The 57377-nt window shown below is 72.3% G+C and carries 54 protein-coding genes and 2 tRNA genes (2 of these 56 cut by a window edge); 19 read left to right on the top strand and 37 right to left on the bottom strand.

Annotation, left to right across the window (positions count from 1 at the left end; genetic code table 11):
- From D7147_RS33230 to D7147_RS33435, 10 genes are all read right to left on the bottom strand, one after another.
- Positions 1–504, bottom strand: partial view of an SUMF1/EgtB/PvdO family nonheme iron enzyme gene (locus tag D7147_RS33230; protein ID WP_120681887.1) — the beginning only. Its footprint begins 1464 nt before the window's first position; the window shows 504 of its 1968 coding nt (coding positions 1–504); it begins with the start codon at positions 502–504; the stop codon falls past the left edge of the window.
- Positions 501–1439: a ribokinase gene (locus D7147_RS25170; RefSeq protein ID WP_120681885.1), complete on the bottom strand. Its 939-nt coding sequence runs from the start codon at positions 1437–1439 to the stop codon at positions 501–503. The genes D7147_RS33230 and D7147_RS25170 overlap by 4 nt, the downstream gene beginning before the upstream one ends.
- 52 nt (positions 1440–1491) lie before the next feature.
- Positions 1492–2838, bottom strand: coding sequence for an ADP-ribosylglycohydrolase family protein (locus D7147_RS25165; RefSeq protein WP_120681883.1), 1347 nt, complete (start codon positions 2836–2838; stop codon positions 1492–1494).
- Positions 2835–4004 (bottom strand): ADP-ribosylglycohydrolase family protein, encoded by a 1170-nt coding sequence (locus D7147_RS25160; RefSeq protein ID WP_120681881.1) that lies wholly within the window; start codon positions 4002–4004, stop codon positions 2835–2837. The genes D7147_RS25165 and D7147_RS25160 overlap by 4 nt, the downstream gene beginning before the upstream one ends.
- Before the next feature lie 5 nt (positions 4005–4009).
- Positions 4010–5302 carry an ABC transporter substrate-binding protein gene (locus tag D7147_RS25155; protein WP_120681879.1) on the bottom strand — a complete coding sequence of 431 codons (1293 nt, stop codon included), beginning with the start codon at positions 5300–5302 and terminating at the stop codon, positions 4010–4012.
- Between the two features lie 38 nt (positions 5303–5340).
- Complete coding sequence (locus D7147_RS25150) at positions 5341–6180, bottom strand: carbohydrate ABC transporter permease (RefSeq protein WP_120681877.1); 840 nt, start codon at positions 6178–6180, stop codon at positions 5341–5343.
- Positions 6181–6182: 2 nt separating this feature from the next.
- Complete coding sequence (locus D7147_RS25145; RefSeq protein ID WP_120681875.1) at positions 6183–7118, bottom strand: carbohydrate ABC transporter permease; 936 nt, start codon at positions 7116–7118, stop codon at positions 6183–6185.
- On the bottom strand, positions 7115–8164 hold the full coding sequence (locus D7147_RS25140; protein WP_233563411.1) for a LacI family DNA-binding transcriptional regulator: 1050 nt from the start codon (positions 8162–8164) through the stop codon (positions 7115–7117). Before D7147_RS25140 ends, D7147_RS25145 begins: the two co-directional genes overlap by 4 nt.
- Before the next feature lie 389 nt (positions 8165–8553).
- On the bottom strand, positions 8554–9249 hold the full coding sequence (locus tag D7147_RS25135; RefSeq protein ID WP_120681871.1) for a hypothetical protein: 696 nt from the start codon (positions 9247–9249) through the stop codon (positions 8554–8556).
- Positions 9250–9405: 156 nt separating this feature from the next.
- On the bottom strand, positions 9406–10587 hold the full coding sequence (locus tag D7147_RS33435) for a snapalysin family zinc-dependent metalloprotease (RefSeq protein WP_120681869.1): 1182 nt from the start codon (positions 10585–10587) through the stop codon (positions 9406–9408).
- A 261-nt stretch (positions 10588–10848) separates the two neighbouring features.
- Between D7147_RS33435 and D7147_RS25125 the strand changes: the two genes are divergently transcribed.
- The 12 genes from D7147_RS25125 (at position 10849) to D7147_RS25070 (ending at position 21570) form a co-directional block, all read left to right on the top strand.
- On the top strand, positions 10849–11433 hold the full coding sequence (locus D7147_RS25125) for an AMIN-like domain-containing (lipo)protein (protein ID WP_120681867.1): 585 nt from the start codon (positions 10849–10851) through the stop codon (positions 11431–11433).
- Between the two features lie 96 nt (positions 11434–11529).
- Positions 11530–12210, top strand: a complete 681-nt coding sequence (locus D7147_RS25120; protein ID WP_120682016.1) for a response regulator transcription factor — start codon at positions 11530–11532, stop codon at positions 12208–12210.
- Between the two features lie 7 nt (positions 12211–12217).
- Complete coding sequence (locus D7147_RS25115) at positions 12218–13648, top strand: sensor histidine kinase (RefSeq protein ID WP_120681865.1); 1431 nt, start codon at positions 12218–12220, stop codon at positions 13646–13648.
- The gene (locus D7147_RS25110) at positions 13645–14574 is read left to right on the top strand and encodes a Gmad2 immunoglobulin-like domain-containing protein (RefSeq protein ID WP_120681863.1); all 930 of its coding nucleotides are present in this window, start codon (positions 13645–13647) and stop codon (positions 14572–14574) included. Before D7147_RS25115 ends, D7147_RS25110 begins: the two co-directional genes overlap by 4 nt.
- Before the next feature lie 223 nt (positions 14575–14797).
- A complete protein-coding gene (locus D7147_RS25105) occupies positions 14798–16288 on the top strand; it encodes a DHA2 family efflux MFS transporter permease subunit (RefSeq protein WP_120682014.1) in 1491 nt (496 codons plus the stop codon).
- A gap of 195 nt (positions 16289–16483) precedes the next feature.
- Positions 16484–16765 carry an FmdB family zinc ribbon protein gene (locus tag D7147_RS25100; protein ID WP_120681862.1) on the top strand — a complete coding sequence of 94 codons (282 nt, stop codon included), beginning with the start codon at positions 16484–16486 and terminating at the stop codon, positions 16763–16765.
- A 90-nt stretch (positions 16766–16855) separates the two neighbouring features.
- Positions 16856–18109, top strand: coding sequence for a formamidase (fmdA, locus tag D7147_RS25095; RefSeq protein ID WP_120681860.1), 1254 nt, complete (start codon positions 16856–16858; stop codon positions 18107–18109).
- Positions 18110–18334: 225 nt separating this feature from the next.
- Positions 18335–18718: a UBP-type zinc finger domain-containing protein gene (locus tag D7147_RS33590; protein WP_120681858.1), complete on the top strand. Its 384-nt coding sequence runs from the start codon at positions 18335–18337 to the stop codon at positions 18716–18718.
- 221 nt (positions 18719–18939) lie between these two features.
- Entirely contained in the window at positions 18940–19323 is a 384-nt protein-coding gene (locus tag D7147_RS25085; protein ID WP_199734261.1) for a nuclear transport factor 2 family protein, read from the top strand.
- 16 nt (positions 19324–19339) lie between these two features.
- On the top strand, positions 19340–19894 hold the full coding sequence (locus tag D7147_RS25080; RefSeq protein ID WP_120681856.1) for a carboxymuconolactone decarboxylase family protein: 555 nt from the start codon (positions 19340–19342) through the stop codon (positions 19892–19894).
- Positions 19895–19938: 44 nt separating this feature from the next.
- On the top strand, positions 19939–20517 hold the full coding sequence (locus tag D7147_RS25075) for a TetR/AcrR family transcriptional regulator (protein WP_120681854.1): 579 nt from the start codon (positions 19939–19941) through the stop codon (positions 20515–20517).
- 87 nt (positions 20518–20604) lie between these two features.
- A complete protein-coding gene (locus D7147_RS25070) occupies positions 20605–21570 on the top strand; it encodes a GNAT family N-acetyltransferase (protein WP_147437444.1) in 966 nt (321 codons plus the stop codon).
- 38 nt (positions 21571–21608) lie between these two features.
- On the opposite strand, the gene D7147_RS25065 is transcribed toward D7147_RS25070, so the two are convergent.
- From D7147_RS25065 to D7147_RS25020, 10 genes are all read right to left on the bottom strand, one after another.
- On the bottom strand, positions 21609–22808 hold the full coding sequence (locus D7147_RS25065; protein ID WP_120681850.1) for an RtcB family protein: 1200 nt from the start codon (positions 22806–22808) through the stop codon (positions 21609–21611).
- Positions 22809–22842: 34 nt separating this feature from the next.
- Positions 22843–22916: transfer RNA gene (locus D7147_RS25060), tRNA-Gly, on the bottom strand.
- Positions 22917–22945: 29 nt separating this feature from the next.
- Positions 22946–23017: transfer RNA gene (locus D7147_RS25055), tRNA-Glu, on the bottom strand.
- A 358-nt stretch (positions 23018–23375) separates the two neighbouring features.
- Positions 23376–23882: a DinB family protein gene (locus D7147_RS25050; protein WP_120681848.1), complete on the bottom strand. Its 507-nt coding sequence runs from the start codon at positions 23880–23882 to the stop codon at positions 23376–23378.
- Positions 23883–23976: 94 nt separating this feature from the next.
- On the bottom strand, positions 23977–24852 hold the full coding sequence (locus D7147_RS25045; RefSeq protein WP_120681846.1) for a M15 family metallopeptidase: 876 nt from the start codon (positions 24850–24852) through the stop codon (positions 23977–23979).
- A gap of 12 nt (positions 24853–24864) precedes the next feature.
- Positions 24865–25863 carry an acetylxylan esterase gene (locus D7147_RS25040; protein WP_120681844.1) on the bottom strand — a complete coding sequence of 333 codons (999 nt, stop codon included), beginning with the start codon at positions 25861–25863 and terminating at the stop codon, positions 24865–24867.
- Positions 25864–25869: 6 nt separating this feature from the next.
- Complete coding sequence (locus D7147_RS25035) at positions 25870–28248, bottom strand: beta-xylosidase/alpha-l-arabinosidase (protein WP_233563410.1); 2379 nt, start codon at positions 28246–28248, stop codon at positions 25870–25872.
- 95 nt (positions 28249–28343) lie between these two features.
- The gene (locus D7147_RS25030; RefSeq protein WP_199734260.1) at positions 28344–29204 is read right to left on the bottom strand and encodes a carbohydrate ABC transporter permease; all 861 of its coding nucleotides are present in this window, start codon (positions 29202–29204) and stop codon (positions 28344–28346) included.
- Between the two features lie 2 nt (positions 29205–29206).
- On the bottom strand, positions 29207–30205 hold the full coding sequence (locus tag D7147_RS25025) for a carbohydrate ABC transporter permease (protein ID WP_120681840.1): 999 nt from the start codon (positions 30203–30205) through the stop codon (positions 29207–29209).
- Positions 30202–31509 (bottom strand): extracellular solute-binding protein, encoded by a 1308-nt coding sequence (locus D7147_RS25020; RefSeq protein WP_120682008.1) that lies wholly within the window; start codon positions 31507–31509, stop codon positions 30202–30204. The genes D7147_RS25025 and D7147_RS25020 overlap by 4 nt, the downstream gene beginning before the upstream one ends.
- Before the next feature lie 138 nt (positions 31510–31647).
- Between D7147_RS25020 and D7147_RS25015 the strand changes: the two genes are divergently transcribed.
- Positions 31648–32676, top strand: a complete 1029-nt coding sequence (locus D7147_RS25015; protein WP_120681838.1) for a LacI family DNA-binding transcriptional regulator — start codon at positions 31648–31650, stop codon at positions 32674–32676.
- Between the two features lie 163 nt (positions 32677–32839).
- Here D7147_RS25015 and D7147_RS25010 read toward each other — a convergent pair whose 3' ends face one another.
- The 3 genes from D7147_RS25010 to D7147_RS25000 form a co-directional block, all read right to left on the bottom strand.
- A complete protein-coding gene (locus D7147_RS25010) occupies positions 32840–33661 on the bottom strand; it encodes a peptidylprolyl isomerase (RefSeq protein ID WP_407663387.1) in 822 nt (273 codons plus the stop codon).
- Positions 33662–33810: 149 nt separating this feature from the next.
- Positions 33811–35064 carry a D-alanyl-D-alanine carboxypeptidase family protein gene (locus D7147_RS25005; protein ID WP_120681834.1) on the bottom strand — a complete coding sequence of 418 codons (1254 nt, stop codon included), beginning with the start codon at positions 35062–35064 and terminating at the stop codon, positions 33811–33813.
- A 113-nt stretch (positions 35065–35177) separates the two neighbouring features.
- Entirely contained in the window at positions 35178–35906 is a 729-nt protein-coding gene (locus D7147_RS25000; RefSeq protein WP_120682006.1) for a MerR family transcriptional regulator, read from the bottom strand.
- Between the two features lie 179 nt (positions 35907–36085).
- Here D7147_RS25000 and D7147_RS24995 point away from each other — a divergent pair, with 179 nt between their 5' ends.
- The gene (locus D7147_RS24995) at positions 36086–38359 is read left to right on the top strand and encodes an ATP-binding cassette domain-containing protein (protein ID WP_120681832.1); all 2274 of its coding nucleotides are present in this window, start codon (positions 36086–36088) and stop codon (positions 38357–38359) included.
- A 91-nt stretch (positions 38360–38450) separates the two neighbouring features.
- Here D7147_RS24995 and D7147_RS24990 read toward each other — a convergent pair whose 3' ends face one another.
- The 5 genes from D7147_RS24990 to D7147_RS24970 form a co-directional block, all read right to left on the bottom strand.
- Positions 38451–38870, bottom strand: coding sequence for a protein-tyrosine phosphatase family protein (locus tag D7147_RS24990; protein WP_120681830.1), 420 nt, complete (start codon positions 38868–38870; stop codon positions 38451–38453).
- A gap of 466 nt (positions 38871–39336) precedes the next feature.
- Positions 39337–39930, bottom strand: a complete 594-nt coding sequence (locus tag D7147_RS24985) for a hypothetical protein (protein WP_120681828.1) — start codon at positions 39928–39930, stop codon at positions 39337–39339.
- A 1167-nt stretch (positions 39931–41097) separates the two neighbouring features.
- Complete coding sequence (locus D7147_RS24980) at positions 41098–41742, bottom strand: response regulator (RefSeq protein ID WP_120681826.1); 645 nt, start codon at positions 41740–41742, stop codon at positions 41098–41100.
- Entirely contained in the window at positions 41733–42863 is a 1131-nt protein-coding gene (locus tag D7147_RS24975; RefSeq protein WP_120681824.1) for a sensor histidine kinase, read from the bottom strand. Before D7147_RS24975 ends, D7147_RS24980 begins: the two co-directional genes overlap by 10 nt.
- On the bottom strand, positions 42860–43651 hold the full coding sequence (locus D7147_RS24970; protein WP_120681822.1) for a DedA family protein: 792 nt from the start codon (positions 43649–43651) through the stop codon (positions 42860–42862). Before D7147_RS24970 ends, D7147_RS24975 begins: the two co-directional genes overlap by 4 nt.
- A 148-nt stretch (positions 43652–43799) precedes the next feature.
- Here D7147_RS24970 and D7147_RS24965 point away from each other — a divergent pair, with 148 nt between their 5' ends.
- Positions 43800–44642 (top strand): MOSC domain-containing protein, encoded by an 843-nt coding sequence (locus tag D7147_RS24965; protein ID WP_233563409.1) that lies wholly within the window; start codon positions 43800–43802, stop codon positions 44640–44642.
- Positions 44643–44702: 60 nt separating this feature from the next.
- Here D7147_RS24965 and D7147_RS24960 read toward each other — a convergent pair whose 3' ends face one another.
- The 5 genes from D7147_RS24960 to D7147_RS24940 form a co-directional block, all read right to left on the bottom strand.
- Positions 44703–46184: a serine/threonine-protein kinase gene (locus D7147_RS24960; protein ID WP_120681820.1), complete on the bottom strand. Its 1482-nt coding sequence runs from the start codon at positions 46182–46184 to the stop codon at positions 44703–44705.
- Positions 46185–46352: 168 nt separating this feature from the next.
- A complete protein-coding gene (locus tag D7147_RS24955; RefSeq protein WP_120681818.1) occupies positions 46353–46553 on the bottom strand; it encodes a hypothetical protein in 201 nt (66 codons plus the stop codon).
- A gap of 2 nt (positions 46554–46555) precedes the next feature.
- Entirely contained in the window at positions 46556–47614 is a 1059-nt protein-coding gene (locus tag D7147_RS24950) for a LacI family DNA-binding transcriptional regulator (protein ID WP_120681816.1), read from the bottom strand.
- A gap of 212 nt (positions 47615–47826) precedes the next feature.
- Positions 47827–48660 carry a helix-turn-helix domain-containing protein gene (locus D7147_RS24945; RefSeq protein WP_407663389.1) on the bottom strand — a complete coding sequence of 278 codons (834 nt, stop codon included), beginning with the start codon at positions 48658–48660 and terminating at the stop codon, positions 47827–47829.
- A 165-nt stretch (positions 48661–48825) separates the two neighbouring features.
- Positions 48826–49065: a DUF397 domain-containing protein gene (locus D7147_RS24940; RefSeq protein WP_120681812.1), complete on the bottom strand. Its 240-nt coding sequence runs from the start codon at positions 49063–49065 to the stop codon at positions 48826–48828.
- A gap of 255 nt (positions 49066–49320) precedes the next feature.
- Between D7147_RS24940 and D7147_RS24935 the strand changes: the two genes are divergently transcribed.
- Together D7147_RS24935 and D7147_RS33585 are read left to right on the top strand one after the other, a co-directional pair.
- A complete protein-coding gene (locus D7147_RS24935) occupies positions 49321–49968 on the top strand; it encodes a GGDEF domain-containing protein (RefSeq protein ID WP_120681810.1) in 648 nt (215 codons plus the stop codon).
- 863 nt (positions 49969–50831) lie between these two features.
- A complete protein-coding gene (locus tag D7147_RS33585) occupies positions 50832–54185 on the top strand; it encodes a glycosyltransferase (RefSeq protein WP_120681808.1) in 3354 nt (1117 codons plus the stop codon).
- Between the two features lie 71 nt (positions 54186–54256).
- Here the strand turns inward: D7147_RS33585 and D7147_RS24925 are convergent, their stop codons facing one another.
- The 3 genes from D7147_RS24925 to D7147_RS24915 all read right to left on the bottom strand — a co-directional run bounded on the left by D7147_RS24925 (position 54257) and on the right by D7147_RS24915 (position 55502).
- On the bottom strand, positions 54257–54526 hold the full coding sequence (locus D7147_RS24925) for a hypothetical protein (protein ID WP_120681806.1): 270 nt from the start codon (positions 54524–54526) through the stop codon (positions 54257–54259).
- 174 nt (positions 54527–54700) lie between these two features.
- Positions 54701–55174, bottom strand: coding sequence for an SRPBCC family protein (locus tag D7147_RS24920; protein ID WP_120681804.1), 474 nt, complete (start codon positions 55172–55174; stop codon positions 54701–54703).
- On the bottom strand, positions 55158–55502 hold the full coding sequence (locus D7147_RS24915) for an ArsR/SmtB family transcription factor (RefSeq protein WP_120681802.1): 345 nt from the start codon (positions 55500–55502) through the stop codon (positions 55158–55160). The genes D7147_RS24920 and D7147_RS24915 overlap by 17 nt, the downstream gene beginning before the upstream one ends.
- Positions 55503–55656: 154 nt before the next feature.
- Between D7147_RS24915 and D7147_RS24910 the strand changes: the two genes are divergently transcribed.
- Positions 55657–56307: a flavodoxin family protein gene (locus D7147_RS24910; RefSeq protein ID WP_120681800.1), complete on the top strand. Its 651-nt coding sequence runs from the start codon at positions 55657–55659 to the stop codon at positions 56305–56307.
- A 263-nt stretch (positions 56308–56570) separates the two neighbouring features.
- Here the strand turns inward: D7147_RS24910 and D7147_RS24905 are convergent, their stop codons facing one another.
- The gene (locus D7147_RS24905; protein ID WP_120682002.1) at positions 56571–57065 is read right to left on the bottom strand and encodes a type II toxin-antitoxin system PemK/MazF family toxin; all 495 of its coding nucleotides are present in this window, start codon (positions 57063–57065) and stop codon (positions 56571–56573) included.
- 271 nt (positions 57066–57336) lie between these two features.
- Here D7147_RS24905 and D7147_RS24900 point away from each other — a divergent pair, with 271 nt between their 5' ends.
- Positions 57337–57377: the 5' portion of a serpin family protein gene (locus D7147_RS24900; protein ID WP_233563407.1), read on the top strand. Its footprint extends 1156 nt past the window's final position; 41 of the gene's 1197 nt are visible here — the first part of the coding sequence; its start codon is at positions 57337–57339; its stop codon lies beyond the right edge, outside the window.

Here is a 57377-nt window from a genome sequence, read left to right as displayed (position 1 = left end):
ACGCCGCGTGCCGGTGTCCCACGGGTTGTAGTCGACGAAGACCCGCACCCCGCGCTCCTGGAACGCCCGCACCACCTCCGGCAGCTCCGGCACGTCCCGGTACCAGTCGAACTGGTTGCGGTCGTCCAGGCCGATCACCGGGTACGCGTGCCAGAGCACCACCCCGTCGAAGCCGCCGAAGTCCCGCTGAGCGGTGTCGAGGAACTCCTCGACGGTGAAGACGCCCCGCTCGTGGTCGTAGAGCGTCTCGTCCCAGAGCCAGGCGAGGCAGATCGAGAAGCAGTCGCCGCTGATCTCGTCGTAGTGGGTGCCGGTGTAGCCGAGCCGCTGCCGGGCGTCGGCCCGCCACCGGGTCAGCTGCGCACGCCAGGCGGGCCACTGCGCCGGGTCGTCCGGGGCGGCGAAGATCTTCGCCTCGTCCAGCGTGGTCAGGTCGGTGTCGTCGGCGAGCGGTACCGGGGTGGGCCGGTCGATCGGACGCGGAACGTACGGGTTGAAACTCACGATGCACCTCGGTAGGTCGCGTCGTACAAGGCGTCGATGGCAGTGCGTTCCGGCAGTGCGGTGGACGCGCCAGGGCGCCGGGCGCAGGCCGCACCGGCGGCGCACGCCCAGCGCAGGCTCGCCGCGACGCTCTCCTCGCTGACGGCGCCGCCCCGCTCGGCCCAGGAGACGGCGAGCGCGCCGGTGAACGCGTCACCCGCGGCGGTGGTGTCCACCGCGTCGATGAGCGGCGCGGGGACATCGAGGCGCAGGCCACGCCGGTCGGCGTAGGCCGCGCCGCGCGCGCCGAGGGTCAGCACCACCCGGGGCACCCGCTCCAGCAGGGCGTCGAGCAGCGCGGCCGGCTCGTCGGAGACCAGCCCGGCCACGGTGGCGGCCTCGTGCTCGTTGACGACCAGGACGTCGACGAGGTCGAGCAGTTCGGCCGGGAGTTCGGCGGCCGGGGCGGCGTTGAGCACCACGGTGGTGCCGGCGGCCCGGGCCCAGTCGGCGGCGCGGACCACGGTGGGCATCGGCACCTCCAACTGGAGCAGGAGCACGTCGGCCGCGGCGATGGTGGCCCGGTCCTCCGCACTCAGGTCGGTGAGCGCGCCGTTGGCGCCGGGGGCGACCACGATGAAGTTCTCCGCCGAGCGGTCCACCCCGATCAGCGCGACACCGGAGGCGCCGGGGACGGTACGCAGCCGCCCCACGTCCACCCCGGAGCCGACGAGACTCGCGCGCAGCTGCACGCCGAACTCGTCGTCGCCGACCGCGCCCACGAAGTCGCAGGCCGCGCCGGCCCGGGCCGCGGCGACCGCCTGGTTGGCGCCCTTGCCGCCGGGGACGGTGCGGAAGTCCTCGCCGAGCACCGTCTCGCCGGGGCGGGGCAGCTGCGGGGCCGTCACCACCAGGTCCAGGTTGGTGCTGCCCACCACCACCACGCGTGCGCTCATGCCGTCCTCCCTGCCATCCTCGTTCCCGCACCGACCGGAGCGCCGCAACGGTTCACGATCCGGCCCCGGCCAGCGCCCGGGTGCGCTCGGCCAGCTCGTCGAAGCCGATCCCGTCGAAGCCGGCGATGCTGCTCGCCAGCCGGTTGCGCAGCGGAGCGACCCAGCGGGCCGGCAGCTCCGACGCGCCGGTGAGCGCGCCGGTGACCGCGCCGACGGTGGCGCCGTTCGAGTCGGTGTCCCAGCCCCCGCTGACCACCGCGCAGATCGACGTCTCCAGATCGCCCCGCCCGTACGCGAGGGCGGCGGCCACCAGCGCGGCGTTGTTGCGTACGTGCACCCAGTGCAGGTGGCCGTGCCGGGCGTAGAGCTCGTCGACGACCTTCTCCCAGTCGTCGGCGTCCGCGCCGAGGGCCCGGGCCTCACGAACGGCGGCCGCGAAGCGGCTGCGCGGCGGCAGGACCGCCTCGGCCGCGTCGAGCACCTGCTCCACGTCCGTGGCGACCGGCGCGGCGGCGGCGAGCGCGGCGGCCCAGATCGCCCCGTGCACCCCGCCCCGGACATGACTGACCTCGGCGTCGCGGACGGCCAGCTCGGCGGCCCGGTCCGGCCGGCCGGGGTTGACCCAGCCGTACACGTCGGTGCGGATCTGGGCGCCGATCCACTCGCGGAACGGGTTGTGCCGCCGGGCGCTCTCCGGCGGGGCCAGGCCGAGCAGCAGGTTGCGGTAGGCGACCCGTTCGGCGGTGAAGACCCGCCCGCCGGGCAGCCAGTCCAGCCAGGCCTGCGCCACGTCGGCGCTGGTGAAGTCCCGCCCGTGGGTCTCCAGCACCCGCAACGCGAGCAGCGGGTAGTTCAGGTCGTCGTCCTCGGGCATCCCGTCGATGTTCTCGGCGAGGCTGGTCGGGGCGCTGCGCCGGTTCCACGGCCAGCGGGCGGCGACCTCGGCGGGAAGTCCCTGCGCGGTGAACCAGTCGCGCAGCGGCCAGCGGCCGGTCGCGACGAGGATCTCCCGGATGCCCTGCCGGGGAATCTTCTCCACCGGCTTGCCGAGCAGGCAACCGGCCGCCCGGCCGAGCCACCCGCCGTGCAGCCGGTCGTACGACGCCCCGGTGGGCAGGGACCACTCCGCCGGCCAGCCGGACCGCAGCCCGGCCAGGTCGTCCGGCTCGTCGCCGCCGCCGACCGCCGGTAGCGCGTCGGCGGCGTCGAGCAACTCCACAGCGAGGGCCCGCAGCTGCGGTGCGGCCGGGGTCGGCGAGGCGCCGGTGACCGGCGGGGTGAGGTCCCCGCCGGCCGCGCTCCACCGCCGCGCGAGGGCCGTGACGTCACGTCCCTCGTCGCGACTCGCCGCCAGCTCGTGCGGCAGCAGGTCCTCCGGCTGTACCCAGGTGATCCTCATCGGGCCGGCGCTCCGTCGACGGCGGGCGTGCCGCTCGTCAGTCCGGCGAAGCGCTGCACCCGCCGGGCGAACCGGCTCTGGTCCCGCTCGAAGACCTCACCGGCCACGGCCGCGAGCACCCGCGCCGGCTCGACGAGATCGGTACGGGAGGCGGTGGCGACCGTCTCGGCCCAGTCGGCGGGGACGGCGGCGAGGCCGCCGAGCGCCCCGGCGATCGCGCCGGCCATGGTGGCGGTCGAGTCGGCGTCCCGGCCGTAGTTCACCGCGCCGAGCACCGCGGCGCGGTACTCCCCGCCGGCCACGACCAGCATGCCGAGCGCCACCGGCAGCTCCTCGATGGTGTGCAGGCGGCTCGGGCGACGCGCGCCCAGACCGGGGCTGCGGTACTCCTCCCCCACCGTGTCGTACGGGGCCACGGCGGCCCGCAGCGCGGGGATCGCCGCCTTCCAGTCCTGGTGGGCCCGGGCCTCCTTGACCACCGCGTCGATGGCCGCCCGGGTCCCGTCGCGGGCCAGGTCGAGCGCCGCGGCGATCACGTCCTCGACGGTCGCGCCGGCGGTGGCGGCCGCGGCGACGGCGGCGGCGAAGACCGCTGCCGCCTCGCGCCCGTAGCTGTGCTGGTGCGCCCCGGCGATCTCCACCGCCTCGGCGTACGCGCCGGCCGGATCGCCCGCGTTGACGATGCCGACCGGGGCCATGTACATGGCCGCACCGCAGTTGACGATGTTGCCGACCCCGGCCTCGCGCGGATCCACGTGCGCGTGGTGCAGGCGGGTGACCAGCCACCGCTCGGCGGCCGCGAGGCGGTGGAAGGTCACCCCGTCCCGCTCCAGGTCGGGGATGTAGACCACCCGCTCGATCAGGTCCGGCACCAGCAGGTCCACCACGTCGTACGCGTCGAGGTGGTCGCGCTTCGCCGCGTAGGCGCGGACCAGGGCGTGGGTCATCAACGTGTCGTCGGTGATGTGCCCGTCGCCCTTGTGGTACGGCGCGAGTGGCCGTGCGGTGGCCCAGTCGGCGTGGTACGGGGGCACGATGCCCTCGACCCAGCCGCCGAAGCGGGCACGGATCTGTTCCGGCAGGGCGGTTTCGGTGGCGCCGCCGAGGGCGTCGCCGACCGCCGCGCCGACCAGAGTTCCGACCGATGTGTCGAGCAAGAGTGACATGTGCTTTACCTCAGAACCTGCTTGCCACCGTCGACCAGCTGCGTGGCGAGCTGGTCCAGGGTGATCTTGTTGGCGAAGTACTGCTGGAGGGCCGGGGTGGCGTACTTGGTCTTCCACTCCGGGTAGCCGTCGGCCATCTGGAACGGGGCCACGGTCAGGTCGGCGGCGCTCTTCGCGGCGACGTCCCAACCCTGCTTGCCGCCGGTGAGCTTGATGAGCTCCTGGTTGGCCTGCTTACCGGTCGGCACCAGCCAGTCCCCCTTGGCCAGGGCGGCCATGTTGGTGGGGTTCAGGAAGTACTCGAGGAACTGGGCGGCCTGCTTCTTGTGCTTGGAGTCCTCGGAGACCGACAGCGTCTGCGGGTTGGCCGCCTGCATGGCGGAGAGGCCCTTGATCGGCGGGAGGGTGACCCACTCGAAGCCGGCGGGCGCCTGCTCGACCATCTGCTGGCGCAGCGAGACCGAGCCGGGCAGCATCGCGTACTTGCCGCCGAAGAAGCCGGGCAGCGTGTCCGCGCCGCTCATGCCGAGCGCCTCCGGGGAGGCCGACTTCGCCGTGTAGAGCATGTCGTGGATGCGCTTCGGCACCTCCTTCTCCGGGTCACCGACCTTGACCTCGGTACGCCCGCCGTCGGTGTAGAAGAACTTGCCGTCGAAGTTCAAGGCGAGGTTCAGCACCCGGTTGGTCGGCGACTTGAGCGCCCAGGCGGCACCGAACTGGCCGGGCTTGGTGAGCTTCTGGGCGTTGGCCTGGAACTCGTCCCAGGTCCAGCCGCCGTCGGCCGGGGGTACCGCCACGCCGGCGGCGTCGAGCAGCTTCTTGTTGGCGACCACGACCTGCGACTCCAGCAGGAACGGCACGCCGGTGACCTTGTCGTCGAAGGTCGCGGTGTCCCAGATGCCCTTGTCGATCTGGCCCTTGAAGTCGTCGGAGAGCAGGTCGGAGAGGTCTGCCAGGTAGCCCTGCTTGCTGAACTCGCCGATCGACGCCGCCTCGTAGTGCACGATGTCCGGTGCGTCGCCGCCCTCGAACGAGGTCAGCAGCTGGTCGTGCACCGAGTTCCAGTCACCCTGGACGTACTCGACCTGGATGTCCGGGTGTTCGGCGTTCCACTTGGCGACCAGGTCCTTGTTGGCCTTCAGCGACTCCTTCTGCCAGGCGAGGCTGAGGAAGCGCAGCTTGACCGGACCGGATGTGGCCTCGTCGTCGCCGCCGTTCCCGCAGGCGGCGATCATGCCGAGGCCGACGACCGCGACCGCGGTGGCCGCGGCGAGTCGGCGGAATCTCGTGCGAAGCATGGGGGGTGTACCTCCTTGGGTGGTGGTGGGGGACGGGATCAGCCCTTGACCGCTCCGGCGAGCGAGCCGGACGAGAGCCGGCGTTGCATGAACGCGAAAAAGATCAGGCTGGGCAGCGTCGCCAGCAGTGAACCGGCGGCGAGCGGGCCGAGGCGTGCGGTGCCCTCGATGCCGACGAACCGGGCCAGTGCGACCGGCAGGGTCGCCAGCTCGGGCGTCTTGATCAGCACGAGGGCGAAGAAGAACTCGTTCCAGGCGGAGATGAAGGAGAAGAGCGCCGTCGCCACCAGACCGGGGGCGAGCAGCGGGAAGACCACGCGGCGCAGGACCTGCGTCCGGGTCGCGCCGTCCACGGACGCGGCCTCCTCCAGCTCGCGTGGGATGTTGCGGACGAAGCCCTGCAGCATCCAGAGCGCGAACGGCAGCGCCCAGACCACATAGATCAGCACCAGCCCGGCGTGCGTGTTGGCCAGTCCGACCTGCCGCAGCACGAGGAAGATCGGGATGATCAGCAGCACGAACGGGAAGAGCTGGGAGAGCAGCACCCAACCCAGCGCCACGGTGCCGAGCTTCGAGCGGAACCGGGCGAGGGCGTACGACGCCGGCATGGCGACGAGCACGGTCAGCACCGCCGAGGCGAGCGAGACCTGGAGGCTGTTGAGGGCCGCCCGGCCCAGCTCCTGCTCGGTGAAGGCCTGCACGAAGTTCTGCAGGGTCGGGTTGCTGGGGATCAGCGTGGGGTGCAGCTGCACCAGCTCCCGCGGCGGCTTGAACGCCGTCGAGAGGAGCCAGACGAGCGGGAACCCGAGGAAGATCAGGTAGCCGGCGAGGGCGAGGTACTGGAAGGCCCGACCGGTGCGGCTGGGTTTACCGAACATGACTAGTTCGCCTCCCTCATGCGACGGCGGAGATAGATGGCGAGCAGCGCCACGATGATCACGACCATGGCGTTGCCGAGCGCGGCCGCGTAGCCGTAGTTGCCGTAGCGGAACGCCTCCTCGTAGGCGAAGAGCATCGGCAGCATCGTCTTGCCACCTGGGCCGCCCGCCGTCAGCACGTAGACCAGGCCGAACGAGTTGAAGTTCCAGATGAAGTCCAGCGAGGTGATCGCGACGATGACCGGGGCCAGGGCGGGCAGGGTGACGTGCCGGAACCGGTGCCAGGCGCTGGCGCCGTCGACCGCCGCGGCTTCGTGCAGCTCGCGGCCGACACCCTGCAACCCGGCGAGCAGCACGACGGTGGTCTGCGGCATACCGGCCCAGACCCCGACGATGATCACCGCGGGCAGTGCCGTGCTGAAGTCGCCGAGCCAGTTGGCCCGCAGCCCGTCGGCGCCGATGCGGTAGAGGAACTCGTTCAGCAGACCGGCGTCCGGGTGGTAGACGAGCTTCCAGAGGATGCCGACCACGACCGGGGGCATCGCCCACGGCACCACGGAGAGCACCCGCGCCACTCCCCGGAACCGCAGCTGCTGGTTGAGCAGCAGGGCCAGCCCGAGGGCGAGCACGAACTGGAGCGCGGTCACCCCGAAGGCCCAGAGCAGACCGATCTTGAACGAGTTCCAGAACAGCTCGTCGCCGAGCAGCTGCCGGTAGTTCTCCAGGCCGGTGAAGTTGACCTCGACGTTGCGTCCGGCCCGGGCGTCGGTGAAACCGAGGTAGATGCCGCGCAGCAGCGGGAAGACCGACAGCACCAGGATCGGCAGCAGCGACGGCAGCAGCAGCAGGTAGACGGCGGTCCGGTCGGAGCGGGCGCGACCCGACCGACGGGATCGCCCGCTGCGTTCGACGTCGGAGCGTTCGGCCAGCGTGGTCATGAGGTCACCCCTTCGCGGTACGGGTGGGCGGGCGTGGGCTCGAACGGGTCGGCGCTCGGCCGGGGGGACGGTGGCGTCGCGGCGCTGGAGGCGCGGACGGCGAGGCTGGGCTGCACCTGCTCGCGCCGGGGCGGCAGGGCCGGGTCGGCGATGCGCTGCAGCAGCAGTTCGGCGGCGCGACGACCGCGCTCGGCCGAACCGAGGGAGACGCTGGAGAGCTGGGGGAACATCATCTGGGCGAGTTCGGTGTCGTCCATACCGATCAGCGCGACGTCCTGGGGCACCCGCCGGCCGGCGGCGAGCAACGCGTGCAGGGCGCCGACCGCGATGAGGTCGTTGGCGCAGACCAGCGCGTCCGGCGCGGCCCGGGCGAGCAGTCGTACGGCGGCGGCGCGGCCGGCGGCGTACTGGAAGTCGCCGACCTCGACGAGGTCCTCGTCGAGTTCGATGCCGTGTCGGGCCAGCGCGGCGCGGAAGCCGGCGTCCCGGGCGGCACCCGGGACGGTGTCGAGCGGCCCGTTCACGAAGCCGATCCGGCGTCGGCCGATGGCGAGCAGGTGGTCGACGGCGAGCGCGACGCCGTGCCGGGAGTCGGTGCGTACGTTGTCGACCGGGGCGTCGGCACCGAGTTGGCCGACGACCACCACCGGCACCGGGCTGCCGACCAGTGCGCCGAGGTGGTCGTCGGTCACCCGGATCGGCGAGATGATCATCCCGTCGACGTAGCGGTTGGCGAGCCGGCGCAGCAGGGTCATCTCGTTGTCGATCCGCCCGCCGGTGGCGTGCACCACGAGTTGCCGGCCGGACGAGGCGACCACGGCCTCGATGGCCCGCATCATCTCCACGTAGACCGGGTTGCCGATGTCCTCGACGGCGAGCGCCACCAGGCCGGTGCGCTGGGACTGCAGCGAGCGGGCGATCGCGTTCGGGACGTACCCCACCTCAGCGGCCGCGGCGCGCACCTTGCGGATGGTCTCCGGGCTGCCGCCGACGCCGTTGAGGACGCGGGAGGCGGACGCGATGGAGACGCCGGCGCGGGCGGCCACGGTGTGGACCGTTGGTCGGCCGTCCGCCGGCTCTTGTAAACGTTTACGACCCACGTACCGTACCTCCGCCCGATCGCTGTAAACGTTTCCGGGGAGTCTGCCCCCGGCTTTGCCGAGAGGTCAAGGGCTCGTTACGAAAACGTTTCCAACCGCCGTGACCAGCGCCGACGTCGATCCGACCGGGAAGCGCCAAAGGACCAGGGGACCGACATTTCGCCGCAATTACGGATGAGCTGGACGATCGAGCGACGGGAGACCACGCGGCTCGCCCCGGCGCACGCGACCGCGCCGCAGGTGGCTCATCGTTCCGGGCACGCCGAGGTCGAGCCGGACCGTTCAGTCCGGAGCGCTCCCGCGGGAACCGCCTCGATCAGCCCCGGACGCGCGGCTCAGGAGCGGCGCTCGCGCTCCTGGGCGAGCCGCTCGTCGAGGCGGCCCAGCTCGTAGATCGCATTCAGGTTCGTGGGAAGCCTGGTCACGTTCTCGGTGCCCTCGTCCGGCCCGGGCGGCACGGGGCCGCCGCGGGCCGGCACCGGGGCCGGTGCCACGTCGGCAGGCGCCGGGCGCCGCCGCACGAGCAGGACCACCGGCAGCGCCAGGACACCGATGGAGAAGAGCAGCGCGGCCCAGCGCAGCACCGGGTCGGTCCGGACGACGGTCGGCACCGCGAGACTCTCCGAGGTGGACGGTGCCACCTCGGGCGCACCCGCGGGCTGCGGCACGACGGTCACCACGACGTCGGGCCCACCGTCGCCACCGGGGCGCACCACGCGGCCCGGCAGGCCGTTCGGACGGGCGTCACTCGGCACCGCCACCGAGGGGACGATCGGACCGGGCACGGGAACCGACGTGACGGACGGGCCCGGCGTCGTCGGGGCCACCGACGGCGGATCGGAGGGCGGGGTGGTCGGCGAGGTGGTCGGCGGGGCGGTCGGGTCGTCGCCCGCGCCCAGCAGGCCGTCCACCAGGTCTCCCAGCCCAGCCACCAGACCGCCCAGCAGGCCGCTGGGCACCGATGGGGACGTCGACGGCTGCGGCGCGGGCGCCATCGCGAGAGTCAGGGCGAGCGCGGCCACCACACGCATGGGTTCACCTCGGGAGGGTTCGATATGGGAGGCACGCTACCGCACACTGCGGACGCCCGGGATTCCCCCGTACGGCGACCCTCCGTCGACCACTCTCCGCGCGGATGCGGGGGACGTCGTGGCGACGCCCCCCATCATCCGGTTTGTACTGTCCGGTCAGGACGGCAGGCCACCGACCTGGGTGTTGATCCAGCTCCGGATCGCCGTCAGGTCGCCGTAGACGGACGGACCCGTGGCGCAGGTCGGATTGTTGTTACCGGCCCGACTGGTGGCGCCGATCAGGCTCCACACTCCGTTGACCCGGCGCACCTGCGGGCCGCCCGAGTCGCCGTAGCACGCGCCGGAGTTGCCGTTGGTGTTGTTGGTGCAGATCTCGTACGGCCCGTTGATGCCGAGGCAGCGACTGTCGGACACGATCGAGGTGTCCAGCTCGTACGCGATGCTCGGCGCGGAACCGCAGCCCCGGGTCGGGCAGGTCTGACCCCAGCCGATGATCCGGGTGGCCGTACCGACCGCGCCGGAGCTGGTGGGGATCGGGGCGGGAGCGTGACCCACCGAGCCGGACAGCTGCAGCAGCTTGACGTCGATGCTCGGGTGGTTGACCGCTCTGCTCACGCCGACGACCGTGCCGCCACTGGTGCGGTTGGTGCTGCCCACCCGTACGGAGGACGGGGTCGGGCAGTGCTTCGCGGTGACCGCCCAGTCGGCCTTGATCAGTGAGCCGGTGCAGCCGGAGAGGTGGACCAGGAAGGAGTAGTTCTCGCTGGCCGGCCGCCCGCCGACCACCAGCGGCGCGACGTCGCCCGCCCCGTCCCAGGTGTACGTCGTCCCGGCCGGCGCGGACCGGCCGCCGGCGAAGAGCTGGTTGACCCGGCTCGACTCGGCCGAGTTGGGGACGGCGTTGGTGCACGACACGGGGGCGCTGCTGCCCGACATCAGGTCCGAGCAGAGCCCGGTGCGGCGGTCGGGCAGGCCGAGGATGTGCCCGAACTCGTGGGTGGCGATGCGGGTGCGGTGGTAACCCTGGTTGACGGCGGTGCGGCCCATCCAGATCCGGCCCGAGCCGAGACCGGTCACCTGGGCCCGGGGCCAGCCGTCGTCGACGTAGACGGTGATGGTGGCCGGGGTCCCCGGCAGCAGCCGGACGGTGCTGACCCGGCTGTTCCAGATCTGCGCGGCCTGGTCGAAGTTGGTCCGAAACTCACCGGTCCGGCTGGCGTCGTAGTAGACGGTGCGTACGGCGGAGGCCCCCGCACCGGTGGCGAGCTGCACCCCGGCCACCGCGAGGACGCCCACCAGCGCGGACACCGCCGCGCGTAGCAGCTGTCGTCGGAACATCACGCACTCCCCTGGTTCCCGGCGGCAGCGCCGCCATCCATCGATGTACGTAAATGTTAGATCGACGTACGGCGATGCCCGTCATAACGGATCCGTCATAACGGGCGCGGCCTGCGGGCTCACCTCCGGCGCGCTGTAACTCGGCTGTTACCACGCGGCGAAGCTGCCGTGGCATCGCCGGCCGACCGTCGACGTCGAGGCGGGAACACCGGCGACGGAGCCGGTGACCGCCGGCCGAGGAGGCAGTGAGGGGAGACGACGATGAGGATCAGGAACACACTGGTGGTACTGGCCGTCCTGACCGCCGCGCTGATGGCGGGCGGGAGCACCGGCACCGCCGCCACGACGACGAGCCGAGCGGCGAAGACCACCGCACCGTACTGCGGGATCACCTGGGGCAGCGGCCCGAAGGCGGCCGGCACGCTCAGCACGGACCCACTGATCGAGGTACGCACCGGCCGCCACGACTGCTTCGACCGGGTGGTGTTCGAGTTCGCCGGCCCGGTGACCGGCTACACGGTCGGCTACGGCGAGACGTGGACCGAGGGTGAAGGGCTCGCCCTGTCGCCGTACACCGCCGGCGACGCGCTGCTGCGGGTCTCCCTCCAGGCGCCCGCGTACGACGACGAGCACCTCGCCACCGTCCCGTACCGGGTCGGCGAGCACGCGGCGATCGTGCTGCGCCACCGGACGCTGCGCGACGTGGTCTTCGGGGGCAGCTTCGAGGGCTACACCACGTTCGCGGTCGGGGTGCGGGCCCGGCTGCCGTTCCGGGTCTTCGTCCTGGACGGCCCCGGCACGCACAGCCGGATCGTGCTCGACGTCGCCCACCAGTGGCAGTCGTGAACCGTCCGCACGGTGGAGGGCCCGAGCCCGGCCGGGCCCTCCACATCGTCCGTCGGGGCAGGTCGACGAGGCGAGCGGCGGCGCTAGGCTCGGATGATGGAGGGCCGCCTGCTGGTGGTCGAGGACGATGCCTCCATCCGGGAGGTCACCGCCCTCGGACTCCGCCGGGCCGGATTCCGGGTCACCACCGCCGTCGACGGCCGCGAAGCGCTCACCGCCTGGCGGGCGCAGCCCGTCGACCTGATCGTGCTCGACGTCATGCTCCCCGGCCTCGACGGACTCGAGGTCTGCCGGGAGGTCCGCCGCACCAGCGCCGTGCCGATCCTCATGCTCACCGCGCGCACCGACACCATCGACGTGGTCGTCGGCCTGGAGTGCGGCGCCGACGACTACCTCCGCAAACCGTTCGACCTGCCCGAGCTGGTGGCGCGCGTCCGGTCGGTGCTCCGCCGGGCCACCTCCCCGGCCGAGCGGACCGTCCTCACCATCGGCGGGCTGGAGATCGACCCGGCCGGCTTCGTCGTCCGCAAGGCCGGACGGGAACTGCCGCTGACCGCGACGGAGTTCCGTCTCCTGCTGGAGCTGGCCCGCCGCCCCGGTCAGGTCTTCACCCGCGAGCTGCTGCTCGACCGGGTGTGGAACCACAGCTACCTCGGTGACTCCCGCCTCGTCGACGTGGCCGTTCAGCGGCTGCGCGCGAAGATCGAGGACGACCCCGCCCACCCCCGGCTGGTCCGCACCGTACGCGGCGCCGGCTACAAGATGTCGACGGGGTGACCGCGCGATGGCAGCGGATCACGTACGCCCGGGCCGGCTCAGACGCCGGCTGACCGTCGCGTTCGTCGTCGTGGCCGGAGTCTCCGCCGGATCCCTCGCCGGCGGCTCCTACCTGCTGCTGCGCCAGTCCCGGCTGGACGCGTCCGTGCAGCAGGCCGCGGCCGACGTCCGCTACCAACTCGTCCTCGCCGGGCAGTTCCAGCCGTTGACCGAGCAGCGCCGGGCCGAGCTGCTGCGCAGCTTCGAGGGGAGCGGCCGGCACGTGCTGCTGACCGGCGGCACGGACGTCCAGGCCTCCAACCCGGCGTACGCACCGGTGCTCGGACCGACGCTGCGGACCACCGTCGCCGCCGGAGAGCTGGGGTACGAGCGCTCGACCCCACCCGTCCGGCCGCGGCTGCTCGTGGTCGGCGGCCGGATCCCCGGCTCCACCGACGAGCTGTACGTGGTCACCACCGAGGAGGGCCTGCACCGCGACCTCGACCAGCTCCGCAACGCGCTACTGGTCGGCTGGGCGCTGGTCGTGCTCACCGCCGCCGGGATCGGGCACACGCTGGCCCGGCGCACCCTGGAACCGGTCGGCCGAGCGAGCCGGGCCGCGCGCGCCGTCGCCGAGGGCCTGCTCGCCACCCGTCTGCCCGTGCACGGACGCGACGAGTTCAGCGCCTGGGCGACGTCCTTCAACAGCATGGCCGAGGCGCTCGAGGCGAAGATCGAGGCGCTCTCCCGGGCGCAGGCCCGGGAGCGGCGATTCACCGCCGACGTCGCGCACGAGCTGCGTACCCCGGTGACCGCCCTGGTCGCCGCGGCCTCGCTGCTGCGCGAGCACACCGACCAGCTCACCGGCGGCGCGCGCCGCCCCGCCGAGCTGCTGGTGGCCGACGTGATCCGGCTGCGCCGCCTGGTCGAGGAGCTGATGGAGATCTCCCGGCTGGACGCCGGCCAGGAACCGCTGGCGATGGGCACCGTCGATCCGCTCGCCCTGCTGCACGCCCTCGTCGCGGCGCGGGGCTGGCCCGACCGGGTGACGGTCGCCGGCAGCGCCGTCGCACTCCGCACCGACCCGCGCCGGCTCGAGCGGATCCTCGCCAACCTGGTGGGCAACGCGGTCGAGCACGGCGGCGGCGAGATCCGGGCCACCGTCGAGCGGGACGGGGCGGAGGTGCTCTTCGACGTCACGGACCGGGGACCGGGCATCCCCGCGGCACATCTGTCACGCCTCTTCGACCGCTTCTACAAGGTCGACCCGGCCCGCGCGGGTGCCGGCAGCGGCCTCGGGCTGGCGATCGCGCTGGAGAACGCCCGGCTGCTCGGCGGGCGCCTGACCGTCCGCAGCGAGCCGGGCCTCGGCACCCGCTTCCGGCTCGCCCTGCCCGCGGCCGGCCCCGTTGCCGAGCCGGAGCAGGCCGGCACGAGGGTTCGCGAGGACGCGCCATGAGGGCCGGCCGCCTCCGCTCGCCCGGCCGCCGCACGCTGGCCGGTCTGCTCCTGGCCGGCCTGCTGCTGCCTGCCTGCGCACCGCCGCGCTCCGGCTCGCTCGGCCCGGCCCCGACCGCCGTACCGCCGCCGGCCGCCACACCCACCCCCACCGGCCCCGCCGTCGCGACGCCCCGTCCCACCCCGGCGCCGACCACGGCCGGACCGACACGACCGGGTACGCCACCGGCCGCCGCCCCGACCTCGGCCGCCACGATCACCCTCGAGCTCTGGTTCGTACGGGACGGGCGGCTGGCCCCGACCCGGCGCACCCGTCCCGGCACCCCGGCGACCTCCCGGCTGGCGCTCACCGAACTGGCGGTCGGGCCGACCCGCGCCGAGGTGGCCACCGGGATGACCACGCTCCTGGGCGGCGGCGCCGAGCCGCTCGGGATCGCCGACGGCGTCGCGACCGTCCGCCTCGCCACGGCGGGCGGCGACCCGACGACCGAGCGGCTACGCCGGGCCCAGGTGGTCTGGACCCTCACCCAGTTCCCCACGGTGCGGCGGGTGCGCTTCGACCCGGCGAGCGCCGACTCGGACGGTCCGGTCGGCCGGGCCGACTACGCCGACCTGCTCCCGCCCATCGTGGTGACCGGGCCGGCCGTGGGTCAACGGGTCACCAGCCCGTTGACCGTCGCCGGGAGCGCCGACGTGTACGAGGCGACCGTGAGCCTGCGCGTCCTCGACGCGGGCGGCCGGGAGATCGCCACCACCTTCACCACGGCCAGCTGCGGCACCGGCTGCCGTGGCGACTACCGGGCGGTGGTGGCCTGGCGGGTTCCCCGGGAGCAGAGCGGCACGGTCGAGGTGTACGAGATCTCCGCCGACGACGGCAGCCGGGTGAACGTCGTCCGCGTACCAGTGACGCTCGTACCCGGACGCTGACCCCGGCACGACCCGACCGGGGACGGATCTCCCAAGCCGCTGCGCGGCCCGGATTCCGCCGACTAGCGTCGGACGCGAACGTGTTTCGCGGAGGGTGGGGAAGGCGGAGCCGGCAGCCGGACGCCAGCCCGTCGAGGACCTGATGTCGACCGCCGCCGGTCGCCCGAAGCACGACCATCCCGACGCGCAGAGCCGGTACCGAGTCCGCACGGAAGGCTTCGCCATGCCCGGAACGACCTCGATGAGCCCTGGCGCGTCCGGCGCCGGGGCGGAGACCGGCGGGCACCCGCAGCGCTGGGCCGCGCTGGCGGTCATCGCCATCGCCCAGTTGATGGTGGTGCTGGACGCCACCATCGTGAACATCGCGCTCCCCCACGCCCAGGCCGATCTGGGCATCACCGACGCCAACCGGCAGTGGGTGGTGACCGCGTACACGCTGGCCTTCGGTGGCCTGCTGCTGCTCGGCGGCCGGATCGCCGACTACTGGGGCCGCAAGCGCGCCTTCATCGTCGGCACGGTGGGGTTCGCGCTCGCCTCTGCCGTCGGCGGCCTCGCCGGTGACGGGGCGATGCTCTTCGGCGCCCGCGCCCTGCAGGGCGCCTTCGGCGCGCTGCTCGCACCGGCCTCGCTGGCGCTGCTCACCGTTCTGTTCACCGAGACCCGGGAACGCGCCAAGGCGTTCGCCGTCTACGGCGCGATCGCCGGTGGCGGCTCGGCCGTCGGCCTCCTGCTCGGCGGCGTGCTCACCGAGTACGCCAGCTGGCGCTGGTGCCTGCTGGTCAACATCCCGGTCGCCGCCGTGGCGCTGATCGCCGCGCTACCGCTGGTGCCGGAGAGCCGGGCACACGGCGACACCCGCTACGACGTACCGGGCGCGCTGGTCGTCACCGCCGGTCTGGTGAGCCTGGTGTACGGCTTCACCCGCGCCGCCGAGGACGGCTGGACCGCCGCCGCCACGCTCACCTTCATCCTGGTCGGCGTGGCGTTGCTCGCCGCGTTCGTGCTGATCGAGCTGCGTACCAGGAATCCGCTGCTGCCGATGCGGATCCTGCTGGACCGCAACCGCGGCGGGGCGTACCTGGCCTCCGCGCTGATCGGCGCCGGCCTCTTCGGAGCGTTCCTGTTCCTGACCATCTACCTGCAGACGGTGCTCCGTTACACGCCGCTGGAGGCCGGCCTCGCCTCGCTTCCGGTCACCGCCGGCGTGCTGATCGCCGCGGGCAGCGCCAGCCAGCTGCTGCCGCGCATCGGGGCCAAGCCACTCATGCTCGGCGGCGCGGTCCTCGCGGCGGCGGGCATGGTGGCGCTCACCCAGGTCGACGTCGACACCTCCTTCGTCGCCCTCCTCCTGCCCGCCCAGATCGTCCTCGGCCTCGGGCTCGGCTTCACATTCGTGCCCCTGTCCAGCCTCGCCCTGTACGGGGTGCCCGAGCACGACGCGGGCGCGGCCAGCGCCACGCTCAACGCCACCCAGCAGATCGGCGGGTCGCTCGGCACCGCCCTGCTCAACACGCTGTACACCAGCGCCGTCACCGGCTACCTGGCCACCCGTACGCCCGACCCGATCACCCAGGTCCGGGCGCTGCTGCACGGCTACTCGGTGGCGTTCGCCTGGGCCACCGGGCTGATCCTGCTCGCCGGCCTCACCACCCTGTTCCTGATCCGGGTACGCCGGCAGGACGTCCCCACCGGCGGCCCGGCCCACCTGGGTTGACCCGCTTCGCGCGTCCTCCCCTCGGCAGCGAGCGGTGATCGACCCGGAAACTACGGGGCCGCCGTCACCCAATCGCGTCCGACCTCGCAGGTTGGCCTGCGGCATGGTCGGATGCGTCCGATTCTTGACCTGGCCGGCGCGGTGCCCAGGTTCCGCGCCGGAGGTACGAACGGCGGTGGCGGGCGAGGAGATCACGTGGCGACCTACGAGTACCGGTGTCCGCGTGACGGTGACTTCGAGGTGCGCCTCCCCCTCGGCGAAGCCGGAGCAGCGGTCGACTGCCCCGGCTGCCACGCGCGGGCCACCCGGGTCTGGTCCGCCCCGCGGCTGGCCCGAACGCCCCGTGCGCTCGGCGCGGCCCTCGACGGGGCGGCGCGGAGCGCGGAGACGCCCGAGGTCGTGTCGCGAATCCCGGCGAGGCGGCCCGCGGCGGCCATGCCGGCCCACCCGGCTCACGCTCGGTTGCCCCGGTTGTGACAGAGCCGGCGGCCCCGTAGCCACGGGAGCCCGCCGATCCAGACCGAAGATCACCACCGCGGCGGACGGTGTGACGAAGGGAAGCGGCAGATGCCCGAGGTCATCTTTTCCTTGGACTCGACGAAGAGGTTCACGGAGCAGGAGAAGATCGGACACAACAGGTGGCACCCCGACATCCCGCCCGTGGCCACCGTCAAGCCGGGCTCGACGTTCCGGGTGCACTGCCGGGAGTGGTTCGACGGAGAGATCCACAACGACGACTCCGCGGACGACGTCCGTGATGCGCCGCTCTCCATCGTGCACGCCCTCAGCGGCCCGTTCGCCGTGCAGGGCGCCAAGCCCGGCGACCTGCTGATGGTCGACATCCTCGACGTCGGGCCCATCCCGCAGGAGGACTCCGGCCCGCTCGCCGGGCAGGGCTGGGGGTACACGGGCATCTTCGCCAAGCAGAACGGCGGCGGGTTCCTCACCGACCAGTTCCCCGACGCGTACAAAGCGATCTGGGACTTCAGCGGGCAGCGGGCCACCTCGCGGCACATCCCGGGGGTCTCCTTCACCGGCATGGTCCACCCGGGTCTGATGGGCACGGCGCCCTCCGCCGACCTCCTGGGCAGGTGGAACCGGCGTGAGCAGGCGCTGGCCGAGACCGACCCGGACCGGGTGCCGCCGCTGGCGCTGCCACCGTTGCCGCAGGACGCGGTCCTCGGTTCGCTGACCGGCAACGACTACGAACGGGCGGCCGCGGTGGCGGCGCGGACCGCGCCGCCGCGGGAGAACGGCGGGAACCAGGACATCAAGAACCTCACCAAGGGGTCCCGGATCTTCTATCCGGTCTACGTGCCCGGCGCCAACCTCTCCGTGGGGGACCTGCACTTCTCCCAGGGAGACGGGGAGATCACGTTCTGCGGCGCGATCGAGATGGGCGGCTTCGTCGACCTGCACGTCGACCTGATCAAGGACGGGATGAAGACGTACGGGGTGTCGGAGAACGCGATCTTCCTGCCCGGCAACAACAACCCGCAGTACAGCCAGTGGCTCGCCTTCTCCGGGATCTCGGTGACCCTCGACGGTGAACAGCGTTACCTCGACTCACAGCTGGCGTTCCAGCGCGCCTGCCTGCATGCGATCGACTACCTCACGAAGTTCGGCTACAGCCCGGAGCAGGCGTACCTGATCCTGGGGGCGGCACCCATCGAGGGCCGCTTCTCCGGGGTGGTGGACATCCCGAACTCCTGCGCGACGGTCTACCTCCCCACGGAGATCTTCGACGTCGACGTCCGGCCCTCGGCGGCCGGCCCGACCCGCGTCAAGCAGGGCGCCAAGGCGCCGAAGTCGAGCTTCTGAGCGCGGCGACCCGACCCGGAAGGGTCCGACCGCCCGGATCACTCCACCCTCCCGGCCGAGTCGATCAGGGCCGGCTCGGACCCCCGTCGACCAGGACACACCGCGAGGGGGCGGGCTGGAGGCCGACGTCCCCGAGTGCCAGACTTCGAGGCCGGGCGGTCCGGTGAAGACGTGCGGTTCAGCAGCGACCGACGACCGGAGCCGTGGACGGGGAGGGAAGTCGCTGTGAGTGACCAGTTCGAGCCGGGTGCCGAGTCGGCGGACGCGACCGCGCCGGTCGACCCTGCCGTACCGCCGAGCGGCACCGGCTGCCTGGAGTGCGACTCCTCCGGGGGATGGTGGTTCCACCTGCGTCGCTGCGCGGCCTGCGGTCACATCGGCTGCTGCGACTCGTCGCCGAGCCAGCACGCGACCGCGCACGCCGCCGCGACCGGCCACCCGGTCATCCGGAGCTTCGAGCCCGGTGAGTCGTGGTTCTGGGACTACTCCGAGAATCAGTTCCTCACCGACGGGCCGGAGCTGGCCGAGCCGCAGTCGCACCCGCTCGACCAGCCGGCGCCCGGTCCGCGTGGCCGGGTACCGGAGGACTGGAAGACCCGGCTGCACTGAGTCCCACGTCGCCCGAAGCATCGACTACCGGCGCCGGGAGCGGGAACGCCGAGCGAGCGCCTGACCCAAGTGGCTCCACGTCTCTCGGCGTGGAGCCATTTGCATGACGGCGATCACCCGGTACGCGGTGGTAAGCGGACCCGGGAGTCCGGTACCGTCGGGGACCAGCAACCGGACCCCCTGGTCCGGTACGTCGAGTCGCCCGACGGAAGGAGCTTCGAGTGCCCACCCAGGTGCACCTCAGTGACGCCCTCAACGAGCTCGCCCTGGCGCCGACGCGCGCACTGGACGAAGCCCTGGATGCGTACTACGCGCCCGACTACACCCACCGCAGCGACGGCAGGACGCTCGATCGCGCCGGGTTCGCCCAGATGGTCGCCGGGATGCGCGAGCGGGTCGTCAGCGGCACGGTGACCGTGCTCGACGAGTTCCGGGACGGCTCCGCCTACGCCGAGCGGCACGTCTACGAGATCACGATGGCGGACGGCTCCACCATCCGGCGGGAGATCTCCGTCTTCGGCTCCTACGCCGAGGACGGCCGGTTCCGACACCTCAGCGAGACGGGATTCGACCTCGCGCCGGACGAGACCACCCCGACCGCCTGACCAGATCGGAGACGACATGCCCCGCCTCAGCGATCCCGACCCGAAGAACATCCCCGACGAGGTGCGCGAATTCCTCTCCGCCCTCCCCCCGGACCCGCTGGTCAAGATGCTGAGCCACTCGACCGGCACGGTGAAGCCGTTCATCCAGTTCGCGCGGACGCTCTTCAGCCAGCTGGAACTCTCGGACCGCTCGCGCGAGCTGGTGATCCTGACCGTGGCCGAGCAGACCGACTGCGAGTTCGAGGCGGCCCAGCATCAGCCGATGGCGGCGGCAGCCGGGGTGCCGGAGCGGGTACGGGAGATCATCGCCGCCCGGGAGGTCGAGAGCGCCGAACTCTCGCCGTACGACCGGGCGCTGATCCGGTTCACGGCCGAGGTGGTGCGGCACCCACGCATACCCGACGACCTCTTCGACGAGGTACGACAGTTCCTCAACGAACGCGAGATCGTCGAGGTGCTCCAGGTGATCGGCTACTACTGGGCCTTCGGCCGGGTCTGCACCGTGCTCGACGTCGAGCTCACCAAGGTGTACTCCGACGACACGGTGCTGGCCGACGACTCGGACAGCTGAGTTCGCCCACGGCCGTGCACCACCGCTGAGGCACACTGAGCCTCATGACCTCGCCCGGCAGCAGCCCGAGCCCGACCGGGGCGGAGCCCTCCCATCGGCGCCTCGACGCGCGCCGCAACCACGAGAAGATCATCGCGGCTGCCCGGGAACTCTTCGGCGAACACGGGCTACAGGTCACGGTGCCGCAGGTCGCGGAGCGGGCCGGAGTCGGCCGGGCCACCGTGTACCGCAGCTACCCGAGCAAGGACGATCTGATCCTCGCGCTCGCCCGGGAGCAGCTCCAAGCTCTGGAGCGACTCACGCTCACCGCTCTGGACAGCACCGACGCCTACCAGGGGCTGCGCGACTACGTACCCGAGCTCTTCGAGCGCCTCGCCCACGATCGGGTGCTCGCCACCGTCTTCTTCGAGGCGCGGCTCTCCCCGGCGAGCCACCTGCTGGACCTGGTCGGCCGGCTCGTCGAGGCGGCCATCCCGTCGGGGCGCATCCGCGCGGACGCCGACCAACTCGACGTACGGGTCGTCCTCTGCGGAACGGTCCGGCAACTCATCGCGCTCGACCAGTGGGATCCCGCGCTGTGGCGTCGCTACGGCGAGATGGTGCTCAACGCGTTCCACCCCTGAACATCCCGGTCCGCGGCACCGGCGGCCCCGGCACCGTGGCAAAGATCATTGCTCGGCCGGCGGGAAGGTCGGGTAGCTTCCGACCACGTGACAGCACCGAACGCGCAGGTGGCGGCCACGATCCGCGTGATGCGCCAGGACGATCTCACCGCCGCCGCCGACCTGCTGGTCCTCAGTGCGGGCGACGACAAGCGGCACCGGCTGCTGGAGCGGCTGGCCAGCACGGAGCCCGACGAGATCCACCACGCCCTCGTCGCCGAGCGCTCCGGCGTGATCGTCGGCGCCGGAAAGATCATCGCCGAGCCGGCCTGGCCGGGCACCGTGGCCGCGCTGGTGGCCGTCGCCCCGCACGAGCGCGGACGCGGGATCGGCACCGCGCTCGCGGACGAGCTGGCCGCCTGGGCGCGGGGCAACCTGGGGCCGCGGCACCTGGTGACCAGCACGCTCCGGGACGACCTGGAGCGCGGCCGGGAATTCGCCGCACGGTACGGCCTGACCGTCACCCACCACAGCGTCGGCTGGCGGTTCGACCTGGCCGGGCGCGCCGACGAGCTGGCGGAGCGCGCCGCGCGCAGCGCGGAGACCGCGGGAGTACGCGTCCGCGTCGCCGACTTCCGGGCCGAGGAGGCGGTGGTCCTCGACTGCATCACCCGCAGCCTGCCCGGCCTGCCGGTACCCGGCGCCGAGGATCAGGACGTCGACGTCTCGCAGGCCCACCGGCTCTTCACCGACGACGCGGTCGTGCTGCTGGCCGAACCCCGTGACGAACCCGGTGGCCCGCCGTGCGGGCTGACCATCGTCACACCCCAGTCCGACGGCGGCGACTGGTACACGGTCTACACCGGCGTGGTGGTCGATCACCGCGGCCGGGGAGTGGCGATCGCCCTGAAGGCCGCCGCCCTCCTGGAGACCCACCGGCGGGGCGCGACCGCGGTGAGCACGCACAACGACGACGGCAACGAGGCGATCCTGCGCGCGAACCGGGCGTTCGGGATGCAGCCGAGCGTCGGCTACTGGAGCCTCGCCCGCCGGGACGACCCCAGCCACGACTGACGCCGGAGCGGGTGGCGGCCCAACGGCCGCCACCCGCCTCAACCCTTCACGCAGACCACCTGCTTGAGGTGCGCGACCACCTCGACCAGGTCCTCCTGCCGGGCCATCACCTCGGTGATGTCCTTGTACGCGCCGGGGATCTCGTCCACCACCCCGGCGTCCTTGCGGCACTCCACGCCCGCCGTCTGCGCCGCGAGGTCGTCGGTGCCGAAGGTGCGCTTCGCCTGCGCCCGCGACATCCGCCGCCCCGCCCCGTGCGACGCCGAGCAGTACGCGTCCGGGTTGCCCTTGCCCCGCACGATGTACGACCCGGTGCCCATCGAGCCCGGAATGATGCCCAGGTCTCCCTGGCCGGCCCGGATCGCGCCCTTGCGGGTCACCAGCACGTCCACCCCGCCGTAGCTCTCCTCCGCCACGTAGTTGTGGTGGCAGGAGATCGGCTCGTCGTAGCGCACCTGCGGGAACCGGTCCCGCACCACGTTGCAGAAGACCGCCAGCATCACGGCCCGGTTGCGCCGCGCGTACTCCTGCGCCCACCACAGGTCCCGGCGGTAAGCCTGCATCTCCGGCGTGCCGGCGAGGAAGACCGCGAGGTCCCGGTCGGGCAGGTCGGCGTTGTGCGGCAGCCCGCGCGCGACCCCGATGTGCCGCTCCGCCAGCTCCTTGCCGATGTTGCGGGACCCGGAGTGCAGCATCAGCCACACCCGCCCCTCGTCGGCACCGCCCTGCTCGAGGCAGACCTCGATGAAGTGGTTACCGCCGCCGAGCGTGCCGAGCTGCCGCTGCGCGCGTACCTCCAGCTGCGCCACCCGGCGGTCGAGGTCCGCGAAGCGCCGCCAGAACTCGTCCCAGCCGTGCTGCTCCAGGCCGCGTACCCGGCGCGGATCGACGGCCTTCTCCCGCTGCGCGAAGCCGACCGGAATCGCCGCCTCGATCGCCGAACGCAGACCCGCGAGGTCGTCCGGCAGGTCGTCCGCGGTGAGCGAGGTACGCACGGCCGACATCCCGCAGCCGATGTCCACACCGACCGCCGCCGGCGAGACGGCCTGCCGCATCGCGATCACCGAACCGATCGTGGCGCCCTTGCCGAAGTGGACGTCCGGCATCACCGCGACGCCCTCCACCCAGGGCAGCGCCCCGATGTTGCGCAGCTGCTTCGCCGCCTGCGGCTCGATGCCGTACGGGTCGGTCCAGACCCGTACCGGGGCTCGGGTGCCGGCCAGCGTGTGGAAACCCATCGTCGTCTCCTCGTCTCGTTCTCGATCGTCTCGGAGCGGCTGGCCGGATTCGAACCGGCGACCTTCACCATGGCGAGGTGACGCGCTGCCAGGCTGCGCTACAACCGCGTTACCGTCCGGCGCCGCGCGCCGGAACGTAGGCCGTACGGGATTCGAACCCGTGACCTCCCGGGTGAGAACCGGGTGAGCTTCCGCTGCTCCAACGGCCCGTGCCGGACGGGTGACCCCCCGACCCGCCCGGTGCCGGGGCCACGGACGAAAAAACCGCCCGGACCCCGGCGGGGTGGGCGGCTGCGTGTGTGCGCGGGCGCGTCAGTCGCGCCGCCGCCTACCCCGATACCGGCCCCCCACGAACCGGCCCCGACCCAGGGATTCCTCGCCTGTGGTCAGCCACGCACCGCCCTGCGGCACGGGCCGCACGGCTCGGGTGTTGGTGCGTTGCGACACGGCGTACTCCCTGGTGAATCGCTCGGTTGACCTTGCGGGAACGACGGTATGCGGACCGTGCGCGGGCCGCAATCGGTATTACCGACCACCGTCGCGGCGTGGTCCTGATCCGCGTCGACGTCAGGCGCCGACGGTGCCGTCGACCGCCTCACGCAGCAGGTCGGCGTGCCCGTTGTGGCGCGCGTACTCGTGGATGAGGTGCAGCATCACCAGCCGCAGCGACACGTCCTCACCCCAGCGGACGTTGTGGGCGGTGACGTCCAGCGACTCCGCGGCCCGCTCGATCCGCCGGGAGTGCTCGACCTCCCGCTGCCAGGCGCCGAACGCCTCCGCCCGGCTCGACGAACTGGCGTCGTACGCGACCTGGTAGTCGCCGCTCTCCGACCAGACCAGCGGGATCTCCTCGGCGTTGATCACCTTCCGGAACCAGGTCCGCTCGACCTCGGCCATGTGCCGGACCAGCCCGAGCAGGGAGAGCGTCGACGGTGGCGACGACTGCCGGCGCAGCTCCTCGTCGCTGAGCCCGTCGCACTTCATGGCCAGCGTCGCCCGGTGGTAGTCGAGGTACGCCCGCAGCGTCTCCCGCTCCCCGCCGGTCAACGGCGGCCCGATCCGCTCCGTGGTCACTGTCGTCCCCTCTCCCGGCCGGCGACGGCGAGGCGTGGGCGCCGCCGGCGCCGCGCGCCAGGAAGGGATCATGCCGGATCCGCAGACGGGCCGGTCACCCGACCGACGAGCGGGCCACCGGGGCGTCGAAGAAGGTGTCCGGGTAGGGCTCGTCCTCGTACCGGTAGTGCCACCACTCGCCGGGGTAGTTGACGAACCCGGCGTCGGTCATCAACCGTTCGAGCAGCCTGCGGTTCTCCCGGGCCGGGCCGCTGACACCCGGGGCGGCCGTGTGCGCCGACGGGTCGAAGCAGTCGAAGCCGGTGCCCATGTCGATGCTGGCGTCCGGGAAACGCTGGGCGCGCGGCGCGGTGCAGGAGACCAACGGCCGGCCGGGCGCGAACGGCGGCTCGCTGGCGGCCGTCGCGGGGACCAGAGTCAGGTCCATCGTGCTGCCCCGGCTGTGTGCGGTCGGCGCGCCGATGTATCCCTGCGCGAAGAGCTTCGACTTCTCGACGTGCGGGTAGAACTCGGCCTTCGTCTGCTGCTCGCCGGGCCGCTTGGACCACGCCACGAAGTCGTCCACGGCCGGCACCGGCCGGTAGCAGTCGTACACCTTGAGGCTGTGCCCACCGGTCAGGGCGGCGTCCTGCACCCGGCGCAGGGCCTCCGCCGCCTGCCGGGTGAGCAGGCACAGCGGCTCCTGGTAGCCGGTGATCGGCCGTCCGACGAAGTTGTGCGCGGTGGCGTACCGGATGTCGGTGCGGATGCGTGGATCGACGTCGCCGAGCACCACGAAACCGGGCAGCCGCGGCCGGCCGGTGCTGGACGGGGAGGGCGGGCCGCTCGGCGACGGCTGCGGAACCGGGGGTGTCGGCGCGGGCCGCGGCTCCGGCCGCGAGCAGCCGGCGGGCAGCATCCCGACCAGGAGCAGCGCGGCGGTGAGCCGAGCCGTCGCCGCCCCGACCCGCCCCGCAGCCGACCTGCCCATCCGTCCTGTCTATCAGTCGCCGCCGGCCTCCGGTGCCGGGTCGGCGTCAGCCGCCAGGTGCGTGCCGAGGAACCGCAGCGCCGCCGCGTCGTCCTCGATCCCGCCCGCCTCGTGACCGTTGTAGCGCCACAGTGACAGCTCGGTCGGCCCGGCGTGCGCGTTGACGGCGGCGAAGACCGTCGACGGCGGCACGATCTCGTCCATCAGCGCCACCGAGTACCGCGCCGGGAGGCGGCAGCGGCGGGCGAAGTTCACCCCGTCGACGTACGCCAGGGTCGTCAGCACCCGCTCCTCGGCGTCGCGGTGGACGGCCAGGTAGTCGCGCACCTCCCGGTACGGTCGGGCGTCGGTGACCACGATGGCGCGGGGGATGTCGCAGAGGAACGGCACCCCGGCGACGACCGCCCGCAGGTCGGGCACGAGCGCGCCGGCCGCGAGCGCCAGCGCACCGCCCTGGCTGTGCCCGAGCACCGCGATCCGCTCCGGGTCGACCGCCGGCAGGGTCCGGGCCGCGTCCACCGCCCGGACCGCGTCGGTGATCAGACGCCGGTAGTAGTACGTGCCCGGCTCGGCGATGCCCCGGGTCATCACCCCGGGGGCCTCCGGTCCCGCCTCGGCGGGGTCGGGGGTCGCGCCCCGGCTCCACCCGGCGCCCTGCCCTCGGGTGTCCATCTGCAGGTGCGCGTACCCGGCCGCCGCCCAGAGCAGGTTCTCCAGCGGGTGGCCCCGCCCGCCGCCGTAGCCGGCGTACTGCACGACGGTCGGCAGGGGCGTCCCGGCGTCGCCGGGCACCCGCAACCAGGCGCGGACGGGCTGGCCGGCGAAGCCGGGAAAGGTCACGTCGTACACGTCGATGCCGGCCAGCCCGGTCGGCACCGGCTCGACCCGCAGGGCGAGGTCGGCCGACCGGGCCTCGGCGAGGGTGGCGGCCCAGAACCCGTCGAAGTCCTCCGGGTCCCGTACGCCGCTGCGGTAGCCGCGCAGCTGCTCCTCGGGCAGGTCGGTGTACACGCCAGGTCAGCCCTCGACCGGGGTGGCCGTGAACTCGGGGTGCAGCCGCCGGGTGTGGTCGACGTACCGGACCGGGCCGCGCAGCTCGACCGGGGCGACCAGGCGCGCGTCGGTGCTCGACGCGGCCAGCCGCAGCTCCAGCTCGCCCGGCTCGACGATCCGCCGCCCGTCCTTCCCGGTGAAGGAGAAGAGGTCGGCCGGCACGGTCAGCTCGATGCGGCAGGCCGCGCCGGGGTCGAGCCGCACCCGTTGGTAGCCGATCAGCCGCTGCACCGGCTGCACCACCGAGGCGACCGGGTCGTGCGCGTACAACTGGACGACCTCGCTGCCCCACCGCTCGCCGGTGTTGCGCAGCGTGAAGCTCAGCCGCAGCTCGCCGTCGGTCTGCGCCACCCGCTGCTCGACGGTCAGCGCGGACCAGTCGAACCGGGTGTAGCTGAGCCCGTGGCCGAATCCGTACGCCGGGGTCGGGTCGACGTTGGAGACGTCGCTGAGCTGGCCGAGTCGAGCGGTCAGGTACGTCCCGGGCTGCCCACCCGGCCGGCGCGGCACCCCGATCGGCAGCCGCCCCTGCGGTTCGACCCGGCCGCTGAGCACCCCGGCGATCGCCGCCGGACCCTCCTCGCCGGGGAAGAAGGACTGCACGATGGCGGCGGCCTCGTCGATCGCGCGACCCAGCGCGTACGGGCGACCGGCGATCATGGTGACGATCACGGGTGTCCCGGTGTCGAGCAGAGCGTCGAGCAGCTGCTGCTGCACACCGGGCAGGGCCAGCGACTCGGCGTCGCAGCCCTCGCCGCTGGTGCCCCGGCCGAAGAGTCCGGCCCGGTCGCCGAGCGCGGCGATCACGACGTCCGCGCCCCGGGCCACCTCGGCGGCCGCCGCGAAGCCGTCGGTCTCCGGGCCGTCGACGCCGGCGCCGGCGGCCACCACCACCTCGCTTGCCGGGAACTCGGCGCGCAGCGCCGCGACCAGCGTGGGCAGTTCGATCCCGAGCGGCACCTCCGGGTGCTTGGCGCCGACGTGCACGGGGAACGAGTAGCAGCCGAGCACCGAGAGGGCGTTCTCCGCCTGCGGGCCGACGACCGCGATCCGGGCCGGCGCGGCCAGCGGCAGGACGTCCGCGTTGCGCAGCAGGACGACCGCCTCCTCGGCCACCTGCCGGGCCAGCGCCCGGTTGGCCGGCGGGTCCAGGTCTACGCTGCCGCGCACCGCCGCCGGGTCGTCGAGCTCGACGCCGTCCAGGGCGGGCGGCACCGGGCTCCAGCCGGCGTCCAGCAGTCCGAGCTGGGCCTTCTGCAACAGCACCCGGCGCAGCGCCCGGTCGATCAGCGTTTCGGGCACCGTGCCGGCGGCGAGCGCCGCGCGCAGCGGCTCGCCGAACGTCTTGACGGTGGGCAGCTCGACGTCCACCCCGGCGGCGAGGGCGACGCCGGCGGCCTCACCCCAGCTGCCGGCCACCCCGTGCAGGGTGTGCAGGAACGCGATCCCGAAGTAGTCGGCGACGACCGTGCCGGTGAAGCCCCAGGTTTCCCGGAGCAGACCGGTGAGCAGCTGCTCGTCGGCGGCCGACGGCATCCCGTCGGTGTCGGTGTAGGCGTGCATCACCGAACGGACGCCGCTCTCGCGTACCGCCATCTCGAACGGCGGCAGCATGACGTCGGCGCGCTCGCGCGGGCCCATGCCGACCGGGGCGTGGTTGCGACCGGCCCGGGAGGCGGAGTAGCCGACGAAGTGCTTCAGGGTGGCGACCACGCCCGCCGACTCCAGTCCCTGGATGTACGCGGTGGCGACCGTCCCCACCAGGTACGGGTCCTCACCGACGGTCTCCTCGACCCGACCCCAGCGGGCGTCGCGGACCACGTCGAGCACCGGCGCGAGCCCCTGGTGCACGCCGAGCCGGTGCAGGTCGACGCCGATGGCCGTGGCCATCCGCCGGATCAGCGCCGGATCGAAGGTCGCTCCCCAGGAGAGCGGCACCGGGTACGCGGTGGCGCCCCAGGTGGCGAAGCCGGCGAGGCACTCCTCGTGCGCGAGAGCCGGAATGCCGAACCGGTTCGTCCCGGCGATCCGCTGCTGGGTACGCAGCAGCGAGAGCGCGCCGAGCGCCGGGTCCACCGGGGCCGTGCCGAACGGCCGGGTGAGCTGCCCGAGGCCGGTCGGCAGCAGCGCGTCGAGGTCGACCGGCTCCTCCATCTCGTGCTGGTACGGAGCGACCTCACCGCCGTCGGCGGAGGCGCCCACCCAGACGCCGTAGAGCTGGGCCACCTTCTCCGGCAGGGTCATCTCGGCGATCAGGGCGTCGACGCGGGTGGGCAGGTCGTAGGAGGGGTCGTTCCAGATGGCGGTGCTCGGTTCGATGTCCACGGTCACGTTGTCGGTCACTTTCCTCCGACGCCCATCGGCCCGGGCAGCGCCCGGTGGGCATACAGGTAAACGGTCATCTGTGTCTCGTCTTCCGCGGCTCGCGGGGCTGCTGTTCAGCCCTTGACCGCGCCTTGCAGACCGCCGACGATCTGCTTCTCGGCGAAGGTGAAGAAGAGGAGTGCCGGCAGCATCGCCAGCGAGGTGAAGGCGAGGATTCCGGCCGTGTCGGAGGTGTACTGGCTCGAGAAGTTCTGCACGCCCAGCGGCAGGGTGTGCAGGTCGGCGTCGGCGAGGACGAGCAGCGGCAGCAGGAACGCGTTCCAGCTGGCCACGAATGCGAGGACCCCGACGGTGACGAGCGCGGGACGCGACAGCGGCAGCAGGATGCGCCAGAGGAAGCCCAGCCGGCCGGCACCGTCGATGGCGGCGGCGTCTTCCAGTTCGCGGGGGACGGCGGCGAGGAAGGGGCGCAGGATGACGATGGTGAGGGGCAGTGCGAAGGCGATCTGCGGGAGGATCACCGCGTAGTAGGAGTTGATGAGGGTCAGGTCGCGCAGCATCAGGTACAGCGGCAGGATCGCTGCGCCGGAGGGAAAGAGCAGGCCGAGGGTGAAGAAGGTGTAGAGGCCCTCGCGGCCGCGGAAGGTGTATCGGGCGAGCACGAACGCCGCGCAGACGCCGAGCACCACGACACCGATGGTGGTGCCCAGCGCGATCACCGCGCTGTTGAGCGCCTGCTTCCAGAAGTCGCTCTGCGTCAGCACTCTGGCGTAGTTGTCCCAGACCCACGGGTCGGGCAAACCCGCCGGGTCCGCGACGATCTGCGGGGTGGTGCGGAAGCCGCCGATGATCACGTAGACCACCGGGGCGATCGACACGGCCGCGACCGCGAGTGCCAGCGCGTAGGTGAGGGGGGTGCTCCACGCCACCGGGCGTCGGGTCACCGACGGGGACGGGACTGGGCCAGCGGTCACTGTCAGTTCACCCTTCCGGTGACGGCGCCCTCGATGTCACGGCGGAGCAGGAAACGCTGGAACAGCAGCGCCGCGACGAACGAGATGACGAAGAGGATCACGGCAACCGCGTTGCCGTAGCCCCAGAGCCGGGCGAAGAAGCCGTTGTCCACCATGTACGTGGCCATGGTGGCCGAGGCGCCGAGCGACCGTACCGCCGGCACCGAGGTCACCCAGATGACCTCGAAGGCCTGCAGCGATCCGATCATCGAGAGGAACATCCAGATCCGGATCGTCGGCCCCAGCAGCGGGACCATGACGTGCCGCTGGGTCTGCCACCAGCTCGCACCGTCGATCGCGGCGGCCTCGGTCAGCTCCTGCGGAACGTTCGACAGGCCGGCGAGCAGCAGGATGATGGCGAAGCCGACGTACTTCCAGGTGAGGACGAAGAGCATCGTCCAGATGACGACGTCGAGGTCGGCGAGCCACGCCTGCACCAGGCTGCCCAGCCCCAGCGACCGCAGCAGCGCGTCGACCGTCCCGTTGTCGGTCAGCAGCAGCTTCCACATGATGCCGGCGGTGACTTCGGCGAGCACGTAGGGCACGAAGACGAGCAGGCGGAACACGGCGCGTCCACGGAACCGCCGGTTGAGCAGCAGGGCCACGGCCAGCGCGATGGGACCTTGGACGAGCAGCGATCCGACCACGATGATGGCGTTGTTGCGCAGCGCGTCGAGGAAGATCGGGTCCTGGAAGGCGAGCACGTAGTTGTCGAATCCGACGAAGTCGGTCGGCGGTCCGATGCCCCGCCAGCGGAAGAGGCTGTAGTAGACCGCGAACCCCATCGGGACCAGCACGAACATCACGTAGACGATGACCGCGGGCAGGGTGAGCCCGACGATCTCGTACCACTTGCGCCGGGTCTGCACGGCGCGGATGGACGCGCGCCGGGAGGGCCGGAGGCCCGCCGGCGGCGCGGACGCGTCGCCGGCGGGGCTCAGGGTCGGGTTGGTGGCGGTCACTTCTTCGCGGCCGCCTTCATCGCGGTGACGACCTGCTCGGCGGTGCCGTTGCTGGCGAACATCGCGACGACGGCGTCGTTCATCGCGTTGCCGACGGTGCTGCCGAAGGCCGTGTCCAGCCAGAGCTGCACGTAGGTCGCGTTGGCGGTGGCGTCCAGGATGGCCTTCAGGGAGGGGTCGGTGACGCCGGCGCCGGCGGCCTTGCTGACGGGGAGACCGGTGCCGGTCTCGGCGTATCCCTTCTGCACCTCGGGGCTCACCAGGTACTTGATGAACTCGACGCACTCGGCCGGGGCCTGCTTGGCGCAGGCGAATCCGTCCCCGCCACCGAGGGCCGCCTTCGGGTCGCCGGCGGAACCGGAGATCGCCGGTACGGGGAACCAGCCGAGGAACTTTCCGAGCGCCGCCCGGTCCTCGGCGACGGTGTCCAGGGTGCCCCGGTTCCAGTCGCCCATGAGTTCCATCGCGGCCTTGCCGTTGGCCAGCAGACCGTTGGCGCTGGTCGCATCGTTCTGGCCGGGGGTGGCGATGTAGTTCGGCTGGAACGGGTTGGTGCCGATGAAGGTCTTCAGGTCCTGGCCGGCCTTGACGAAGCAGGGGTCGTCGAAGACGAGTTCGGTGGAGGCCTTCTTGAGGGTGTCGACCGAGCAGGCGCGCAGCGCGAAGTTGTACCACCAGTGCGCGGCGGGCCACTTGTCACCGGCGCCCAGGGCGATCGGGATGACGTTGATGGCCTTGAGCTTGGTGACCGCGTCGTTGAGCTCGTCGAAGGTGGTCGGAGGCGCGGCGATGCCCGCCCTCGCGAACATCTCCTTGTTGTACCAGACACCTTCGATGCCCATCCGGTACGGCAGCCCGTACTGCTCACCGTTGACCTGCCAGATCTCGGCGGCGCTGCCGATGTCGGCGATCTCCGTCTTGGCCTGCTCGGTGAGGTTCTTCAGGTAGTCGGCCTCCACCTGCTCGCGCATCTCACCGCCGCCCCACGCCTGGAAGACGTCCGGCGGGTCGTTGCTGAGCAGCGCGGCGGGCAGCCGGGTGCGCTGGAGCTGGTTGGTCTCGATCGCCTCGATCTGGACCTTGACGGTCGGGTGGAGCGCGGTGAAGTCCTTGGCGACCTTCTCCCAGTAGGTCTTCAGCGGCCCTTCCTGGGAGGCGTTGTGCCACCAGGTCAGGGTCACCGGGTTCTTGTAGAGCTCGCTCTCGGCGGGGGCTTCGCTGTCGCCGCCGTTACACCCGGCGACGAGCAGTGCGGTGGTAAGGAACAGCGCCAGGCCGGCGCCCGCGCGGTGCTTCATCGCCATCGACACGTCTCCTCGACTAGCAGTGGCGGGGATTCAGGTGCGGCGAGTTTTACAGCCCCGTAACCACGTGTCAACCGTTGTCGATAACGTTTTCGAACCCTGCCGAAGAGTCCCGGCCGGCCCTCTATCATCGTCGGCGTGACCTTCCCGGAGCGTGTAAAAATGGCGGACGTGGCCCGTACGGCCGGCGTCTCGGTGGCTACCGTGTCGAAGGTCGTCAACAATCGGTACGGCGTGGCGCAGGCGACCGTGGAACGCGTACGGCAGGTCATCCACCAGCTCGGATACGAGGCCAGCCTGGGCGCGCAGAGCCTGCGCAGCCACCGCACGAACGTCCTGGGCATCCTGGTCGCCGAGTTCGAGCCGTTCTCGACCGAACTGCTCAAGGGGGCCTCCAAGGAGGTCGCCGGCACCGGTTACCAGCTGCTGGCCTACTCCGGCGGCGACGGCGACGGCACGGCCGTCGGCTGGGAGCGGCGCTCGCTGGCCCGCCTCTCCGGCACCCTCATCGACGGGGCCGTGATCGTCACGCCGACCGTGGTCGAGACCAAGCAGGGCTTCCACGTGGTGGCCGTCGACCCGCACACCGGCCCCTCCGGCCTGCCCACCGTCGACTCGGACAACTTCGCCGGTGCCGTGATCGCGACCAACTACCTGCTGTCGCTCGGTCACCGCCGCATCGGACACATCAGTGGACGCCCGGACCTGGAGTCGGCCCGCCTGCGCGAAGCGGGCTTCCGTAGGGCCATGGCCGACGCCGGCGTGCCGGTGGACGAGAGACTCGTGCGCGTCGGGGGATTCCGGATCGAGAGCGCAGCCACCACGGCTGCCGAACTGCTCGCGCTCCCGGACCGGCCGACCGCCGTCTTCGCCGGAAACGACCTCTCCGCGATCTCCACAGTGGATGTGGCGCGGAACGTCGGCCTCACCGTGCCCGAGGACCTGTCCGTCATCGGTTTCGACAACATCCCGGAATCGGCGCTGGTCAACCCGCCGCTGACGACGATCGCGCAGCCCCTGCAGCGGATGGGCGCCGAGGCACTGCGGCTGCTCATCGACCTGATCGGTGGCGTCGAACGCGACCCGCACGTCCGGCTGCCCACCGAGCTGGTCGTCCGCGCGTCCTGCGCTCCGGCGCCGAGGCTCCCCCGACCGGGCCGGCCCTAGCCGCCACACGGCTGGGCGCGGACCGGCGACGCCGCCCGCTCGACCCCCGGGACCAACCCCGGCGGTGACGGCGGGCTCCCCGCTCAGGCGCTGGTCATACCGGGCCGCGCACCGGTGGGGTACCTCGACCCTCTCGTGCCGAGGTTCCCCACCGGTGCGGGCGTCAGCGGTGGTGCCGGACGGCCTTGCAGATCTCCACCGGCAGGGCCGGCGCGCCGTCGACCGGAGCCGGGTCCTCCTCGGTCGGGGCCACTCCCCCGGCCGCGATCCGGTCGAGCGTGGCGAGCCCGGCCGCGTCCACCGAGCCGAAGACCGTGTAGTTGGGCCGCAGCGCCGAATCCGCGTACACCAGGAAGAACTGGCTGCCGTTGGTGTCCGGGCCGGCGTTGGCCATGGCGAGCGTGCCACGGGCGTAGAGCCGCCGCTCGCCCGTCGGGTCGGTCGGCGCCGGGGGCAGATCGGTCGGCAGCTCGTCCCGGTAGCGGTAGCCCGGCCCACCCGAGCCGGTGCCGGACGGATCCCCGCACTGCAGGACGCTCAGCGTCGGGTACGCGGTCAGCCGGTGGCACGAGGTCCGGTCGTAGAAGCGGTGCCGGGTCAGGTGCAGGAAGCTCTGCACCGTGCAGGGTGCCGCCGCCCGGTCCAGGGTCAACCCGATCGAGCCGTGGTTGGTGCGGAGCGTGACCCGCACCCGGCCCTTGTCCGGGGTACGGCGGGGGTCGGGCGGCAGCGGAACCGGCCGGGCCGCCGGATCCTCCGGCGTCGCCGTGTAGCCGCACGGGCCGGGGGTGGTACGCGGACCCCCGGGCGCGGCGGCGGCCGGTACGACGCCGGCGCCGTTCGCCGTGGCGGGCGCGGCCACCGCGGCGGTGGCGCCGGCGGCGATGAGCGCACCGGCGAGCAGCGTCACGCCGCCGAGACGTGGCAGCGTGCGCCGCGCGCGACGCGGAGCGGGAACAGGCAGCGGTCGGGCTTCACGCGACACGGGCATCCTCCTGGACTCGTGGTACCGGAGCGACCGGAGTCTATGGATATCCGTCGGCGGTTGTCGATCCGTCGCCGCCCCCGGGCGAGTCGGGCGAGCCGCGTGACCGACTGCTTTGGGCGCGCGCATCGCTATGGAGCTGTCCTGGCTCAGGCGCCGCCTCGGCGGCGGGCACGGCGGCGCCACAGCACGCCGGTCAGCAGGACGACGGTCACCGTGGCGACGAGCACCCCCACCGGCCAGGAGTTCGACCTCTCCTCGCCGACCGGGCGACTCGCGGCGGCCGGCCGCGGCTCGCCGGTGGCGGCGGTCGGGCTCGCCTCCGGCGTCGCCATCAGCTGTCCCGGCTCGACCAGCCGACCCACCGAGGTCGTCGCCGGCAACGAGAAGCCCCAGTCCAGCAGCGCCGCGCCCTGCTCCCAACCGCGCTCCGGTCGGGACTCGGCGCCGAGCAGGGTGGCGACCAGGCGACGGCCCCCGCGCTCGGCCGCGCCCACGTAGGTGTGCCGGGCCAGATCGGTGTAGCCGGTCTTGCCGCCCAACGCGCCCGGGTAGTCGAAGATGAGCTGGTTCTCGTTCTGGAACTGGAAGCCCTTGGTGCGCTGCGCTGGCTGGGCGGGGATCCGAGCCAGCTTTGTTAACGCGTACCGCCGGAACGTCGGGTCGGCGAAGCAGGCCCGGGCGATCAACGCCAGGTCGTACGCGCTGGTGAACTGCCCACGCCCGTCCAGGCCGGAGGGGGTGACCGCGTGCGTCTGGAGCGCGCCGAGCCGGTGCGCGTACTCGTTCATCTCGCGCACCCCGCCGGCCGCGCCCTCGGTGCCCCCACCGAGGCGCGCCAGCACGTTGGCCGCGTCGTTGCCCGAGTTCAGCAGCAGCCCGAGCCAGACCGTCTCGACGGTGTACCGCCCGCCCTCGACCAGGCCGACCGCGGAGGAGCCGGCCTCGAAGTCCATGTCCTCCTCGGTGACCGTGACGACCTGCTTCGGGTCGAGCCGGGGCAGCATCGTGGCGGCGAGGAGGAGCTTCTGCACGCTCGCCGGTGGGCCGTACTCGTGCGGGCCGCAACCCCCGAGCACCTGACCGGTGTCCAGGTCGGCGACGAGCCAGGAGGTGGCGGTGACCCTCGGCGGCCGAGGAGTCCCGAGCGGCACGACCAGCCCCGCGGTGGCCAGCGCCGTACCTCCGACGGCGCGCTCCCGCGCCGACGCCGGTGGTGGGGACGGGCGCGCGGGCCGGGAAGCCGCCGGCGCCGCCGCGCGCGGGCACGGCACGGCCCCCGCGCCCACCGAGAGGGCACGCCCAGCGCGGGCGGTGGTGGGCGGCGCCGCCGGAGCGGGAACGGCCGCGCCGACGGTGAGCAGCGCGGCGGTCGCCGTGGTGGCCAGCAGCCGATCTCTCATGCCAGCACCCTAATCCGGAAAACGGGCAAACCGGGGCCGGACGGGATGCCCCGCCTCCCCCAGACTCCCCGCCTTCCGCGGGGCTGTCGCCGTCCGGCGTTCGCACGCCGCGCTCACGGCATGCCGAGCGGCTCCCGCTCCCGCAGGTAGTCGTAGAGGGCCGCGGAGGCGCGCAGCCGGCGCAGGCTGCGCCGATGCAGCTCTTGCTCCCGGCGGGCCAGCTCGGCCCGGACCCGCTGCGGGCTGCCGGTCGTCCGCAGCTCGTCCAGCACCGCCGTGATGATCTCGAACGGGTACGCGCCGCGCCGCAGCAGCGCGACCACCTGGGCCGCCCGCAGCTCCGCCTCGTCGTACACCCGGTAGCCGGCGCCGGGTGACCGGATCGGACGCAGCAGGCCGCGAACCTCCCAGAGCCGCAGCTGGGAGGTGCGGACCCCGACCAGGGCCGCGACCTCTCCGATGCGAGCCGCGCGACGCGGCACCGGCACGGAAGCCGCCGGAGCACCGACCACCGTCTCGAACGCGCCGAGCGCACGCCGGATGTCGGCCCGCTCGCGGTCGAGCTCGGCGTGCCCGCCGTCGAGCAACGCCAGCGCCGCCGGCACGTCGCCCCGGTGCACCGCGGCCATGACCTCGCGGGTACGCGCCCAGCCGTGCCCGTCCGCCATTCGCCGCGCCACGGCGAGCGCCCGGGCGTGCTCGGTCGTGAAGATCCGGTAGCCGCTGTCGGTGCGGCTCACCGGGGGGAGCACGCCGAGATCGACGTAGTTGCGGACCTGCTGCACAAAGATCCCCGCCCCGGCCGCGAGGTCGATCGCCCGAAGGCGTTCACCGGTAGCCACGACGATCACCGTACCGGCTGACACGTCGTTTGAGACTTCTCGGTGCCTTTCGACAGACCGCTCGTGCTCTCGCTCGGAAAACCCTCCATGGGGATTTGAATGAGACAATTCAATGTGTCAGACCTCGACGCCAGGATGGGCGCAGACCCCGCCCGTCCCTGACTTCGCGAAGGGTTCGCATGCCGCAGCCAGCACAGTTCGCCGCCGACAGCCACGACATGATCGAGGTGCGGGGTGCCTCGGAGAACAATCTCGCCTCCGTGTCGGTCGACATCCCGAAGCGCCGGCTCACCGTCTTCACCGGTGTCTCCGGCTCGGGCAAGTCGTCGCTCGTCTTCGGCACCATCGCCGCCGAGTCACAGCGCCTGATCAACGAGACCTACAGCGCCTTCCTCCAGTCGTTCATGCCGAGCCAGAGCCGGCCCGACGTGGTCTCGCTGCGCAACCTGAGCGCGGCGATCGTGGTCGACCAGGAGCGGCTCGGCGTCAACTCGCGATCCACCGTCGGCACCGCCACCGACGCCTACGCGATGCTGCGGGTCGTGTTCAGCCGGCTCGGCACCCCGCAGGTCGGCGGCGCCGGCGCGTTCAGCTTCAACCTGGCCGAGGGCATGTGCCCGACCTGCGAGGGCCTGGGCCAGGTCTCCGACCTCGACGTGCACGAACTCGTGGACGTCGAGCGCTCACTCAACGACGGCGCCATCAAGGTGCCCAACTTCGCCGTCGACTCCTGGTATTGGCAGACCATCGTCGCGTCCGGCCTCTTCGACCCGGACACCAAGCTGCAGGACTTCACGCCCCAGCAGTGGGAGGACTTCCTGCACAAACCGTCGACGAAGATCAAGGTGGGCAGCAGCAACCTGACGTACGAGGGCCTCGCCGTGAAGGTCCGGCGCCTCCTCCTCGCCAAGGACCGCGAGTCGATGCAGCCGCACATCCGGGCTTTCGTCGACCGGGCGGTCACCTTCACCACCTGTGCCGCCTGCGGCGGCACCCGACTCAACGCGGCCGCGCTCTCCTCGCGCATCGCCGGGCGAAACATCGCCGAGTGTTCCGCGATGCAGATCAGCGACCTGGCCGGCTTCCTCCACGGCATCGACGACCCGGGAGTGGCACCGCTCGTCGCCACCCTGCGGGACCTGTTGGACTCGCTCGCCGAGATCGGCCTCGGCTACCTCAGCCTCGACCGGGAGAGCAGCACGCTCTCCGGCGGCGAGGCGCAGCGGGTGAAGATGGTCCGGCACCTCGGCTCCAGCCTCTCCGACGTCACGTACGTCTTCGACGAGCCGACCGTCGGCCTGCACCCGCACGACATCGCCCGGATGAACGACCTGCTGCTCCGGCTGCGCGACAAGGGCAACACGGTGCTGGTGGTCGAGCACAAGCCGGAGACCATCGCGATCGCCGACCACGTGGTCGACCTCGGCCCCGGCGCCGGCACGGCCGGCGGCCACGTCTGCTATTCGGGAGACGTCGCCGGTCTTCGCCGCTCCGGCACCCTGACCGGCCGGCACCTCGACCACCGGGTCGGCCTACGCGGCGAGGTACGCCGCCCGACCGGACACCTGCCGATCCGCAACGCCGACCTGCACAACCTGCGAGACGTGAGCGTCGACGTCCCACTCGGCGTACTGACCGTGGTCACCGGCGTGGCCGGCTCGGGCAAGAGCTCCCTCATTCACGGCTCCCTGCGGCGACGCGCCGGGGTGGTCATCGTCGACCAGTCGCCCATCCGCGGTTCGCGCCGCAGCAACCCGGCCACCTACAGTGGCCTGCTCGACCCGATCCGCGCCGCGTTCGCCAAGGCCAACGGTGTCAAGGCGGCCCTGTTCAGCGCGAACTCCGAGGGCGCCTGCCCGGCCTGCAAGGGCATCGGCCTCATCTACACCGACCTGGCCATGATGGCCGGCGTGGCCACCGTCTGCGAGAAGTGCGAGGGACGGCGCTTCACCGCCGAGGTGCTCACCTACACGCTGCGCGGAAGGAACATCAGCGACGTGCTCGCCATGCCGGTCACCGAGGCGTACGACTTCTTCCCCAGCGGTTCCGCCCACGTCATCCTCGGGCGACTCGCCGACGTCGGCCTCGGCTACCTCAGCCTCGGCCAGCCGCTCAACACCCTCTCCGGCGGCGAGCGGCAGCGGCTCAAGCTCGCCATCCACATGGCCGAGAAGACCAGCACGTACGTCCTGGACGAGCCGACGACCGGGCTGCACCTCGCCGACGTCGACCAGTTGCTGGCCCTGCTCGACCGGCTCGTCGACGCCGGCAACACGGTCATCGTCATCGAGCACCATCAGGCGGTGATGGCCCACGCGGACTGGCTGATCGACCTCGGCCCGGGCGCCGGCCACGACGGCGGCAAAATCGTCTTCACGGGTACGCCGGCCGAGCTCATCGCCCGGGGTGACACCCTGACCGCCCGACACCTACGCGACTACGTCGCGCCCTGACCACCGGCGCTGCACGCCTGACTGCCGGCCCGGGGCGGCTCGCCCCATGGCGGCCTCCGGTTCGGCCGCTGGCCGGAGCCGGCCTGCGCCGTCACCCGAGGCGATGCAGCCACCGGCGCTGCCAGGGCGTCTCCACCGCCCGGGGCCGGTAGTTGGCGCGTACCCACTCCACCACCTGCCCGGCGGGCATGCCGTCGAGCACCGCGAGTGCGGCCAGGGCGGTGCCGGTTCGGCCCTGGCCGCCACGGCAGGCGACCTCCACCCGCTCGCCGTCCTGCGCGCGGCGCAGCGCCTCACCGAGGGCGTCCAGCGCGTCGGCACGGTCGACGGGGATCCAGAAGTCGGGCCAGCGGATCCGCCGGTGCGGCCAGGCAGGTGCCGGACCGGGGGCCAGCAGCAGCGCGAAGTCCGCCGGGGAAGCGTCGTCGCCGATTCGTCGGCCGCGCACCGCGGCGCCGCTGGGCAGTACGACGACACCTGGCTGCTCGGCCCACGACGACTCGACGCTCATCCCGGCATTCTGCCGTCTCAGCGTTCGGCTGTCCGACCCCAGACGAAAGCGCCGCCCCCGACCAGGTGGTCGAGGGCGGCGCTCGGGGTGTCGGTGTGTAGGTCGCCTCGCGGCGAGTGGCGCAACGCGGCTCCAGCCGAACGGTATTCCGCGAAGGCATTTATCAGGTGAGGCCCGGGGACACTGAGCACACCGACACCCCACACAACGTACCCGCGCCTGCGCTTCTTCCCACCTCCCAGCACCATTTCGTCAGCGGCCGTACGCACGGATTTCGGACACTTCACGTTCCCGGCGAGCGGTAACCGGCCAGGATTCGGTGTCTGCGCCGGCTCCTCCCGTACGCCCGACCCGCAGCGCGTCTGTTCCGGTTCTTCGGGGCGCTCCGCTGGTTTAACGCGGGGTATGCCGCTGGCCGGCGCCCGTGTTGGGTGCCGGCCAGCGGTCAGGTGATGCTCTGTGGTTGTCAGCTGTTCCAGTACTGGGCCACCAGGTCGGCGGCCTGCTGCTCCCACTGCGCGTAGGCGTCCGGGTAGGCCGACACCTGCACGGTCTGGGCGGCGTCGGTCAGCGGCATGTCCTGCCAGCCGTCGACCTGCTTCAGACCCTTCAGGAACGCGGTGGTGGAGTACTGCGGGTCGGTGATCTGCTCCGGCGTACCCCAACCCGAGGTGGGGCGCTGCTGGAACAGGCCCAGCGAGTCGTGGTCGTTGGCGTCACCGAGGTGACCCAGGTTGTGCAGCTTCGACTCCTGCAGGCTGGTGGCGATGGAGATGACCGCGGCCCGCTCGTTCATGTCCGACTTCTTCGTGGCGGCGATGATCGCCTTCACATTGCTCTTCTGCTCGTCGTCCAGATCGATGCGCGACTGGGCGCCGTGGGTGCCGTTGGGCATCAGCTTGCCCTTGTCCACACCCGGCTTGTCAGCCTGCACGACAGCGACGGGCTTGGCATCCACCGCCGGGGTGGCGGCGTGGGCGGCGACGGGGCCGCCGATGACACCACCGGCGAACGCGAGACCAGCGATACCGAGAACGCTCTTACGCATGATCGTGTTCATGTCAAAGCTCCTTCGGGGGTGATGACCCACACCCGGGGGGGGTGTGCAGGTCAGCGCCACGCTCGGGCGCTTCACAGAAAGGGGGGAAAGTCTGAGTGGGCGCTTCCGCGAGAGGGGGTTCGCGGGGCCCGGTGTCCCGGGGTGAGGCGGGGGGCTTCACCGCGCCGGGACGGTGTTCAACGGTCGACGGCCCGCCACCATTCCCGGCGACATGCCCGGGGCTTCGGGAGGCTTGGTGACCGTGGCCAGCTGCGACCTGAGGGGTCGTGCGGCGGGACCGGGTTCAACGACCGGCCGGCCACCGTCATTCCCGGGGAGCCTCGCGGCTCAGTCCGGGCGGACGGGCCATCGGGCGGGGCTGCTACCTCGGCCGTCGGGGGTGTTCAACGCCCGCGGCCCGGCCACGATTCCGGCCTGAGGATGCCACCGGTCACACCCCAAACCGCCCAAACCATCAACCTGGGGTGGCCGCACCCCAGGCTGCGCGCACGCGAACCGGACACCGTTCGCCAATCACCCCAGGCGCCGCTCGTGATCGACTCGGGGTCCTTGAAGTCGGGGCATCACGCGACCGGGACACCCCGACATCAAGGAACCCGAGTCGATCATCGGCGCGCACGGGGCGATGAGCGCGATGTGTCCGGTTTGCGCGCCTGGAGGGGCTGCGGGGTAGTGCCCAGCGCCGGGCTCTGCCCGGGGGTGCCGGCCCGATCCGCGCGAAGGTCCATTCGATGGCCGCGCGGGCCGTAAACCGGACACCACTCGCCAACCACCCCAGCCGCGACCGGTGATCGACTCGGGGTCCTTGAAGTCGGGGCATCACGCGGCCCGGACACCCCGACCTCAAGGAAACCGAGTCGATCATCCGCGCGCTTGGGGTGATCGGGACGATCTGTCCGCGTTTGGGGGCCCGCGCGGCGGTGCTCCCGCGCGGCGACCGAATTCTGCCCGGGACGCCGGCCCGCCCCCTCAGGTTGACTCGCGGCCGTCCGGTCGCGGGCCAAGCCGCCGGCTTCAAGGTCGACTCGGGGTCCTTGAAGTTGGGGCATCAGCACGGTCCGGACACCCCGACATCAAGGAAATCGAGTCGATCATCGGCACGCCTGGGGCGATCGGCGTGATGTGGCGGGCTGGCGGCGGCGCTGCCGGCCGGCCCGCCGCGAGGGGTCAGGCGGAGAGATAGCGGAGGATCGCCAGCACCCGGCGGCTGTAGCCGGTGACGCCGGACAGGTCGAGCTTGTCGAAGATCGCGTTCACGTGTTTCTCGACCGCGCTGAGCGATACGTGCAGCCGTCCGGCGATGGCGGCGTTCGTATGGCCCTGCGCCATGTGGTGCAGGACGTCCCGTTCGCGCTCAGTCAGCCGGGCGAGCGGATCGGTACGGTCCGAGCCGGAGACGACCTGGCGTACCACCTCGGGATCCAGCGCGGTCGCCCCCGCGCACACCCGGTCCAGGGCGTCGAGGAAGTCGTCGACCTGGGCGACCCGATCCTTCAGCAGGTAGCCGACTCCCTCGGGACGGTCGGCGAGCAGCCGGGCGGCGTACCGCTTCTCGACGTACTGGGACAGCACGAGCACGGCGGTGTCGGGCCACCGGCGGCGGATCTCCAACGCGGCACGCAGGCCGTCGTCGGTGTGGGTGGGGGGCATCCGGACATCGGTGACGACCACGTCGGGACGTTCCCGGTCGACCGCGGCGAGCAGCTCGTCGGCGCTGCCGACCGAGGCGATCACCAGGTGGCCCTCCTCGACGAGCAGTCGGGCGAGCCCTTCCCGCAGGAGCGTCGAGTCCTCGGCGAGCGTCACCCGCACGGAAGCTCCGCCAGTACGGTCGTCGGTCCGCCGGTCGGGCTCTCCACCCGCAGCCGCCCGTCCAGCGCGGCGACCCGGCGGGCCAGCCCGGACAGGCCACGGCCCGAGGGGTCCGCGCCACCCGTACCGTCGTCGCGTACGAGCATCCGGACCGTCCCCTCCGCCGCCTCGATGTCGATCGTGACCAGGGTAGCCGCGGCGTGTTTCGCGGCGTTCGTGAGCGCTTCGCAGGCCACGAAGTACAGCACGGTCTCGACCTGCCGATCGGGCCGTACGGGCAGGTCGCACCGGATCCGCACCGGCACGGCGGAGCGCTGGGCGACCATGCCGAGCACCTGGCCCAGGTCGCTCTCCTCGAGCGCCGACGGGTAGACCCGCCAGGCCACCTCCCGCAGCTCCTCGAGTGCCCGCTGCACGTCCTCGTGGGCCTGCGTGACCAGGGCGTACGTCCGTTCGGCGTCCCGGCCGCGCCGGGCCCTGCCGAGCAGCATGCCGAGCGCGACCAGCCGCTGCTGCAGCCCGTCGTGCAGATCCCGTTCGATGCGCTGGCGTTCGGCGTCCACGGCGGCGATCACACCCGCCCGGGTGCTGGCCAGCTCGCGGACCCGGTCCTCCAGCGCGGCACGGGCGCCGCGGTCGAGCAGCCACCGGGCGATCCGGACGTCCAGCGCGCCCACGCTGGCGATGGCCTGCACGTTCAGCATCAGCAGCACCGTGCCGATGACGACCTGCAGCAGGAACTCCGCCACGGACAGCTCGCCGCGCACGGTGGCGGAGAGCAGGATCCAGGTGAGCACCGCGCCGATCGCCAGCAGCAGGTACGCCAGCGCGCCCAGCGCACCCGGGAGCAGCCGGGCCGCCAGATAGGCGACGTGCCGCCAGCCCGCCGTACGGATCGGCGGCAGTTCGTCCGCGCCGAGCAGCCCGGCGAGCCGGCGACGTTCCAGCCGTACCAGTGTCGTGGCGTACCGCGTGATCAGCGTGCCGATCCGGCGGCGGGCCGGTGGCAGGAGCGCGGACCCGGCGCCGGCGCCGGCGGCGACCAGCAGGAAGAGCAGGTCCCCGGCGGCGGTCAGCACACCGGCGCCGACGCCGACGCCGACCCGGACGGGGTGCGTCAACGCGCCCCGCCGCGCCCGTCGTCGCCCCAGCCGCCGGTGCGGTAGATGGTGCCCCGGCCGCTCGGGTCGGGGACGCCGGCGCCCGAGCTGTTGAGGGTCGCCGATTCCGGCTCGCGACCGGCGCGTCGGGCCCGCCGCACCCGGGTCACCACGAACCAGACGACCGCCGCCGCGCACACCACGATGACGACGTTCTGGAGGATGCCGACGTACCCCTCGACCAGGTGCCAGTTGTCGCCGAGCAGGTAGCCGGCGAGCACGAACGTGCTGTTCCAGATCAGGCTGCCCAGCGTCGTGTAGAGGGCGAAGATGGTGATCGGCATCCGCTCCACGCCGGCCGGGATGGAGATCAGGCTCCGGAAGATCGGGATCATCCGCCCGAAGAAGACCGCCTTGACCCCGTGCCGGATGAACCACGCCTCGGTCCGGTCCACGTCGCTGAGCTTCACCAGTGGCAGCTTCGCGGCGATCGCCCGGATCCGGTCGCGGCCGAGCGCCGCTCCGATCCCGTAGAGGGCCAGGGCGCCGAGCAGTGAGCCGAGCGTCGTCCAGAAGATCGCCCCGACCACACTCATCCGGCCCTGCCCGGCGACGAAACCGGCCAGCGGCAGGATGACCTCGCTCGGGATCGGCGGGAAGAGGTTCTCCAGCGCCACTGCCAGGCCGGCGCCCGGCCCACCGAGCCGTTCCACCAGGTCCGTGACGTAGCCGACGATCCCGTCCTGCGGCGGTTGGGAGTCCGCCGCGAGACCTCCGGTGGCGAGTAGGGCGTGCGGGGTTCGAATCATGGGTCAACGCTACGAAGTGATCCTGGGAGGCGGCCATGAGGATGGCCTTCGTAACGGGCGGTGAAGCCGCACGGCCGGGATGCGGAGAACCGCACCCCTGCCACCCGGCGTCCGTGGGGCGGAGATCAGCGGCGATTAGGGTGGGCGCGTGCGGGGTGAGCAGGCGGAAGGGCGGGTCGCGCAGCTCTGGCGCTACCCGGTCAAGTCGATGCTCGGTGAACGGTTGACCACGGCAGCGATCGGCACGAGCGGCGTCCAGGGCGACCGCCGGCTCGCGCTGCTGCACCGCGAGACCGGGCGGGTGGCCAGCGCGAAGGACCCACGGCGGTGGCGTGACCTGCTCACCCTTCAGGCCACCGGCGGCTTCCCGGAGCCGGTTCGGATCACCCTGCCCGACGGTCGCACGGTGTCCGGGCCGAACGAGCAGGTGGACGAACTGCTCTCCGCGGTGCTCGGCGCGCCGGTGACGCTCACCGGCACACCACCCGCCGCCGCGACCCTGGACCGGGCCGTCCCGGAGGCCGTACTCGCCGCCGGCGTCACCGCCGACGTGCCGGTGGAACCGAGCCCGCTCGGAGGCGCCGCACCCGACACCTTCTTCGACTTCGCCCCGATCCACCTGCTCACCACCGCCACGCTCGATCGGCTCGCCGTCGAACTGCCCGGCGGACCCCCACAGGTCGAGCGCTACCGACCGAACCTGGTCGTCGCGACACCGGTCGCCGGCTTCGTGGAGAACAGCTGGGTGGGCCGCCAGCTGCGGATCGGTGCGGAGCTGGTGCTGCTGGTGCTCGCCCCGACGCCGCGGTGTGCCGTGCCGACCCTGGCGCACGGCCGGCTGCCCCGACAGCCGGACGCGCTGCGGGCGCCGGCCCGGCTGAACCGGATCGAGCCGCTGCCCGGCCTCGGGCCGCAGCCGTGCGTCGGCGCGTACGCCCAGGTGGTCACGCCGGGTCGGGTCGCCGTCGGCGATGCGGTGGAGCTGGACTGAGCGCCGGCCGGGGCCGCGCGGCGACCCGGCCCTGGTCGACCCCGGACCGGATCGAGAGCGTCAGCCGTCGTCGCGGCCGACGTGCACCTCAACCCGTTCGAGGAGGTCGTCGAGCCGGTCCGCCGTCCCGGACGAGAGTTCCTCCCGCTCGGCCGCCTCGGCGACCCGCTCGCGCAGCTTCTGGACGTGCTTGGCCCGGTCCTTCGGCTTGCCGCGGACGAGGTCGGTCAGCTCGTCGCGCAGGTCGTCGGCGGTCCGCCGGTCGACCTGCCCCTGCGCCTGCGCCTTGACGAGCAGCGCCACGAACTCGGTGGCGAGCTGCCGCAGGTCGAGCGGGCCGGGCGCCTCCGTGGTCGCCGCGGGTGGGGACTTCGACGGTGACGGGGGCTTGGGCGCGGCGGGGCTCGACGGTGAGTGCGGCGTGGCGTTCGCCGTGCCGGCGGCGGACGGGTTGCCCCGGTCGTCGTCGAGAGCGAGCAACACCGCCACGGCGAACACGAGCACCAGGGCCGCGGCGGCGATGGCGGTGAGGGGGCTGCGGGACCGCCGCCGGGGCGCCGGCACGGGGTGCCGTGGTGCCGCGGGCCGCCGCTCGATCAGGGTGGGGGCCTGCGCTGACGCGACGGTCGCCCGCCCGGCGGGACGGGGCCGCAGCGCGACGGTCGCCGGATCCGCCGGGGCGGCCCGCACCTCGGTGGGCGGTTCGGCCGCGTCGGCCCGCAGGCGGGTCGCGAGCTGCGCGGCGGTGGGCCGCCGGCTCGGATCGGCGGCGAGGCAGGCCACGATCAGGTCGGCGAGGTCGGCCGGCAGTCCGGGTACGCGCGGCGGCGGCACGGGCCGGTGCCGCTGGTGCACCTCGACCGCGTCCTCCCAGGTCTGCACGGGCAGCGGCGCCCGCCCCGTGAGCGTGCGGTAGAGCAGCGCGCCGAGGGCGTAGACGTCGCTGGCCGGGTCGGGTGGGCCGGCGGAGAGCCGCTCCGGGGCGACGTAGGCCGGGGTGCCCATGAGCAGTTCGCCGGTCTGCCCGGCGAGCGGGTGGTGCGGACCGGCGAGGGTGGCGATGCCGAAGTCGAGCACCTTGGCGCCGGTCTCGGTGAGCATCACGTTGCCCGGTTTGACGTCGCGGTGCACCACCCCGATGCGGTGCGCGGCGGCGAGAGCGGAGGCGACCTGCCCGGCGGTCCGGACCGCCTCGCGCCACGGGAGCGGGCCGGCGGCGAGCCGGTCGGCGAGGTTCTGGCCGTCGACCAACTCCATCACCAGGTACGGCACGACCTCGCCGCCGGGCAGGGTCGCCTCGCCGTAGTCGTACACCTGGGTGACGTTCGGGTGGGTCAGCCGGGCGGCGGCGCGGGCCTCGCGCTGGATGGTGGCCCGCAGCTGCGGGTCGGCGGCGAGTTGCGCGGCGAGGGCCTTGACCGCGACGGACCGGCCGAGCACCTCGTCGTCGGCGCGCCACACCTCGGACATCCCGCCGAGGCCGATGCGCTCGCGCAGGACGTACCGATCGTGCAGCCGGAGTGCGGGCGTGAACGGCGACATGGGCGTCCAGTCTGCCCGGCCGTTGCCACCCGCCACCACCTTCGATGCCCGATTCCGCACCGGCGGGCTCGATCGTGCCCGAATGGCCGGTGCGGAACCGGTTCGAAACGATCGTGGGCGACCCCGAGAAGGGGCTCCGGGCTGCGGATCGGCGGCCGGGACGCACCGTCAGGAGCAGCGCGCCGCCGGGGTCGGCTGGGGCTGGATCCGGTCGGCGAGACGCCGCAGGACGACGGCGGCGGCGAGCCGGGTGGGGGCCAGTCGCGGGGCACGCGGCCGGTCGAGCCGGACGGGCGCGTCGGGGCGGGCCGGGTTGACGTGCCGGGTGACCGCGTCGATGGCGGTGACGAAACCGGTCGAGTGTTCCATGGTCAGCTCCTCGGTACGGGTCGGGTGGAGGTGCGCACGACGAGTGCGGTGGGCAGGAGCACGTGCCCGGCCGTGGGGTCGGCGGGCGGGTCGAGCAGCAGTTCGGCGGAGATCCGGCCTTTCTCCTCGGCCGGTTGGCGCACGGTGGTGAGACCGACGGCGGCGGCCTCGGCGATGTCGTCGAAGCCGGTGACCGACACGTCCGGGCGGTCGGCGTCTTCGCCGAGGGCGTCGAGCACGCCGAGGGCGAGCACGTCGGAGCAGGCCAGGACGGCGGTCGGCGGGTCGGGCCGGTCGAAGAGCCCGGCGACCGCCGCTGCGGCGGCCCGCCGGTCGTTGCCGGTGGCGGTGAGCACGGTGAGGTCGGACCAGGCCACGCCGACCTCGGCGAACGCGTCGGCGAAGCCGGCGAGCCGACCCCGGGTGGTGGGGTGCGGGACCTGGTCCACACCGGAGAGTCGGAGCGGGCCGGCCGGCGCGTCCGGAAGCACGGCGTCGCCGAGCAGCGCGACCCGCCGGTGACCGAGGCTCGCGACGTGCGCGGCGACACCCCGGGCCGCGGCCCGCTCGTCGATACCGACGTAGCGGTCGTCCGGGCCGGCGTCGTCCCGCGGCGCGGTGGTGACGAAGGGCAGCCCGCGGGCGTTGATGGCGTCCAGCGCCCACGCCTCGTCGCCGACGCAGTAGACGCAGAAACTGTCGACCGAGGCGTTCTCCACCGCTCGGCGGGCGTCCTCGAGGTCGCTCGGGATCGGCACGAGCAGCAGGCTGACGCCGTGTCGCTCGGCCGCCTCGCTGACCCCGGCGAGGAAACGGACCGCGAAGGGGTCGGTGAAGGCGTACGACAGCCGCGAGGTGAAGAGCACCCCGATGGAGCCGACGAAGCCCCGGCGCAGCGAGCGCGCGGTCGGGTTGGGGCCCGGATAGCCGATCGTCTTGGCGGTCTCCAGGATCCGTCGGCGCAGCGCCGCCGAGAGCTGGTCGGGGCGGGCGTACGCGTTGGAGACCGTGCTGCGGGACACGCCCACGGCGTCGGCCACGGCCTGGAGGGTCGGCTTCATCGCTCCCCCTTCTGGATCGATTCAGTACTGGATCGATTCAGAGACTAGCCGAACACTTCGATCCGGGTCAACGGAGAAGCGCCGACCCGGCGGATCGGATCGGCGCTCGACAGGGCGCGGGGATCGTCGACGCCGGTCGGCGGCGGGCCGACGCGCGACGGTCGGCGGCGGGCCGACGCGCGACGGTCGGCGGACGGGTCGACGTACGTCGGTCAGGCCGGATAGAGCTCGTCGCGTAGGCGCGTGAGCAGCTCCGCAGTGCGCTCCGGCGGCTCGGCCTCGACGCAGAGCCGCTCCATGGCCAGCGCGTAGTGGTCCAGGTCGTCCCGCTTGTCGAGGTAGATGGCGCTGGTCAGCTGTTCGATGTAGACGATGTCGGGCAGATCCTGGTCGCCGAAGCGCAGGATGCTGAACGCCCCACCGGCGGCGGCGTGCCCCCCGGCGGTGAACGGGACGATCTGCAACCGGATGTTCGGCAGTCGGGTCGCCTCGACGAGAGCATCCAACTGGCCGCGCATGACCTCCGGGCCACCGAGCGGGCGACGCAGCGCGGCCTCGTCCAGCACGGCCCACAGCTGTGGTGGGTTCGTCCGGCGCAGCAGCTCCTGGCGCCCCATGCGCAGGCCCACCCGCCGGTCGATCTCGTCGGGCGTGGCCGCACCGTGCCCGAGCAGCACCACCGCCCGGGCGTACGCGGACGTCTGCAACAGCCCGGGAACGAACTGCACCTCGTAGGTGCGGATCAGCGCCGCCGCGGCCTCCAGGCCGAGGTAGGACTGGAACCAGCCGGGCAGCACGTCGCCGTAGCGGTGCCACCAGCCGGGGCTGTTGGCGTCGCGGGCGAGCTTGAGCAGCACCTCGCGTTCCTCGTCGTCCTTGACGCCGTAGAGGGTGAGCAGGTCGGCGACGTCGCGCTCCTTGAAGCCGACCCGGCCGAGCTCCATCCGGCTGATCTTCGACTCAGAGGCGCGGATCTCCCAGCCGGCGCCCTCGCGGGTGACGCCGCTGGACTCGCGCAGCCGGCGAAGCTGGGCGCCGAGCAGCATGCGCAGCACGGTCGGCCCGGTCGTCGGGCCACCGTCGGTGGGAACAGTCATCACGTGCCGACCTCCGGGTGCCAGCTCGGCCGGCCGGACACCCGGCCCGGCCGACCAGTAAGCATGCCACGGACTCACGCGGAAGGTGTACCAGCCGCGCACCGGCGGTGACGGTCAGGCGATCAGGTGGTCGAAGTCGCCGTCCCGAGCACCGAGCACGAAGGCGGCGATCTCGTCGACCGTGTAGATGAGCGCCGGTCCGTCCGGGTAGCGCGAGTTGCGTACGGCGACGCCACGTCCCCCGGGTAGCTCGGCCAGCTCGACGCAGTTGCCACTGGGGTTGCTCCGGCGGCTCTTCCGCCAGTCCAGCGCGGGGAGCTGGTCGGCGGGGACACCGTTTCTCGGCTGCTGCATGAAGAGGGGTCTTTCTGTTCAGGAGCCGGCCGATGCCGTTGGGGAGGAGCGGTGGCGGCGCGGAGAGAGAGTCGACATCGGACGCTGCTGCACGTGCATCTGCTATTGCATCTGCATCGGACCGCGAGCATGATAACCCACGTGAACGGTACTTATCTGTTCACATTGAGTTACCTAACCTGGGCCATGACCAGGGATAACAGGGGCCCGCCCGGGTGTGTCAGGACCCGGGAGCTGGCGTGACGGGAGGCTCGGGTGCCGGATCCGGTGAGTGTGGCGTCCGGCATCTGCGCCGCGGGGGCGTTGTTCTCGTCCTGGCAACTGCGCCGCCGGGCGATGCGCGCGGAGGCGGAGCTCGAGCACCTGCAGGCGGAGCTAGCCGCGGAGCGGCACGCCGCCAGCCACGACCCGCTGACCGGCCTGCCCAATCGCCGCGCCTTCTACCGGCTGGCCGCCACGCTGCTCACCGACTCCTCCGGGCGGTCGCTGGTCGCCGTGGTGCTCGACCTCGACGACTTCAAACAGATCAACGACCAGTACGGGCACGCCGCGGGCGACCAGGTGCTGATCAGCGTGGCGCAGCGGCTGGCCGCCTTCGCGGGCGACAACCCCGTCGCCCGGCTCGGTGGCGACGAGTTCGCCGGCCTGCTGGTCACACCCACCGTCGACCGGCGTTGGATCGACCATGCCAACCGGCGTCTCTACGAGATGCTCTCCGCCCCCATCGCGATGGGCGGCTTCAGCCTGCGGGTCACGGCCTCGGTCGGCCTCGCCCCGGTGACCGGCCCGGCCCAGCTGACCGAGGCGCTGCGCCGGGCGGACGCGGAGATGTACCGGGCGAAGAGCCTGAGCCCGGGGCGGCAGGCTCGGCAGCTCGTCGACATCGGACACCTGCCCGAGTGACCCGTACGCCTCGGACCGCGCAGGAGCCACGCCCGTTCAACGCGCCGGAACGGCAAACGTGACGGCCACGGCGTCGATGCCTCGCGCCGCCGTCCCCTCTCGTACCGTCAGCGAACAATCGTCGCGAAAGTGCACGTAACTGACGAGCTGTTACCTACCTGCCCGTAACGGGTGAATATCAACGTTTGCGGACGTCCCTACCGGTCAATCCGGTTGTTCGGAATATGAAATCCCGACCATCCCCTCATCCCCATAAAGTGGACATAAGCGGCTTTCCTCCTCCCTAGCCTCGTCCGGGTGGTCGTTCACATTCACGCCGGCAACTCGCCCGCGCCCCCCGGCCAAACCGCCGCTTCCCGCATCCCGATGCCGGTCTTCGTGGACGCGACCGGACGACGTGCGCGCCTCATGCGGTGGTGTGGTGTCCTCCTGGCCGCAGGCACCCTCGCGTACGTGCCGATCGTCGGCGTCGCCGTCCTGACTGGACCCTCGCTGCCCCGCTCCGCGCCACTTCTGGACGACGAGACCGGCATGGAGACCGGTGACCAGCCGCCCGAGCAAGTCGGCCCGCGGGCTCTGCCCGTGTCGGCTGGCGACGAGTCCGCGGGCCCCGTCTCCGCGCTGCCCAACGAGGCACTTCCCCGACCGTCCCTGCTGCCCGAACCGGAGCCGGAGCGTGACCGACCGGTCCCGGCCCCACCACCGCCGACGTCCGACGGAGAACCGTCCCCGCCGTTGCCCTCGACCGCGGCGCCCACCCCGCCGCCCCCGTCCGTCGCGGCCCCGAGCCCGTCTGCCCAGACTCCCCCGCCCGCCGTGACGCCGACCGCGCCCGCCCTCCTCCACGCCGCAGCGAGGGCCCGATGACCGGGACGACGGCGGCGGCGTCCGCGCTGCCCAGCAAGCGACGTCGGCTCCGGCTTCCGCTGCGGACGAGCTGGGTGGTAACCGGGACCCTGGTCACCGTCCTGCTCAGTCTGCTGCTGGTCGAGGCGTACGCGAACTCCGAGTTCACCCCGGACCACGTCCGGGAGGTCGGCGATCAGAGTTCGGTGCCGGCCGAGATCATCTCGGGCGGGCCGGTGATCGACACCACCGGAGGCCGGACGCAGTCCTACCGCATGCCACCTCGCACCATCGCCCTCACCTTCGACGACGGTCCCGATCCGACGTGGACGCCGCGAATCCTCGACGTGCTGCGACACCACCAGGCAAAGGCGACGTTCTTCGTGGTCGGCAGCCAGGTGGCGCGCCATCCCGACCTGACCGGACGGGTCGCTGCCGAGGGTCACGAACTCGGGGTACACACCTTCAGCCACCCGGAGGCGACCCTGCTGCCCGGTTGGCAACGGCGGCTCGAGTACACCCAGACCCAGATGGCGATCATGAACACCACGGGGGTCCGGACGAACCTGCTGCGCTTCCCGTACTCGTCGCGGGCCGACGCCGTGGACAACGAGGCGTGGGCGGCCATCCGGCAGGCCGGAGGCCTCGGTTACCTCACGGCGGTGAACGACACCGACAGCCAGGACTGGGCCAGGCCCGGGGTTGACACGATCGTGCGGAACATGACCCCGCCGGCCGGGCAGGGCGCCGTCGTGCTGCTGCACGACGCGGGTGGCGACCGGGCCCAGACGGTCGCCGCGCTCGACCGGTTCATTCCGGCGATGCTGGCCCGCGGCTACGACTTCGTCACGGTCGGAGAAGGCCTCAACCAGACCCGGGACGAGGCAGACGACGACGGCGTGGCAGCGGTCCCCGCGAACCGGCCGGTGTCGGAGGCCGAACGCTGGCGCTCCGGGTCGGCCGTCATGGCGGTGCGGGTCGCCGACCTGTTCATCGCCACGCTCCGGGTGCTGTTCGTGGTGGCCGGGCTCCTGATGCTGCTTCGTACGCTGCTGCTGCTCGTCCTGGCACCCCGGCTGGCCTGGCGTCGTCGGCGCGGGTACTGGGGGCCGCCGGTCACCGAGCCCGTGTCGATAATCGTGCCGGCCTACAACGAACAGGCCGGCATCGTCGCGAGCGTCCGGTCACTGGCCAACGGCGACCATCGCGGAATCGAGGTCATTGTCGTCGACGACGGCTCGACCGACGGAACAGCCGACCTCGCGGAGTCGCTCGGACTGCGCAACGTGCGGGTGATCCGCAAGCCCAACGGCGGCAAGCCGAGCGCTCTCAACACCGGCATCGCCCACGCCAGCCACGAGATCATCGTGATGGTCGACGGCGACACGGTGTTCGAGCGGGACTCCGTACGCCGGCTGGTGCAACCATTCGCCGACCCGTCGGTCGGTGCAGTCGCCGGCAACGTCAAAGTGGCCAACCGGCGAGGCCCGCTCGGGTGGTGGCAGCACATCGAATACGTCATCGGCTTCAACCTCGACCGCCGCCTGTACGAGACGCTCGGTTGCATGCCGACCGTGCCGGGGGCCATCGGGGCGTTCCGCCGACGGGTGCTGCTCGCCGCGGGCGGCATGAGCGACGACACCCTCGCCGAGGACACCGACATCACGATGGCCATCCTCCGAGCCGGCTGGCGCGTGGTGTACGAGAAGCGGGCCCGAGCATGGACCGAGGCGCCCGCCTCCCTGACGCAGTTGTGGCGCCAGCGGTATCGCTGGAGCTACGGCACCATGCAGGCGATGTGGAAACACCGCCGGGCGATGTTCGACACGGGGCCGTCCGGGCGGTTCGGCCGATTCGGTCTGCCGATGCTCGCCCTGTTCGGTGTGGTCCTGCCACTGCTCGGGCCGGTACTGGACGTGATGGCCCTCTACGGACTGTTCTTCCTCGGCGCCACCGAGACCGCCGTGGCGTGGCTGCTGATGCTGGCCGTGCAGGCGGTCACCGCGCTGGTGGCCTTCCGCCTCGACCGTGAGCGCCTCCTGCCCCTGCTGGCGCTCCCTCTGCAGCAATTCGCATACCGGCAGCTGATGTACCTGGTCCTGCTCCGGTCGACGATCACCGCGCTGACCGGCACCCGGCTGCGGTGGCGAAAGTTGAAGCGTGCCGGTGACCCGCCGACCGATCGCCGCGGGCACGTAGTGGACGGGAGCCTGATGAACGCAAGCGTGGCACGACCGGAGGAGACCGATCGCACCACCGAGCCGCCCGCCGCCGGAGCAGGCCGTGACCGCTGGTTCGACACACTCCGCGCCCTGGCCCTGACACGGGTGATCACCTACCACATGTGGGGCTACGCCTGGATGAGCTTCGCGTTCCCCGCCATGGGCGTCATGTTCGCGCTCGGCGGCTCGCTGATGGCCCGGTCCCTGGACCGTACGTCGGTTCAAGCGGTCAACAGCCGACTGCGGCGGCTGTTGCCGGCGATGTGGATGCTGGGCGCGGTGCTCGTGCCGCTGATGGTCTGGCAGGGCTGGCCCGATCGCCCGGCGTGGCCCGGGCTGTTGACCTGGCTGATACCGATCGCCCAACCGGCGGGCAGCGCCTGGGCGCAGGACGTGACCGGCGTGCTGTGGTACCTCGTCACGTACCTCTGGCTCGTCCTGCTCTCCCCCGTGCTCCTCGGGCTCTACCGCCGATGGCCGCTACCGACCGTGCTGCTGCCCCTGGCCGCCGTCGTGATGCTGCAGACCACGTCGCCACCGCTCAGCGGCGGCGTCCACTCGGTCGTCGTCGACCTCGCCACCTTCGGCGCATGCTGGCTCGTCGGATTCGCCCATCGCGACGGTGCGCTGCACCGCATTCCCCTGCCGACGCTGGTCATCGCGGCGGCCGTGTGCCTGGGGATCGGGGTCGGGGCCGGGTGGACAGTGACGGGTTCCGCGGGAGGCATGGACCTGAACGACATCCCAGCCGCGCAGGCGTTCTACTCGCTCGGCTTCGTGCTCCTGCTGCTCCGGGCCCGCCCCCCGATGGCGTGGCTGGCCCGGGCCCGACCACTGGACCGCCTGGTCACCTGGCTGAACAGCCGGGCCCTGACCATCTACCTCTGGCACAACGCGGCGATCGCGGTCTGCTTCGTCGTCGGCGACCGGATCGACGCCTGGCGGCTCGGGCAGGTCGGATACCTGGCGGTGGCGCTCGTACTGCTCTTCGTCGTCGTGCTGCTGGTCGGCTGGATCGAGGACGTCAGCGCTCAACGGCGTCCCCGGTTGGTGGGATGGCCGTCCCGCACCCCCGCGGCGACCCCGCGCGCCCGACGCGCGTCGGTCCCCGCCACAGCGCGGCAGGTCCGGGCGAGCACCCGGACCTGACCACGGGTCACAGCAGGAAGGAGGTGCACGCGGAACGGGCTCCGGCCGGTGGGCCGGAGCCCGTCCGCCCGTCAGAAGGGGCGTCGCTGGCGGGGAAGCCAGCCTGTGAAGCGTTGCTGCAGTACGTCCACCGGAACGCGGCGCAGCTCCGCGGACGCCGCGGCGAGGCAGCTCGCCAGATAGACACCGAGCGCCGCCCGGTCGTGCCCGTACTCTTCCAGCAGCCGACTCTGCTTGGTGGCACAGGGCCAATCTGCGCCACAGGTCGAGCAGATCCAGTCCGCCGTGACCGGCAGATGATCGTCGGGGGAGGCTGGGTGTGGACGTGTGCCACCGTTCATCGCGGCATTCCTCTCCGTCTCCGACGGCGATCCCCTCGCCGTCCCCGTGCGGAACCCGGAACACCTCCCCAGTGGCATAATGAGCAGCGCTCGCGATCCGGTAAGCGTTACAGCACCATCCGACAGACTCGGATCGGGCACGGCGGGGCACCCCGTCGGATGCCCCGCCGTACGTCAGACCAGGGTGGCCAGGTGCCGCTCCAGCGCGGCGTACGACTCGGCCGCGCCCTGCGTCATACCGGTGTCGAGCATGCCGTCGCGCTCCTGCTTCGTGTCGAAGCGGCTGGTGCTGGCGACCACGGTCCGCCCGTCCTGCTCGGTGAAGGTGATCGTCTCCTCCAGCACGTGCCCGGGCATCCCCTCGTACTCGAAGGTCTGCACGATGCGCTCCGGCGACACGATCTCCCGGAACTCGCCCCGGAACGCGTAGGAGTTGCCGTCCTGGGCGTGCTCCACGAACCGGTACCGGCCGCCCACCCGGAAGTCGATCTCGATGTCGAGCGGGTTGCCCCGCCCCCACCAGTGCTTCAGGTGCTCCGCCTGCGAGTGCGCGGCGAAGACGAGGTCGCGCGGCGCGTCGAAGGCCCGGGTGAGAGTGATCTCCAGGTCCGACGGCAGTTCGATCACGAGGTCACTGAGCTGGCTCATCGTCTTTCCCCTTCAGGTTGTCGAGGTATGCGTCCAACGTGTCGTAACGGTCGGCCCAGAGTTTTCGGTACTGGTCGACCCACTCGGCGAGGGTGCGCAGCGGGGCCGGCTCCAACCGGCACCGCCGCCACTGCGCCTCCCGGGTACGCACGATCAGCCCGGCCCGCTCCAGCACGTTGAGGTGCTTGGAGATGGCCTGGACGCTGACCGGGAACGGCGCCGCCAGCTCGTTGACCGTCGCCTCTCCGGCGGCCAACCGGGCGAGGATCGCCCGGCGGGTCGGGTCCGCGAGGGCGGCGAACACGGTGCTGACCGGATCTGCTGTCATCGCCTTCTCTCAACCACTTGGTTGATAAACCGATGAGTTGAATATACGCCGACCCGGCACGCCGTCAAGCCGAATCGCGCAACTCCCTGCCTCAGGTGTTTCGGACGGCCGGGCGGGTAACAGACACAGAACGCGACACCGGGGAGGAACGAACGTGGCGACGATCCGTGCCCTCGTCCTCAACTGCACGCTCAAGCGGTCACCCGCACCGTCCAGTTCGGAGGTGCTCGGCCGCGAGGTGCTCGACGCCCTGGCCGCGCAGGGTGTCGACGGTGAGCTGATCCGAGTCGTCGACCACGACGTACGCTTCGGGGTCACCACCGACGAGGGCGACGGCGACGGCTGGCCGGCGATCCGGGCCAAGATGCTGGACGCCCGGATACTCGTCATCGCCACCCCGATCTGGCTCGGCCAGCCCTCGGCCGTCACCAAGATGGTGCTCGAACGCCTCGACGCGGAGCTCTCCGAAACCGACGACGAGGGGCGTCTGCTCACGTACGGGAAGGTGGCGGGCGTCGCCGTGGTCGGCAACGAGGACGGCGCCCACCACACCATCGCCGAGGTCCAGCAGGCGTTGAACGAGGTCGGCTTCACCTGCCCCGCCGCCGGCGCCACCTACTGGGTCGGCGAGGCGCTGCAAACAGTCGACTACCTCGACGCACGCCCGAAGCCGGACACCACCGACCGCACCACCAGGGCCCTGGCGCTCAACAGCGCACACCTGGCGCGGTTGCTGGCCGAGCAGCCGTACCCGCCGCCGGACGCGCGGTCCGCTGCGGCCGGGTCGAGCCGCGAGCCCGCCTGACACCCGCGGCCGCGAGGCCGCGAGGCCGCGAGGCCGCGAGGCCGCGAGGCCGCGAGGCCGCGAGGCCGCGAGGGCGGCGTCGCTACTTCCCTACCGCATTGATACCTCAGAGTCATAAAGACGCCTCTGGGGTATCAAGGTCTCAGCGATGCGGGACCCCAGAGCGAGGCCGGCAGAGCCTACGGTGACGCCGCGGGTCGCCGCCCGGAGAGCCGTCCGGGGAGCGGTCCAACAGCGGCCGGGCAGCGACCGGTCGACCAGGATCAGCGCCAGCCGTAACCGGCGCGCAGCGCCCTGCCGATCCGATCGAAACGGGTCCGGTCCAGGATCGCGCCCTCGCGGCGGATGCTGTCCTCCCGCATGGTGAGCACCCGGTCCAGCCGGATCCAGCTGGGCCGCTTGTCCCGGTCCCACTCGCCGGGGCCGAGCGCGAGCCAGTGCCGCTGCCCGTCCCGGTCGCTCTTGCTGGAGAGCATCAGCCCGAACAGCGTCCGGCTCTTGCGGCCGACCACCAGCACCGGACGATCCTTGCCCTGGCGCGGGTCGTCCTCGTACGGCACCCAGGTCCAGACGATCTCGCCCGGGTCGGCCTGCCCGTCCAGCTCCGGCGCGTACGACAGCTCGCGGCGCTGCAGCGCGGCCACCTGGCGTCGGCGCGCGACCTGGGCCGGCGTGGGCTCGGCGCGTCGCTGGCGGGGAATGACCGCCCCGCCCGCCCGGCTGATGCGTGCCGCCACGTTCCTCAACAGACCTGCCACGGCCAGGAAGCCTATCCGCCCGTTCCGGGCCCGCCGCGCCCAGGGACACGCGACGCCGGCGGGCGGGCGAGCCCCGACCACGCTGATCAACTCGGGCTCCTTGAAGTCGGGGTGACGCTGGGCCCGGAACACCCCGACTTCACCGAAGCCGAGTTGATCTTCGCCAGCGACCGTCCCGGGACGGTGCGGCGGGGCTGACGGGAGCGCCGGCAGCGGGCACAGTGGAGCGGTGATGTCTTCCACCGGGCCTGTGGTCCGATACGCGGAACAGATGCACCGTCTGATCGGCGGCGAGCACCACATCGCCTCCCC

Origin of the sequence: Micromonospora musae (assembly GCF_003626545.1) — a bacterium.
Classification (GTDB): Bacteria; Actinomycetota; Actinomycetes; order Mycobacteriales; family Micromonosporaceae; genus Micromonospora; species Micromonospora musae.
This window is presented reverse-complemented; position numbering and strand designations above follow the sequence as displayed.

Bases quoted from the DNA above. Each gene is read 5' to 3' on its own strand.
- D7147_RS25110 (WP_120681863.1), top strand. From the start codon at position 13,645: ATGAGGGCCGGCCGCCTCCGCTCGCCCGGCCGCCGCACGCTGGCCGGT.
- D7147_RS24955 (WP_120681818.1), bottom strand. From the start codon at position 46,553: ATGGAACACTCGACCGGTTTCGTCACCGCCATCGACGCGGTCACCCGG.
- D7147_RS25080 (WP_120681856.1), top strand. From the start codon at position 19,340: ATGCCCCGCCTCAGCGATCCCGACCCGAAGAACATCCCCGACGAGGTG.
- D7147_RS24920 (WP_120681804.1), bottom strand. From the start codon at position 55,174: ATGAGCCAGCTCAGTGACCTCGTGATCGAACTGCCGTCGGACCTGGAG.
- D7147_RS24945 (WP_407663389.1), bottom strand. From the start codon at position 48,660: ATGCTGCTCGGCGCCCAGCTTCGCCGGCTGCGCGAGTCCAGCGGCGTC.
- D7147_RS33585 (WP_120681808.1), top strand. From the start codon at position 50,832: ATGACCGGGACGACGGCGGCGGCGTCCGCGCTGCCCAGCAAGCGACGT.
- D7147_RS25155 (WP_120681879.1), bottom strand. From the start codon at position 5,302: ATGCTTCGCACGAGATTCCGCCGACTCGCCGCGGCCACCGCGGTCGCG.
- D7147_RS25145 (WP_120681875.1), bottom strand. From the start codon at position 7,118: ATGACCACGCTGGCCGAACGCTCCGACGTCGAACGCAGCGGGCGATCC.
- D7147_RS25150 (WP_120681877.1), bottom strand. From the start codon at position 6,180: ATGTTCGGTAAACCCAGCCGCACCGGTCGGGCCTTCCAGTACCTCGCC.
- D7147_RS25165 (WP_120681883.1), bottom strand. From the start codon at position 2,838: ATGAGGATCACCTGGGTACAGCCGGAGGACCTGCTGCCGCACGAGCTG.
- D7147_RS24995 (WP_120681832.1), top strand. From the start codon at position 36,086: ATGCCGCAGCCAGCACAGTTCGCCGCCGACAGCCACGACATGATCGAG.
- D7147_RS24915 (WP_120681802.1), bottom strand. From the start codon at position 55,502: ATGACAGCAGATCCGGTCAGCACCGTGTTCGCCGCCCTCGCGGACCCG.
- D7147_RS24940 (WP_120681812.1), bottom strand. From the start codon at position 49,065: ATGCAGCAGCCGAGAAACGGTGTCCCCGCCGACCAGCTCCCCGCGCTG.
- D7147_RS24925 (WP_120681806.1), bottom strand. From the start codon at position 54,526: ATGAACGGTGGCACACGTCCACACCCAGCCTCCCCCGACGATCATCTG.
- D7147_RS25075 (WP_120681854.1), top strand. From the start codon at position 19,939: ATGACCTCGCCCGGCAGCAGCCCGAGCCCGACCGGGGCGGAGCCCTCC.
- D7147_RS25170 (WP_120681885.1), bottom strand. From the start codon at position 1,439: ATGAGCGCACGCGTGGTGGTGGTGGGCAGCACCAACCTGGACCTGGTG.
- D7147_RS24990 (WP_120681830.1), bottom strand. From the start codon at position 38,870: ATGAGCGTCGAGTCGTCGTGGGCCGAGCAGCCAGGTGTCGTCGTACTG.
- D7147_RS24960 (WP_120681820.1), bottom strand. From the start codon at position 46,184: ATGTCGCCGTTCACGCCCGCACTCCGGCTGCACGATCGGTACGTCCTG.
- D7147_RS25115 (WP_120681865.1), top strand. From the start codon at position 12,218: ATGGCAGCGGATCACGTACGCCCGGGCCGGCTCAGACGCCGGCTGACC.
- D7147_RS25065 (WP_120681850.1), bottom strand. From the start codon at position 22,808: ATGGGTTTCCACACGCTGGCCGGCACCCGAGCCCCGGTACGGGTCTGG.
- D7147_RS24970 (WP_120681822.1), bottom strand. From the start codon at position 43,651: ATGATTCGAACCCCGCACGCCCTACTCGCCACCGGAGGTCTCGCGGCG.
- D7147_RS24985 (WP_120681828.1), bottom strand. From the start codon at position 39,930: ATGAACACGATCATGCGTAAGAGCGTTCTCGGTATCGCTGGTCTCGCG.
- D7147_RS25045 (WP_120681846.1), bottom strand. From the start codon at position 24,852: ATGGGCAGGTCGGCTGCGGGGCGGGTCGGGGCGGCGACGGCTCGGCTC.
- D7147_RS25160 (WP_120681881.1), bottom strand. From the start codon at position 4,004: ATGTCACTCTTGCTCGACACATCGGTCGGAACTCTGGTCGGCGCGGCG.
- D7147_RS25105 (WP_120682014.1), top strand. From the start codon at position 14,798: ATGCCCGGAACGACCTCGATGAGCCCTGGCGCGTCCGGCGCCGGGGCG.
- fmdA (WP_120681860.1), top strand. From the start codon at position 16,856: ATGCCCGAGGTCATCTTTTCCTTGGACTCGACGAAGAGGTTCACGGAG.
- D7147_RS25020 (WP_120682008.1), bottom strand. From the start codon at position 31,509: ATGGCGATGAAGCACCGCGCGGGCGCCGGCCTGGCGCTGTTCCTTACC.
- D7147_RS24950 (WP_120681816.1), bottom strand. From the start codon at position 47,614: ATGAAGCCGACCCTCCAGGCCGTGGCCGACGCCGTGGGCGTGTCCCGC.
- D7147_RS25125 (WP_120681867.1), top strand. From the start codon at position 10,849: ATGAGGATCAGGAACACACTGGTGGTACTGGCCGTCCTGACCGCCGCG.
- D7147_RS25005 (WP_120681834.1), bottom strand. From the start codon at position 35,064: ATGAGAGATCGGCTGCTGGCCACCACGGCGACCGCCGCGCTGCTCACC.
- D7147_RS25120 (WP_120682016.1), top strand. From the start codon at position 11,530: ATGGAGGGCCGCCTGCTGGTGGTCGAGGACGATGCCTCCATCCGGGAG.
- D7147_RS25135 (WP_120681871.1), bottom strand. From the start codon at position 9,249: ATGCGTGTGGTGGCCGCGCTCGCCCTGACTCTCGCGATGGCGCCCGCG.
- D7147_RS33435 (WP_120681869.1), bottom strand. From the start codon at position 10,587: ATGTTCCGACGACAGCTGCTACGCGCGGCGGTGTCCGCGCTGGTGGGC.